The sequence below is a fragment of the Amycolatopsis pittospori genome (assembly GCF_013870525.1).
GTDB lineage: Bacteria > Actinomycetota > Actinomycetes > Mycobacteriales > Pseudonocardiaceae > Amycolatopsis > Amycolatopsis pittospori.
Map to the genome: position 1 here is coordinate 1 of NZ_JACBXD010000023.1, position 56,899 is coordinate 56,899.

Consider the following 56,899-nt stretch of genomic DNA (forward strand, 5'->3'; position numbering starts at 1 on the left):
CGCGCCCGGCCTGCTGCCGGACCGGATCGCACGGCTGGCCCGCGAAGCCGATCCGTCGGTGATCGTCGCCGGACCGCTGGGCCCGGATCCGCGGATCGCCGGGCTCGTCCTGGAACGCTACGACGTCGCGGCCGCCCAGCTCGCCGCCTGATTCATCGTCGCAGTAGACCGCCTTCGTCCCGTTCGGGCGCTTGATGCCGATCTTCGGTGGGTCTCGTTCCCAGTTCCGTGACGCCCCGCGTATGGGAACGGCCATTTCTTGACGACTTACTTAACTTGCCGGTAACTCTCTAAGCGCTGCGCAGCTCGGTTTCTCTCCCCATCGAACCCTCAGGTAGGTGGAATATGAAGGCTGCCCTCCGTGCCCTCGTCTGTGCTTCGGCCGCGATCGTCCCGCTCATCGGTCTGGCCACCCCGGCTTCGGCGGCGACCACCGTCGTCTTCGACTGCGAGGCGAAGCCCCCGCTCGTCGGCAACCAGTACCTCAAACTGAACCAGGACGCCGACGTCACCGCCCCGGCCACGATCGCGCCGGGTGCCGCACTCGACATCGTCATCGACCCGGCGGCCAACACCGTCCCGGCCGAGGTCAGCGGCTACCAGGTCAAGCACATCAAGGACTTCGCCCTGAAGATCCCGATCCCGGCCAACTCGAGCTGGGTCGGCGCCGACCTCTCCGGCGGCTCCGGCATCGGCTCGACCCCGCCGAAGATCACCGTCTCCGGCAGCGTCGCGACGTTGAGCTTCCCCGGCCCGATCGCGGGCGGGTCGACGTTCGAACTGCCGACCGTGACCGCGCACCTCACCGCGGGCTCGTCCGGCACCATCGAGACGAAGCTGGCGGGCAGCGGCTACGGCGACCCGGGCCTGACCTTCACCGCGGTCGTCAGCGCGGGCTTCGAGGTCTCGGCGCCGACGTCCTGTTTCCCCAACCCGAGTCCGACCTTCACCACGACGACGATCGGCTGAACCGTGCCTGCGCCACCCTCCCCGGGGTGGCGCAGGCCACCTGCCCGGTCCGACCTCGCTGTGCGAAGGTGTGGCCATGGCTGACGAACTGGTGCACTACGACGTGGTGGGCGGCACCGCCACGATCACCTTGGACTCCCCGCACAACCGCAACGCGCTCTCCGCCCAGCTGCGACGCGAGCTGAGCGAATCGCTCGACAAGGCGCAGGCGGACGACGCGGTCCGGGTCATCGTGCTCACCCACACCGGGCCGGTGTTCTGCGCCGGGATGGACCTCAAGGAGGCCCGGGGCGCCGGTGCCGGCGACCAGGGCGTCAACGAGTTCCCGAAGATCCTCGAGCAGCTGTGGACCAGTCCCAAGCCCGTCGTGGCGAAGCTGGCCGGGCCCGCGCGGGCCGGTGGAATCGGCATGGTGGCCGCGACCGACATCGCCGTCGCCGTCCACGAAGCGACCTTCGCCTTCTCCGAGGTCCGGATCGGTGTCGTGCCGGCCGTCATCTCGCTGACCGTGCTGCCCCGGCTCAACGCCCGTGCCGCGCACGAGCTCTTCCTCACCGGCGACACCTTCGACGCGAAGCGGGCCGTCGAGATCGGTCTGCTGAACTCGGCCGTCACGGCGGACGAACTCGACGGCGAGGTCGCCCGCTACGTCAGGGCTCTCGCCCTCGGCGGCCCGAAGGCGCTCGCGGCGACGAAGGAACTGCTCAGCAGGCCTCGCCCGGCGACCCCGGGCGAAGGCTTCGAGGCCATGAACAAGCTGTCCGCCGGCTTCTTCGCGAGCGAAGAGGGCCAGGAGGGCATCACGGCCTTCGCGCAGAAGCGCAAGCCGAACTGGGTCCCGGAGGCCTAATCCGGCAGGACGACGGTGAGGCGCCGGGAATCCGATCGGTCACCGGTCGGCCCCAGCGCCCGCTGCGCGTCGGAAAGCACACTCCGGACGGCCAGGTACGCCTTGGGATCGCGGTCCTTGAGCACCGATGAGCCGGACCAGATCAGCACGTGCTCACCCGGCGGCAGCCACGACAGGTCCGTGAGGCAGTCGTAGAGCGCGTCGAGATTCTTCCCGAAGTAGTCGGGGAACGACAGCGCCTCCGCGATCGCGTCGAGCGTGGAGGCCTTGTCGACCATCTTGCCGCCGTCGATCGGATGCGGATGCGCACCTCGCGCGAAGGCCTTTTCCGCCTCGCTCTTCTCCGCCGCGCTCATCGGTTGGTGTCCACTACGACGAAGGACTTGTAGTGGTCCTCGGTGTAGTACAGCTCCTTCGCCGAGCCGGTCACCAGCCGCCTGGCCCCTCGGTCCGGGCTGCCCGGTGTCTTGACCGTGTATTCCCGGTAGTAGCCGGAGTCCTTGGCGGGCAAGACCTTCTCCCGGTTCTGGAAGAGGACGTCGTCGTTGCGCGGATACGGGTACGGCCCGCCCGCCTTGATGAGGCGCCAGGTGTCGGACGCCTGCGGGGGAAGTCCGGTGAGCGGTTTGACCTGGAGCCCGGACTCCTCGCCCGCGACCTTGCCCTTGGCCCGGCTCGCCCCGGCCTCGCCGGACGGCCCGGCGGAAGCGGACGAACTCGCCGGAGCCGAAGAGTTCTTCGTGTCGTCACCGCTGATGCCGTCCTTGACGAACCAGCCGGCGAGCACCAGCACGATGAGGCCGATCAGGGCGGCGGTGATCCGCCTACGGTTGAACATGGTGCGCCAGCTTAGGAGGACCGGTCGGGGCCGTCGGCATCGCGGGCCGCGCCGAAGAGCCGGGCGACCTTGCCGAAGACCGTGTCGAGCACCCACGCGGCACCGAGGCACAGCGGCACCACGACCACCATGACCAGCACGAACTGTACGGGGAACGCGGCTTGTGCGAGCCACAGCTCGACGCCGTCCCACCAGTCAGCAAGCCCGTTGAACACGTCTGTGAGCCTACGCTCGCGCCCACTGCCACCGCCGGTCAGGCCATGTAGGTTGCTGACATGTTCGCCGTTTACGCTTCCGAACCCAACGCCGAAAAGCCGCTGGACTCGCTCGTGATCGGCGAGCGCCCCGAGCCTGACGTGCCTGAAGGCTGGGTGCGGGTCTACGTCAAGGCCGCCAGCCTCAACATGCACGACCTGTGGACGCTGCGCGGCGTCGGCATCAAACCCGAGCAGTTCCCGATGATCCTGGGCTGTGACGGCGCCGGCACCCTCGACGACGGCACCGAGGTCGTCCTCCACTCGGTGATCAACGCCCCGGGCTGGCAGGGCGACGACACCCTCGACCCGAAGCGCTCCCTGCTGACCGAGAAGCACCAGGGTTCCTTCGCCGAGCAGGTCGTCGTCCCGGCTCGCAACGTCGTGCCGAAGCCGGCCGGCCTGACCTTCGCCGAAGCCTCGACCATGGGCACGGCCTGGCTGACGGCCTACCGGATGCTCTTCGTGAAGTCCGGGCTGCGGCCGGGACAGACGATGCTCGTCCAGGGCGCCTCCGGCGGCGTCTCGACGGCACTCGTCCAGCTCGGGCGTGCGGCCGGTTTCCGGGTTTGGGTGACCGGGCGTAGCGAAGAAAAGCGTGCGCTGGCGGAGAATCTCGGCGCACATCAGACCTTTGAGTCCGGCGCGCGGTTGCCCGAGCGGGTCGACGCGGTCTTCGAGACGGTCGGCAAGGCGACCTGGTCGCACTCGGTGAAGTCGCTCAAACCGGGCGGGATCATCGTCGTCTCCGGCTCCACCAGCGGTCCGGATGCTCACGCGGAGTTGCAACGTGTGTTCTTTCTGCAACTGCGCATCGCGGGTTCCACGATGGGGACCAGGGACGAATTGACCGATCTCCTCGCTTATCTGGAGCTCACCGGCGTCCGCCCGCAGATCGGTGCGGAATTGCCGTTCTCGGAAGCGGAAACCGGGTTTAAGAACATGCTCGACGGGGAAACCTCAGGCAAGGTGGTTTTCACGCATTGATCGGAGGGGTGTTTTCTCCCCCTCGCTGCGATCAAGCGCGCACATCGGCGCACGTCCGCGCGGTCCACGCAGGTCAAGCAGTGATTTTGCGGTCTTGTCAAGTGTCAAGAATGTTATGACTTGGCGAGCTTTTCACGACCAAAGTTCGACCAAAATCCGACCTCTCGTGGTTAACCTTGAACCATGACCGCAACGCAGCGGCCCGAACCGGCGGACCCGGGGGGCCGGACCACCACCGAAACCGACCCGATCCGCGTCTCTTTCCGGCGCTATGCCGGTGTCCGCACCAGAGTCCTCGAAGTCGGGCCGCAGCCGGTGGAATCCACCGACCGCGCGCCCCGCCGGGTGCTCGGCAAGCGGACGGCCGCGCGCGGGCACGCCAAACCGACGGCACCGAGGCTGGTGCTGCTCCACGGTTACTGCGACAGCGCCGACACCTGGCGCCCGGTTCTGGAACTGCTCGCGGCCGCCGGGATCCCGGCGGTCGCGGTCGATCTACCGGGCTTCGGTGACGCACAGCCACTGCGGCCGGGCCCGATGCTGCCGCAGCTGGACGCCTTCGCCGCGGCCGTCATCAAGGAACAGGCCGTACTCGGCACGGTCGTGCTCGCCGGCAACTCGCTCGGCGGCACGATGAGCCTGCGCGCCGCCGAGAACCACCGGCTGCCGGTCGCCGGCGTGGTGTCGATCGCCGCGCCCGGTTTCGTGGACAGCTGGCTGATCCGCACCGTGGCCCGCTATCCGCTGCCGCTGCGGATGTACTCGGCCCTGCCGCTGCCGATCCCCGGCTTCCTCGTGCGCGCCGTCGCCGAGCAGGTCGTCCCCCGGCTGCTCTACGCCGACGCCGCCGCCGCGGACGCCGGGCAGGTACGCCGGTTCACGTCGCTGTTCCCCGACTACCGCTCCACCACCAGCCGGCTCGAACAAGCGAGGCAACTCGTCGAAGAGCTGGCGGACGCGTACCGGCTCGAAGCGGTCCGTGTCCCGCTCCTGGTGGTCGTCTGCGGCAAGGACAAGCTGGTCAGCGCCGCCTCCGGACGGCAGCTGCACGCGCTGGTCCCGCACAGCAGGCTGATGGTCCGCGAAGACTGGGGCCACTGCCCCCAGCTCGACGACCCCGTCGAGATCTCGGAGCTGCTGACCTACTTCTCCGCCAGCGCGTCCAGGCCCGCGAAGATCGCGTCGCGCATGGCGGCCGAAGTGAGCGAGGACACCGTCGCCGGATAGGTGCGATCTCCCGTCTGCCAGTACGGTGCCATTCGGACTGTGACCCAGTCCGAAGGGCACGAACCTGTTGGGAGACGACGATGTCCGCACCGCGCAGCCTGGGCTCGGGATCCGGGGTATTCCGCCGCAAACCGATCGAGCAGATCCAAGAACTCAGTGACGGCGGCGGTGGGCTCCAGCGCACGCTGGGTCTGCGGCAGCTGACCGCGATCGGCGTCGGCGGCATCATCGGCGCGGGGATCTTCTCCCTGGCCGGCGCGGTCGCGAACGAGACGGCCGGCCCCGCCGTGCTCATCTCGTTCCTGATCGCGGGGATCGCCAGCGCGGCCGCGGCGTTCTCCTACGCCGAGTTCGCCGGGCTGATCCCGCGCGCCGGATCCGCCTACACCTACGGGTACACCGTGCTGGGCGAGATCGTCGGCTGGTTCATCGGCTGGGACCTGCTCCTGGAGTACACCGCGATCGTGGCGGTGGTCGCGATCGGCATCTCCGGCTACTTCAACGAGTTGCTGGGCTATCTCAACATCGACCTGCCGACCTGGATGCTGGGTGCTCCAGGCACCGAAAAGGCCGGCGTCGAGGCGGGGTCCTACAAGATCAACCTGTTCGCCGTGCTGCTGTGCCTGCTGATCGCCTTCATCCTCAACCAGGGCATGAAGAACGCGGCCCGGTTCGAGACGCTGCTGGTCTACCTGAAGGTCGGCCTGGTCCTGCTGGTGATCGTCGTCGGCGTCTTCCACATCAACACCGACAACTACTCGAACTTCTTCCCGTTCGGCCTCAGCGGCGCGTTCACCGGCGCGGCGACGGTGTTCTTCGCGGTCTTCGGCTACGACGCCATGTCCACCGCGGCCGAGGAATCGACCGACTCCCAGAAGCACATGCCGAAGGCGATCATCTACTCGCTCGCCATCTCGATGGTGCTCTACGTGATGGCCTGCCTGGTCCTGACCGGGATGGTCAACTACAAGGACATCGACAGCGAGGCCGCGTTCTCCAGCGCCTTCGCCGGTATCGGGATGAAGTGGCTGGGCCTGATCATCGCGGTCGGCGCGATCATCGGTATCACCACGGTGCTGTTCACCTTCCTCATGGGCGCGAGCCGCGTCGGCTACTCGATGAGCCGGGACGGGCTGCTGCCCAAGTGGTTCAGCAAGACCCATCCGGTGCGCAAGGTGCCGAGCCGGATGACCTGGGTCCTCGGCGTCGCGTCGGCGCTCATCGCGGGCCTGCTGCCCATCGGCGAAGCCGCCGAACTGACGAACATCGGCATCCTGCTCGCGTTCGTCGTCGTCTGCATCGCGGTGATCGTGCTGCGCTACAAGCAGCCGGACCTGCCGCGCACCTTCAAGACCCCGGGTATGCCGGTGGTGCCGATCATCGGCGTCGTCTTCTCGATCTGGCTGATCACGTTCCTGAACCCGGAGACCTGGCTGCGGTTCGGGATCTGGTTCGCCATCGGCCTGATCATCTACTTCGCCTACAGCCGCCGTCACTCCGCGATGAACGCGAACAACGGCGACGCGAAGCAGGTCAGCGGAGACGACTCAAACGCGTAACGGCTTCGCGGGCTTCGGTCTGGAGGCGGTCGACGATCGCCGCCGCCGGACCGGAGCCCGCGAGTTCGTAGGTCTGTCCGGCGTAGAGGGACATGACCTCGGGATCCCCCGCCTTCCCCGCCGCGGCGCGGACCGGTTTGGTCAGGTTGTTGACCTCCGGATACGCCGACGGAGCGGTGGCCGAGAACTCCGAAACCGCGCGATTGACCAGCGCGCGGGCGGGACGTCCGCTGAACGCCCTGGTGAACGCGGTCGGCCTGCCACCGTCTTCCAGTGCCTGCCGGTGCCCGGGCTGCGTCCCGGCCTCGTCCGCACGCAGGAACGCGGTACCCAGCTGGGCCGCGACGGCCCCCGCCGCCAGTACCGCGGCGATATCGGCGCCGTGCACCAGACCGCCGGTCGCGACGAGCGGCAACTCCGTCCGCGCCGAAACCAAGCGAAGCAGGCTGAGCACGCCGTACTGCGCTCCCCCGCCTTCGGCTCCCGGTTCGTCGGTGAAGGTCCCTCGATGCGCTCCGGCTTCGAATCCCTGGACCACGAGCGCGTCCGCTCCGACCGCCACGGCCCGGTCCGCCTCCGCCGGGCTGGTGACGGTGACCGCCACCTTGCCGCCGTTGGCCTGCAGCCGTTCGACGTCCTCGGACGAAGGCGTGCCGAAGGTGAAGGAAACCACCGGCACCTTCCGCTCCAGGACGACTTCCAGTTTCGCGGCGTACGCGTCGTCGTCCCACTTCGGTTCGCCAGGCTCGACGCCGTAGCGGTCCGCCTCCGCGCGCCAGCGTTCGATGTGCCCGCCGAGGTCCGCCTCGGTGGCTCCGCCCGGGACGAACAGGTTCACACCGAACGGTTCACCGGTCAGCTCGGCCGTCTTGGCTATCCGGTCCTCGAGGGCATCGGCGCTGAGGTAGCCGCCGGAGAGGAAGCCGAAACCGCCCGCCGCGGTCACCGCGGCCACGAGCTCGGGAGTGGTCGGCCCGCCCGCCATCGGAGCCGCGATCACCGGGAAACGCAGTTGCTCGAACACGAATCCGACGATAGTCCTCCGTCGGCGACACGGTATGTGACGTTCGAGTCACTCCCAGGTTCCTCCCTGGTGGTCTAGACCTTTAAGCCGGAAAATGCGACGATCGGACCAGTCGTGACGCGGGTCACGTCTCTCCCGTCCCCAGGAGGCCCTGGTGAAGACCTTGAGAGCGCGCCTGAGTCGCGCCTTCGTCGGGGTGGCGCTGCTCGCCGGCGTCACCACCGCTGCCGCCCCGGTCGCCGACGCGGCGACCCCGCCGCTGCAGTCGATCGTCCCCGTTCCGGTCTCGGCCCAAGCCGTCACCGGCTCCGACCACTCCCTGACCGCGAACACGAAGATCTACACCCAGGCCGGTTCGGCGCCGGCCAAGGCCGTCGGCGACTACCTCGCCGAGGTCCTGCGCAAGTCCACCGGCTTCGCCCTGCCTGTCTCCGACGCCCCTTCGGGTACGCCTGCCGACGGCATCTCGCTCCTGCTGTCCGGCGCCAACCCGAGCGTCGGCGACCAGGGCTACCAACTGAACTCGACGTCCGCTTCGGTCATCCTGCGCGCGACGACGGCACAGGGCCTCTTCGGCGGCGTCCAGACGCTGCGGCAGTTGCTGCCGGGCAAGGTCGAGAGCCCGACCGTGCAGGCGGGCCCCTGGACGATCCCGGGCGCGAACATCCTCGACTACCCGCGGTTCGCCTATCGCGGCGCGATGCTCGACGTCGCCCGGCACTTCCACCCCGTGGCGAGCGTCAAGCGGTACATCGACCAGCTGGCGCAGTACAAGATCAACAATCTGCACCTGCACCTGGCCGACGACCAGGGCTGGCGGATCCAGATCGACAGCTGGCCACGCCTGACCACCTACGGCGGCAGCACCCAGGTCGGCGGTGGCGCCGGCGGCTACTACACCAAGGCGCAGTACACCGAGATCGTGAACTACGCGGCTTCGCGGTTCATCACGGTCATCCCCGAGATCGACATGCCGGGGCACACCAACGCCGCCCTGGCCTCGTACGCCGAGCTGAACTGCAACAACACCGCGCCGCCGCTGCGCACCGACACCGCGGTCGGCTACAGCTCGCTGTGCATCTCGAAGGAGATCACCTACACCTTCGTCGCTGACGTCATCCGGGAGGTCGCCGCGCTGACGCCCGGCCCGTACTTCCACCTCGGCGGTGACGAGGCGCAGGCCACCAGCGACGCGGACTACCGCACCTTCATGAACCGCGTGCTGCCGATGGTGGCGGCCAACGGCAAGCAGGTCGTCGGCTGGCACGAGATCGGCAAGGCCACCCTGCCCGCCACGGCCACCCCGCAGTTCTGGGGCACGACGACGTCCAGCACAGAGGTCTCGAACGCCGTCGCCCGCGGAAGCAAGGTGATCCTGTCCCCGGCGAACAAGGCGTACCTGGACATGAAGTACAACTCCAGCACGCCGATCGGGCTCTCCTGGGCGGGCTACATCGAGGTCCAGGACGCCTACAACTGGAACCCGGGCGCCTACCTCTCCGGCGTGCCCGAATCGGCCGTCCGCGGCGTCGAATCCCCGCTGTGGACCGAAACCGTGGTGACCCCGGCGAACATCGACTACCTCGCCTTCCCGAGGCTCCCGGCGCACGCCGAACTCGGCTGGTCGCCGTGGTCGACGCACGACTGGAGCGTCTTCCGGGTCCGCCTCGGCGCGCAGGCCCAGCGCTGGCAGGCGCAGGGAATCGGCTACTACGCGTCGAGCCAGGTGCCCTGGGAAACCGGCTCCACCAACCCGGGCACCTGCTCACTCCCCGCCTGGGACCGCGCTTCCGTCTACACCGGCGGAGCGACCGTCTCCCACAACGGGCACAAGTGGACGGCGCAATGGTGGACTCAAGGCGAGGAGCCCGGCGCGGGCGGCCAATGGGGCGTCTGGCGCGACAACGGCACCTGCTGATCACCGCCGGGGCCGGTGGGATTCGCAGAAAACCACCGGCCCCGGCCGTCTTCTCTTAGGCTTTGCGGCATGGGGTTTTTCCGGTGAAGGCCCGAAGACGCCGCTTCGCCATTCACGAGATCGGCGGTGCGATCTTCATCGGCGTGGGCCTCCTCATGTCCATCGCCTACGTGACCGCACTGGCCGAGAGGCAAGACGTTGGTTCCCCGCTCTACGTGGCGCCGTTCCTGCTCTTCTGGCTGGCGATGAGCTGCTGGATTGCCGCGCCCGTCGTTTTCCAGCGGCCGGGCGGGATCCTGATCCGACTGGACGGCCATCTCTATAGCTGGCGGCGTATCGCATGGGACGACATCGCTGAATTCGTCGTGATCTCGAAGACCGATGACTTCGGAACCGGCCGTCCGATCCTCGTCGTCGAGCTCCGCGACGGCCGCCGGGTCGTGACGGGACTCCAGGGTTGGGGAACCCGGCCCGTCTCCTCCTGGTCGGACGGAGACGAGTCCCATCCCGGTCTCTTCTGGCAACCCGCGCCGAAGTTCGATCAGACCGTCAGGGCACTCCGGACCTCGCTGGCGACCCATCGAACCGGCGGCCGTTCGTCTCCCGCGGACGGCTGACCGAGCGCTACGGTGGGTCCATGGCCGCTGATCTCGAACTGGTTCGCACTCTTTCCTTGCGTGAAAACGGACTCGCGACCGTCGCGACGGTTCGCGCGGACGGCACCGTGCACTCGTCGGTGGTGAACGCCGGAGTCGTCGAAGACCCGGTCACGAAGGCGTTGGGGATCGGCTTCGTCGCGATGGGCGGAGTGAAGAAGCTCGACCTGTTCCGCCGGGCGGGCCACGCCACGATCACCTTCCGCCGAGGCTGGGAATGGGCGGCGGTGCAGGGCACCACCCACCTCATCGGCCCGGACGACCCGGACCCGGACTTCGACCCCGCCGGACTCCCCCGGCTGTTGCGCGACGTCTTCATCGCGGCGACCGGAAGCCATGACGACTGGGACGAATACGACCGCGTGATGGCCGCCGAACGTCGCGTCGCCGTCTTCGTCACGGCGAACCGCGTCACCGGCAACCGCTGACACGAAAAGGGCCGCCCGAAGCGTTGCCGGGCGGCCCTTTTCGTGGAAAACCTACTTCTTCTTGCCGTTGTCCTCAGTGGACAGTGCGGCGACGAAGGCCTCTTGCGGAACCTCGACCCGGCCGACGGTCTTCATCCGCTTCTTGCCTTCCTTCTGCTTTTCCAGCAGCTTGCGCTTACGCGAGATGTCACCGCCGTAACACTTCGCGAGCACGTCCTTGCGGATCGCGCGGATGGTCTCGCGGGCGATGATCCGGGCGCCGATGGCGGCCTGGATGGGCACCTCGAAGTTCTGCCGCGGGATCAGTTCGCGGAGCCGGTTCACCATGCGGTTGCCGTAGTTGTAGGCGTCGTCCTTGTGCACGATCGCGGAGAACGCGTCGACACCCTCGCCCTGCAGCAGGATGTCCACCTTGACCAGGTCTGCCGCCTGCGAGCCCGCCTCTTCGTAGTCCAGCGACGCGTAGCCGCGCGTACGCGACTTCAGCGTGTCGAAGAAGTCGAAGATGATCTCACCCAGGGGGAGGTTGTACCGCAGTTCGACCCGGTCTTCGGACAGGTAGTCCATGCCGAGCAGCGAGCCGCGCTTGTTCTGGCACAGCTCCATGATCGTGCCGATGAACTCCGACGGCGCCAGGATGCTCACCTTGCTGACCGGTTCGAGCACCTTGTCGATCTTGTTGCCGGTCGGCCAGTCCGACGGGTTGGTGACGTGGATTTCCTTGCCGTCGTCCAGCACGACGTCGTAGACCACGTTCGGCGCGGTGGAGATCAGGTCGAGGCCGAATTCGCGCTCCAGGCGGTCACGGGTGATCTCCAGGTGCAGCAGGCCGAGGAACCCGCAACGGAAGCCGAAGCCGAGCGCCACCGACGTCTCGGGCTCGTAGTCCAGCGCGGCGTCGTTGAGCTGGAGCTTGTCCAGGGCCTCACGCAGCTCGGGGTAGTCCGACCCGTCCACCGGATACAGTCCGGAGTAGACCATCGGCTTCGGCTCGCGGTAGCCCGCGAGAGCCTCCTTCGCGCCCTGACGCTCGGACGTCACGGTGTCGCCGACCTTGGACTGGCGGACGTCCTTCACACCGGTGATCAGGTACCCGACCTCGCCGACGCCGAGCCCCTTGCTGGCCTTGGGCTCCGGCGAGATGATCCCGACTTCCAGCAGCTCGTGCGTGGCACCGGTGGACATCATCTTGATCCGCTCGCGCGGGGTGATCTTGCCGTCGACGACCCTGATGTAGGTCACGACGCCCCGGTAGGTGTCGTACACCGAGTCGAAGATCATCGCGCGCGCCGGAGCGTCCGCGTCACCCTGCGGAGCGGGCACCTGCTTCACGACCGCGTCGAGCAGATCACCGACCCCCACACCGGTCTTGGCGGAGACGCGCAGCACATCCGACGGCTCGCAGCCGATGATGTGCGCGATCTCGGCGGCGTACTTGTCCGGGTCCGCGGACGGCAGGTCGATCTTGTTCAGCACCGGGATGATCTGGAGGTTGTTCTCCAGCGCGAGGTACAGGTTCGCGAGGGTCTGCGCCTCGATCCCCTGCGCCGCGTCGACCAGCAGGACGGCACCTTCACACGCTTCGAGCGCGCGAGAGACCTCGTAGGTGAAGTCGACGTGGCCGGGGGTGTCGATCATGTGCAGGACGTGGTCCTGACCGTCGACCTTCCAGGGCAGGCGCACGTTCTGCGCCTTGATGGTGATCCCGCGTTCCCGCTCGATGTCCATCCGGTCGAGGTACTGGGCTCGCATGGCCCGTTCCTCGACCACGCCGGTGAGCTGCAGCATGCGGTCGGCCAGGGTCGACTTGCCGTGGTCGATGTGCGCGATGATGCAGAAGTTCCGGATGAGCTCCGGGGGCGTGAAGGTCGTGTCGGCGAACGTCGTCAACGGGTTTCCTCGCGAAGGTCGGGGTGTGCCACCTCTATGCTCCCATGCCGCTCCGGGTGCGAGTGGGGGTCATCCCCGATGCGGCCCGTGGTGAGCTGTGGTGCCCTCGAAGTATGAGTAATTCACTGACCCAGATGCTCGACAAGACGTTCGGCCATCCCAGGGGACTGCTCGGCCGGTTCGGCGGCTTGGCGATGGCGCACGGCAACGCCGCCACCGAACTCAGAGTCGTCGAACTGGCGTCGATCGCATCCACCGAAACCGCCCTCGTCGTGGGCCCCGGCCCAGGTGTCGGCCTGCAGGCGGCCGCCGAGCGCGCCGGTCGCGCCATCGGCGTCGACCCGTCCCCGGAGATGCTCGCCCGCTCCCGCCGCCGGTGCGGCGAAGCCGTGGAGCTGCGGCGCGGGGCCGCGGACTCCACGGGAGAGCCGGACGAGAGCGTGGACGTGGTCCTCACCGTCAACAACGTGCAGCTCTGGGAAGACCGGACGGCAGGCTTCGCCGAGCTGTTCCGGGTGCTGCGCCCGGGCGGCAGGCTGCTGCTGTCCTCGCACGAGAAGTGGCTGCCGGTGTCCCGGCACGAGCTGGCCGACGAAGCGGCCGCCGCCGGCTTCGTCGACCTGCAGACCTGGACCTGGGAACCGCCGGGGTTCGGCGCGTCCCTCGCCGCTCAGCTGCGCGCGGTCAAACCCTCCGTCTGACCCGCGGCCTAACGCGGGTCCGTGCGGAGCGGATGCTCGCGCGGTACTTCGACCAGCACGATCCTGGTGCCGTCCGGGTCGGCGATCCACGCCTCGTCCAGGCCCCAGGGTTCACGTCGCGCTTCGCGGACCGGGTCCACGCCCTTGGCGGCGAGCTCCTCAAGCGCCGCGGGCAGGTCCCTGACCTGGAGCCAAAGGACGACGTCGGGAGTCGGACCGGTCTCCCCGGTCCCCACGATCTCGATCGACCCGTTCCCGGCGAAGAACACCGTCCCGCCGGGGAACTCCTTGTCGATCGCCAGGCCCAGGGTGTCCCGATAGAACGCCGTCGACACGTCGTTGTCCTTCGGGTGGATCAGCACCCTGCTGCTCAGCACGTCCATGACTCAATCCCTACCGGATGCGTTCAGGCCATCGCAATCGCGGTGATGCCCGCCAGGACGACCACCGACCCGGCCAGCCTGCGGACGGCGTTCGCCTCCCTCAGGACCAGCCAGGCGGCCAAGCCGCCCAGGACGATGCTCAGCTCCCGCGCGGGAGCGACGAGGCTCACCGGGGCGATCTGGAGGGCGTAGAGCACCAGCAGGTAAGCGACCGGTGAGAGCAGACCCACGATGAGGACTTCGCGCTTGTGCTCACGCCAGAGCCACGAGACCTCCTCACGGTCCTTCAGCGCGTACGGCGCCATCAGCAGGCTCTGCACGATCGCGCCGGTTCCGAAATAGACGATCGGCGGAACGCCGAGACCGGTGACCGAATGCGCGTCCCACAGCGTGTAGCCGGCGATCGTCACCCCGGTCAGGAGTCCGTACACCACCCCCTTGCGACGAGCCGAGCGGTCGGCGGCGTCGGCGCCCGCCGGGGACCGCCCGGTGCCGATGACCAGCACCCCGGCGATCACGAGGAACGCCCCCACCAGGCCGAGTGGCCCGGGCCGCTCACCGAGCAGCACCACGGCCGCGAGCACCGAGATCAACGGCCCGGTACCGCGCGCGAGGGGGTAGACGACGGAAAGATCACCGACGGCGTACCCACGCTGGAGGACCACCCCATAGGTGACGTGCAACACCGCCGTGACCGCGGCGGCGAGCAACCACGTCCACTGTGGACGATGCGGCTCGATGGCCAGCGAAACCACCATGACAGGGATGAGCAGGACCGCCGAGAGGCTGTAGTACGCCCAGACGAACCGGGCTCCGCCGCGACGGATCCGTTTGGCGGCCAGGTTCCAGCCCGCGTGGATGACGGCGGCGGCGATGACGAAGGACAAAGCGGTGGCGTTCACAACGGACCTTTCACGTCCTCCGCGCATGCGGAAAACGGGGTCCTCCAGGCTTTTGTCCCGTCAGATGAACGGCGGCGCTTCCGGCCCCGCCGATGGTGCCGCTCGGACCGGTCCCCCCTGCCCTGATTGTGTGTTTCCCGAACGGGCAGGCGGCGGAACCCTAGGCACTACGATCTTCACCGTACCGCAGCCGCCCACCCGGAGGCGGCCGCGATCCGCCCCGGCACGGCTGTTAAGCTGGGCCCTTCGTCGCCGTGTGGCATTCCGTCATGGAGGAAACCCGCGCCGCTTTCGAGCGCGCAGGGCCGGTATAGCGCGGTGACGAAACCACCGAGAGATTCAAGAGGAGCGCCCCCGTGGCCAACATCAAGTCGCAGATCAAGCGCATCACCACCAACGAGAAGGCGCGTCAGCGTAACCAGGCGATCCGGTCCTCGGTGAAGACCGCGATCCGCAAGTTCCGCGAGGCCGCCGACTCCGGCGACAAGGCCAAGGCCCTGGAACTGCAGAAGGACGCGGCCCAGAAGCTGGACAAGGCCGTCTCCAAGGGCGTCCTGCACGCCAACCAGGCCGCCAACAAGAAGTCCGCGATCGCGAAGCGCGCGAACTCTCTCTGATCGGCTTTCGAAAAGGGCCCCGGCGACGCGAGTCGCCGGGGCCCTTTTCCGTCAGGTCAGCGGCTCGTGCCGTGAGCCTCGACGACCTGGAGGACAGCGCGTTCGAGCGCGTACTCCGGATCGGCCGCCACGCCTTTGACCTCGGCGTTGAGCCGGGCGACGATCCGCATCGCGGTGGCGAGGCCGTCCTGCCCCCAGCCCCGGGCCTGGCCCTGCGCCTTGCGCACCTTCCACGGCGGCATCCCCAGCTCACCCGCCATCTGGTTCGGGTTCCCGCGCCCCGCGCCGGACACCCGCGCGATCGTGCGGACGGCATCGGCGAGGGCGTCCGCGACCAGTACGTGCGGGACTCCCAGCTGCATCGCCCAGCGCAGCGACTCCAGTGCCGCCGTCCGGTCCCCCGCGACGGCCTTCTCGGCGACGGCGAACCCGTTCACGTCCGCGCGGCCCCGGTGATAGCGGCGCACGGCCTGCTCGTCGACCGTCCCGCCGGCGTCCGCGACGAGCTGGGTCGCGGCCGACGACAGCTCGCGGAGGTCCGAGCCGACGGCGTCGATCAACGCGAGCACGGCCGCGCCGTCGATCTTCCCGCCCACCCGGCGGACCTCGTTGCGGACAAAGGATTCCCGTTCAGCGGGCTTGGTCAGTTTCGGGCATTCGACGATCTCCGCCCCGGCCTTCTTCAGCGCACCGGGCAACGCCTTCGCGGCTTTGCTCCGGCCACCTCCGCTGTGCACGACGACGAGCACGATGCCGTCCGCGGGCGCCTTGATGTAGGCCATCACCCCGTCGGAGAGCTCCTGCGAGATGTCGTGCGCGGAGTCGAGGACGATGACCCGGCCTTCGGCGAACAGTGAGGGGCTGACCATCTCCGCGAGTGCGGGAACTGTGAGGTCCGACACCCGGATCCGGGTGAGATCCGCCGTCGGATCGGCCGCTTTGGCCGCGTCCGAAGCGGAGCGGACCGCGCGTTCGATCAGCAGCTCCTCCTCACCGAGGACCAGGACCAGCGGCGATGGGGCGGAAGCTTGCGTCGTCACGGTGACGATCCTGCCATTCCTCCTCTCGTGTGCTTTGTCCGGTGATGTGTTCCGGGCACGGTGGCCCCACGCGAGCCCCATGTCGTACGGTGTTAGCGAGGCGACGCGATCTTGCGCGTGCCGACAATCGAATACCGCTCATCCAGAGGGGCAGAGGGAACGGCCCGATGAAGCCCCGGCAACCGGCGTCAGCCTGTCATCCCGCGATCGCGGGGTAGCTGACGATCACGGTGCCAATTCCGGCCCGCCTCGGCGGGGCAGATGAGGAAAGGACCTCGCGATGACCGCAACCCTCGGCACGACCTCCACCACCAAGACCCCGGATCTCGGACCGGCCGTCGAACTGGTGTCGAAGGAAGAGGGACACCGGCAGCCGCTCGCCCCGGAATTCGTCTCCGCCGAAGACTTCTCACCGCTCGAGGTCGCCTACGACTTCGGCCGCGTGCGCCGCGAAGACATCGAAGCCGGGCCGAAGAACATCTGGCGCTACAAGAAGCTCCTCCCGGTGCCCTCGAACGTCGAAGAGATCCCCAACACCGAACCCGGCGCCACCCGGCTCATCCAGGCCGACAGGCTCGCGAAAGCGCTGGGCGTCAAGAAGGTCTGGGTCAAGGACGACACCGGTAACCCGACCCACTCGTTCAAGGACCGCGTGGTCGCCGTCGCTCTCGCGGCCGCCCGCGAGTTCGGGTTCGACGTACTCGCCTGTCCGTCGACCGGCAACCTGGCCAACGCGGTCGCCGCCGCGGCGGCCCGCGCCGGCTGGCGGTCGGTCGTGCTGATCCCGAAGACCCTCGAGCGCGCCAAGATCCTCACCACCGCCGTGTACGACGGCGACCTGATCGCGGTCGACGGCAACTACGACGACGTCAACCGGCTCGCCACCCAGCTCGCCGCCGAGCAGGAGAGCTGGGCGTTCGTCAACGTGAACGTCCGGCCCTACTACTCCGAAGGCTCCAAGACGCTGGCCTTCGAGGTCGCCGAGCAGCTCGGCTGGCGGCTTCCCCAGCAGATCGTGGTGCCGATCGCCTCCGGTTCCCAGCTCACCAAGGTGGACAAGGGTTTCCGCGAGTTCGGTCAGCTCGGCCTCGTCGACGAAACGCCGTACAAGGTGTTCGGCGCGCAGGCCACCGGCTGCTCTCCCGTCTCGGCCGCGTTCCGCGCAGGTCACGACGTCGTCCAGCCGGTCAAGCCGGACACGATCGCCCGCTCGCTGGCGATCGGCAACCCGGCCGACGGCCCCTACGTCCTCGACGTGGTGAACCGCACCGGCGGCTCGATCGAGGACGTCACCGACGAAGAGGTCGTCGAGGGCATCCGGCTGCTCGCTCGCACCGAAGGCGTCTTCACCGAGACCGCCGGCGGCGTCACCGTGGCGACGGCCAAGAAACTCATCGAGACCGGCAAGCTCAACCCGGACGAGGAGATCGTCCTGCTGATCACCGGCGACGGCCTCAAGACCCTCGACGCAGTCGAGGACAAGGTCGGCCCGAAGGCCACCGTCAGCGCTTCGGCCGACGCGGTCCGCGAAGCACTCGGCATCTGAGTTCCCGCCCGGCCCGCCTCAGGAACGAGGCGGGCCGCGGGGCTCACCCCTGCGGACCAGGGCGAGACCTCGCGTGTCCGAGACGACAGCGGTGTCCCCGTCCGTGTCCGTCCTGGCGATCGACGCGCCGACGGCCGTCAGATTGTCCAAAGTGGACTTGTTCGGATGGCCGTAGGTGTTGCCGGCGCCGACGCTCACCAACGCCACCCGTGGTGCGACGGCGTTGAGGAAATCCGGTGCCGTGTAACGGCTTCCGTGATGCGGCACCTTGAGGATCCCGGCGTGCAGGTCCGCGCCTTCGGCCATCAGGTCGGCCTGCGCGGCGAGTTCGACGTCACCTGTCAGCAGCATCCGGCCCGCCGGGGTCCCGGCACGCAGGACCACCGAACCGTTGTTGATCACCGTGCCGTCCTGTTCGACGGCCGATCGCCGCGTGACATAGCGCGGCCCCAGCACCTCCAACGAGAGCCCCGGCCAGTCCAGCCGTTGCCCGATCCCCAGTTCCAGCAAGGGAATACCGCGACGTGCGGTCTCGTCGGCGACCTGCTGCCACGCCCACGCGGGTGCCCGGCCCGGCCCGACGGCGACCGCCCCGACCGAGCGGCCTTCGAAAACGGACTCGAGACCGCCGATGTGGTCAGCGTGCAGATGGCTCAGCACGATCAGCGGCACACGGTCCACACCGAGCCGGCTCAGACACTCGTCGACCGGCCCCGGCTCCGGACCGGTGTCGACCAGTACCGCCCTCCCCTGCTCCGCCGTGGCGAGAACGACAGCGTCTCCCTGCCCGACATCGCAGGCGACAGCGCTCCATGACGCCGGTGGCCACGCCGGGGCCAGTACCCGCACCGGGACGAAGACGAGCAGGCCACCGGCCAAGGCGATCGCCAGCAGGATCCTCGCGTGGTGCAGCCGGACGGCGATCAGCAGCACCACGAGCAACGCGGCCGCCAACAGCCCGCCCCACCAGCCACCCGGCCAGTCCACGACGGCTCCCGGCGCCCGGGCGCCGTGGCGGGCCACCGTGATCAGCCAGCTCGCTTCGGGCTCGGTGAGACGGACCAGCGCTCTGCCCGCCGACGGCCACCACGGTCCGACGACGGTGGCGAGCACGCCGAACACGGTGGCCGGGGCGACCACCGGCGCGGTGAGCAGGTTGGTCACCACCGAGACGAGACTGACCGTCCCCGCCATACCCGCGATGACCGGTGCCGTCATCACGAACGCGGCCAGCGGGACGGACAGTCCCTCGGCGTAGCCGGACGGAACGCCGCGCGCGACCAGCCACTCGGCCCACCTCGGCGCCAGCAGTACCAGCCCGGCCGTGGCCAGCACCGACAGCGCGAAACCGAAGTCGGCGGCCATCGCCGGGTCGACGATGACGAGTCCGGCCACCGCGAAGGCCAGTGCGGGCAAAGCCGAACCCCGCCGCCCCAGGGCGAGCGCCAGCAGCCCGACGGCCCCCATCACCCCGGCGCGGAGCACGCTGGGCGCGGGCCCCGCGAGGACCACGAACCCCGCGAGCCCCGCCGCGGCCGCGGCGGCGGACGTCCGCGGACCGACCCGGAGTGCCCTCAGCAAGAGAAGGATCGAGCCGCAGACGATCGCCACGTTCCCACCGCTCACGGCCATCAGATGGGACATGCCGGAATCCGTGAATTCCCGCTCGACCCTCGGGGACAGTGTGCTCGTGTCCCCCACGACCAGTCCGGGCACGAGACCGGCCTGCTCCTCCGGGAGGACGGCGCACAACTCCCGGAGCCCGGCGCGCAGCGATTCCGCGGCTCGCTGCCACCAGGGCACCGGCCCGAGGCCTGACGGCGGCCCTCGCACCGAGAGGACCGCGACCGTCAGTTCCGCCCCCTTGGAGGGGGCCAGCCGGCCGGAGGCGGTGGCCTGCTGCCCGGGCAGCAGGCCGGTCCACCCCTCGCCGGGAGCGAGCAGGAGGATCCGGCCGGCCGAATCCACCGCTCCCTCCCCTGTGGCCACGGCGTCCACCGTCGCGGCGACGACCACCAGGCGGGTACCCGCCTGACGATCGGCGTATCCGGCGCCGCGGACCGGACGTGGCCGCTCGGTGACCACCACCCTCACCGTGGCCTCGGTCCCCCGTGCGGCGGCGGCACGGAGGTCGTCGTGCTCGGCGGCCCGGATCCGCAGCGCCACCGGGCCGGCGGTGAGCACCCCGAGGACCGCCAGGGCACCCAGACCGGCCACCCACCGGGACGCCCGCCGGTGGGCACGGACGCCGAGGGCGATCGCGAGCACCACGGCGGCCGCACCGCAGAGCATCGTGATCCACCAGCCGCCGAGCAGCCCGGAAAGGGTGCCGAGCCAGGCCGTCGCCGCGGCCGGTATCAGCCGCAGGTCTTGACCTCGCCACGACGCGGTGTCCATTTCGGACGGATCGGCGGACGGGTTCATCCGACGGACACCAATTCCCGGACTTTTTGGAACTTGCTTTCGCCGATCCCTTCTACGTCACGGAGTTGCTCGACCGTCGTGAACCCACCATGCCCGGACCGCCAGTCGACGATGCGCTTCGCCATCACTTCGCCGACCCCGGGCAGGGTGTCGAGTTGCTCGGCCGTGGCCGTGTTCAGGTCGAGCTTCCCCGGTGGTGTTCCCGGACCCGCCGCGGCGGGTCCGGGAACACCGACGGCCACCTGTTCGCCGTCGGTGAGCCGCCTGGCCAGGTTCAGCCCGGTCAGATCCGTTCCGGGCTGTGCCCCACCGGCCGCCGTGAGGGCATCGGCGACCCGTGCGCCCGAAGGGATCGTGACCAGGCCGGGGTTGCGTACCCGGCCGACGACGCTGACCACCAGAGGCGCTTTGGCCGCCGCGGCGGGGGCGTCTCCGGCGGCCTTGGCCGACGGCAGGGGCGGCGGGGTCTCCGCCCCTGGCCGGTGTCCGAACAAGGCGACCGAGCCGATCACGATCGCGGCCACCGCGATCAGGACGGCCGCCACGGCGAACCACCGCCGTTTCACCGGGATCCCGTCCGCCGTGAACCGGGTGGGCACCCAGCGGCGTACGAGCCTGCCCGCGGGCGGGCCCTGGGTGGGCGGCGCCAGCTGCGCGGTCAGCCACGCCAGCCTGGCGTTGGCGGAGGAGCCCGGCGATCGGGCGGTCTGGTCGAACACGTGATCGACGTTACGGAGCGGGGGCGGCGGGCGGCAGTGGCGAATCCCGGGGCTGTGGACAAGTGGGGTGTTGTGGACAACTCGGCCCCGGCCGACACCGGATCGCCGGTTTCCGTCGGGGCCGTATGGGACGCTGGCGGTTTTGTCCTAGCCCGCCCGCTGGATCACGACGCCGAGCACGCCGGGGCCGGTGTGGGCCCCGATGACGGCGCCGATCTCCGACACCACGCATCCTTCCGGGCAGCTGATCGACTCTTCGAGACGATTAGCCAGTTCGACGGCACGCTCCGGCGAGGCCAGGTGGTGGACGGCGATGTCGGCGAGTCCGCCGTCAGCCGCCTTCACCGCGAGTTCGACCAGTCGCGCCACCGCGCGATTCATCGTCCGGACCTTTTCCAGCGGCTGGATCTTGCCTTCGGACATGTGGAGCACGGGTTTCACCGCGAGCGCCGTGCCGAGCAGGGCGGCCGCCGGGCCGATCCGGCCGCCGCGTCGCAGGTATTCGAGGGTTTCGACGGCGAACAGCGTCTCCGAACGACTCACCGCGTCGACCGCGGCCGCTTCCACCTCCGCCGGATCGGCCCCGTCCGCGGCCGCGCTCGCCGCGCGCAGGGCGGCGAAACCGAGCCCCATCGCGGTACTCCGCGAATCGACCACGCGCACCTTGTCCGGGCCGACCTCCTGCGCGGCGAGCACCGCCGCCTCCCAGGTCCCGGACAGTTCGCGGGACAGATGGACCGACACGACGGCGTCCGCGCCCTCGGCCAGCGCCGCGCGGAACTCCTTGACGAACTCGGCGGGGGTCGGCCGGGACGTCGTCACCATGCGTCGTTTGCCGAGTGCTTCGGCCAAGGCGGCGGGGCCCATCTCGACGCCGTCGAGGAAAACGACGCCGTCCACGAGGACGTGCAACGGGACCACCCGGATCCCGTTCCGTTCGGCGAAGCCTTCCGGCAGGTGGGCGGTGGAATCCGTGACTACGGCGACCGACACGGCAGCCAGCCTACGTTGCCGCGGGGCGCGGCAACGGAGCCATAAGGCGGGCCATTTCCGCGCCCACGGCGGCATGTCCTTCCCAGCCCCAGTGCATCCCGTCCGGATTTCCCCGGCCGCTCAGCACGTGCTCGCCGACGACGGCTTCGAGATCGAGAAGGGGGACGTCCGCGCGACGTCCCCAGTCGGCGTAGGCCGCGGCGGCGCCGGCACGGGCGGTATGGACGCGGCCGTACGAGTCGGATCGGTGCACGGACGGCAGCATGCCGAAGATCGGCAGTTCCGGCCGCAACACTCGCAGGGCTCCGACGGCTTCGTCGAGGTAGCGGACGGTCAGCTTCGCCGGAAGGACCGCCGGACGCCCCCGGAAGGCGACGGCGAGCCGCGGCTGCGCGGCCAGATACGTCTTGCGCACCACCCGCCGCAGCGGATCGGGCCGCAGATAGCGCAGGCCGGTACGCAGATAGGTGGGCAATGGCGAAGGCAGCGTGTCCATGCTCCCGACCGCCAGCACCACGGCGTCGGCGTGATGGAGATCGGCCCAGACACGCGGGTCCCCGGTCAGGGACCACCAAGCGTCCCGAGCCGTCCAGCCGAACCCGGCCACGAGGTCGGCGGTACCGCCGCCGAGTGCCTTGGCCGCGATGTTGGGCCACAGGCGCGCGTCGTCGGCCGCGAGCGGGCCTTCCGGGCCGTGGAAGCTGAGGGAGTCACCGAACACGAGCAGGCGCGGAGCCATGAATCAGCCGGTGATTCCCGCGTTGTAGGCGGCCAGTCGCCAGTTCCCGTCGCGGCGGGTTAGCTCGACCCAGTGACAGTTCGCGATCCCGCCCAGGACCGGCCAGGACGAGACCGGCAGGCGGAGCAGCTTCGCGGTCAGGGCGATGATCAGACCGCCGTGCGTGGCCAGCAGGACGGTGTCGCCTGCCGCGGAGTTGGGCTGGTCGAGGTCGGCGACGACCTCCAGCGCGCGTTCGGCGACGTCGACCCGCGACTCGCCGCCGGGCGGGGCCCAGGTCGCGTCGACCCGCCAGTGCGCACGTTCGCCGGGGTAGGCCTCGTCGACCTGCTGGCCGGTGAAGCCCTGCCATTCACCCAGATGGGTTTCCCGAAGGCGTTTGTCGATGCGCAGCGGGACGCCGATGGCCTCCGTGAGCACGGTGGCCGTGTCGGTCGCGCGGCGCAGATCCGAGGCGATCACCAGATCCGGCGAGAACCTGGCGAGCGCGGGCACGGCGAACCGGGCCTGGTTCCAGCCGACCGGCGTCAGCGCGGAGTCCAGATGCCCTTGCATCCGGCCCGCCGCGTTGTAGTCGGTCTCGCCGTGGCGCCAGAGCACCAGCCGCCGCGGACTCACGAGGCGCCTTGCGCGTCGGCGGGGTCCTCCTCGGCGGGTGTCTCCAGACCGGCGACCTCGATCCGCGGGCAGTCCTTCCAGAGCCGCTCGAGACCGTAGAAGGAGCGTTCCTCCTGGTGCTGGACATGGATGACGACGTCGACGTAGTCCAGCAGGACCCAGCGGCCCTCACGGGCGCCTTCGCGGCGGACCGGCTTGTGCCCGCCGAGCCGCAACTGCTCCTCGACGTTGTCGACGATCGCGCCGACCAGGCGTTCGTTGGGCGCGGACGCGATCACGAAGGCGTCGGTGATCACCAGCTGGTCGGACACGTCCAGCACGACCACGTCGCTCGCCTTCTTGTCCGCCGCCGCATGGGCGGCCGCTACGGCCAGCTCTCGTGCCTCGGACGTGGCTGTCACAGTTCTCCTTAACGGATGTCTTTTCTCGCAAGTGCGCCCGACGAGGGTACCTGGTCAGGCACCGCGGCCTTTGCGATAGAGGTCCTTTTTGGCGATGTAGCGCACCACACCGTCGGGCACGAGGTACCAGACGGGTTCCCCGCCTTCGACCCGCTCGCGGCAGGCGGTGGACGAGATCGCCATCGCGGTCACCTCGACCAAGCTCACCTTCCCGCTCGGCAGATGCTGGGAATTGAGCCGGTACCCCGGCCTGGTGACGCCGATGAAATGCGCCAGGTCGAACAGCTCGTCGGCGTTGCGCCAGGTGAGGATCTGTTCGAGCGCGTCGGCGCCGGTGATGAAGAACAGCTGATCGTCCGGATACTCCGCGCGCAGGTCGCGCAGGGTGTCGACGGTGTAGGTCTGGCCGCGGCGGTCGATGTCGACGCGACTGACCGAGAAGACCGGGTTGGACGCCGTCGCGATGACGGTCATCAGGTAGCGGTCCTCGGCGCGGGTGACCACGCGGTCGGACTTCTGCCACGGCTGGCCGGTGGGCACGAAGATGACCTCGTCGAGCGCGAACCGTGACTGGACCTCGCTGGCCGCGACGAGGTGCCCGTGGTGCACGGGGTCGAAGGTGCCGCCCATGACCCCGATCCGGCGTGGTGACATGGGTCGTGAGCCTATACACCGGCGGAGCGGTCCCGCTCGGGTCGCCGGACCCACCGACCGGTGGTGATCTGGGTCACATTACAGTCGGTTCCCTGGATGAACGGTCCGTTCACGAGATGCCGATCGAGACTTCGTCGGTGGCATGGGGTAGAGGTGGGAACGTGGACACATCGACTCTCCGGGACCGCGCCGAAACCCTCCTCCGGGCGCTGGCGGGCGATGGCGCCCGGCTGCGTGACGACCAGTGGACGGCCATCGAGGCGCTGGTCGCACACCGCCGTCGCGCGCTCGTCGTGCAGCGCACCGGGTGGGGGAAGTCCGCGGTCTACTTCCTGGCCACCGCGCTGCTGCGAGAACGCGGCGAGGGCCCGACCGTGATCATCTCGCCGTTGCTCGCGCTGATGCGGAACCAGATCTCCGCGGCGGCGCGGGCGGGCATCCACGCGGCGACGATGAACTCCGCGAACCCGCAGGAGTGGGATCAGGTCCAGGCCGCGATCGCGGCGGGCGAGGTCGACGTCCTGCTGGTCAGCCCGGAACGGCTCAACAACCCCGATTTCCGGGACACGGTCCTGCCGAAGCTGACCGCGAGCGCCGGCCTGCTCGTGGTCGACGAGGCGCATTGCATCTCGGACTGGGGCCACGACTTCCGGCCGGACTACCGGCGGCTGCGGACCCTGCTGAAGGATCTGCCCGAGGGCGTCCCGGTGCTCGCCACCACCGCGACGGCGAACGACCGGGTGGCCACCGACGTCGCCGAGCAGCTCGGCATCGGCAACGGCGGCGACACCCTCGTCCTGCGCGGCACTCTGGACCGCGAAAGCCTCCATCTGTCGGTGGCCAAGCTGCCGACGTCGCAGGCCCGGCTCGCGTGGCTGGCCGAGCACCTGGAGGAACTGCCGGGGTCCGGGATCATCTACACGCTCACCGTCGCGGCCGCGCACGACGTCGCGGGGCTGCTGACGGAGCGCGGCTATCCGGTCGCCGCGTACACCGGGAAGACCGATCCGGCGGACCGGCAGGCGGCCGAAGACGATCTGCTGAACAACAACGTCAAGGCCCTGGTCGCCACTTCGGCGCTGGGCATGGGTTTCGACAAGCCGGATCTCGGATTCGTCGTCCATCTCGGCGCCCCGTCCTCACCGATCGCGTACTACCAGCAGGTCGGCCGCGCCGGACGTGGTGTCGATCGCGCCGAGGTGATCCTGTTGCCCGGCCATGAGGACAAGGACATCTGGGCGTACTTCGGCTCACTGGCCTTCCCGGACGAGCTGCGGGTGACGCAGGTGCTCAACGCGCTCGCCTACGCCGACCGTCCACTGTCGACGCCCGCTCTCGAACCCTTCGTCGAACTGTCACGATCACGACTCGAGATGGTCCTCAAGGTGCTGGACGTCGACGGCGCGGTCCGCCGCGTGAAGGGCGGCTGGGAAGGCACCGGCGAGGAATGGCGCTACGACAAGGAACGTTACGCACGGGTCAGCGCGGCGCGGACCAATGAGCAGAACGCCATGCTCGCCTATCTCGAAACCACCGGCTGCCGGATGGAGTACCTGCGGCAGCAGCTGGACGATCCCGAAGCGGTGCCCTGCGGCCGATGCGACAACTGCACCGGAAAGCATTGGGACACCACGATTTCCGACGACGTCGTCGACGCCACCCGGCAACGCCTTCGCCGGCCGGGGGTCGAGGTCGCACCGCGGAAGATGTGGCCGACCGGGATGGCCGGACTGGACGTCCCGCTCTCCGGGCGGTTGCCGGCGGGCGATCAGGCCGAGACCGGCCAGGTCGTCGGCCGGGTGACCGACGTCGGCTGGGGCACCCGGCTGCGTGAACTCGTCGGGACGTCCGCGGCGGACGCCGAGCTTCCCGATCCGGTCTTCCAGGCGTGCATCGAGGTACTCAAGGGCTGGCAATGGACGGAGCGCCCGGTCGCGGTGGTGGAGGTGCCGTCCGCCACCCGGCCGCGGCTCGTCCACAGCCTGGCGACGAAGCTGGCGTCGATCGGACGGCTGGAGTACCTCGGCGCCATCGCCTCGGCGGGTCCGCCCCCGCGTCAGGCGAACAGCGCGCAACGGCTGGCCGACCTGTGGCAGCGGCTCAGCCTCCCCGAGGACCTGGCCGCCCGGGTCGCCGCGGCCGAAGGGCCGGTCCTGCTGGTCGACGATCTGATCGACACCGGATGGACCATGACGCTGTCGGCGCGTCTGCTGCGCCAGGCGGGCGCGCGGAGCGTCCTGCCGTTCGCCCTCGCCAGCACCTCGTGAATCCGGGGCCGTAAACCGATCCCGGCATTCGACAGGTTCTTTCCCGCACGAGGACTTTCTGGCAAGGTTCCGTCCACGCGCGAGTACGGAGGTGCCGATGGCGGACTCAACGACGGAGCGGTTGGGGCATCGGCTCCCGGTGAAGAAGCTCTTCGCCGCCAGCGTCGGGAACGCGCTGGAGTGGTTCGACTGGACCATCTACGCGACCTTCAGCATCTACTTCGCCAGCGAGTTCTTCCCGAAGGGCAACGAGGCGCTGGCGCTGATCAACACCTTCGCCACGTACGCGCTGGCCTTCTTCTTCAGGCCACTCGGCGGGATGTTGCTCGGCCGTTTCGCCGACATCAAGGGCCGCAAGCCCGCGATGATCCTGACCATCGTGCTGATGGCGGGCGGTTCGGTGGCGATCGGCCTCCTGCCGACGTTCGACCAGGTCGGCTGGCTGGCCCCGATCCTGTTGCTGCTGGCGAGGGTGGCACAGGGACTGTCGCTCGGCGGCGAGGTCTCCAACGCTTCGGCCTACTTGGGGGAGATCGCACCGCCCACCCGCCGCGGGCGGTACTCCGCCTTCTTCTACATCTCGACCGGTTCCGCCGTCCTGCTCGCCTCGATCCTCGGTTTCGTGCTCGCGCGGACGATGTCCAAAGCGGACTTGACGGCGTACGGCTGGCGGATCCCCTTCCTGCTCGGCGGCGTCCTCGGCATCATCGGCCTGTGGCTACGGCGCAGTCTCGCCGAAACCGAGATCTTCGAGGAGAAGAAGTCGACCGCGCGCCGGGTGGAACGGCCGCTGCGCACCACGCTGCGCGAGCACCCGCGCGCGGTGGTGCAGCTCGTGGGCTTCTCGATGCTGTCGACCCTTTGCTACTACACGTTCTTCAGCGCGCTGACGTCCTTCGCGGTCAAGACCCGCAAGGCCGACGACGTCGACGTGTTCCTCGCGTTGTCGATCGCGACGGCGTTGTTCGTGGCACTGCAGTACCCGATGGGCGCCCTGTCGGACCGGTTCGGCCGGAAGCCGCAACTGCTGGTCTGGTCGGCGGCGACCGCGATCCTCATCGTCCCACTGTCCACTTTGGTCCGGCCGGGGCTACCCGGTCTGATGATCGTGTTCTGCGTAGGGCTCTGTCTGTACACGGCGATGACGTCGATCGCGCCCGCGATCATGAGCGAACTGTTCCCCACCGAACTGCGTGGGCTCGGCATCGGCGCCTGGTACAACCTGACCGTCGCGTTGTTCGGCGGCACCGCTCCCCTGGTGCTCACCGCGCTTTCGGACGCCGGACTGTCGACGCTGTTCTTCTGGTACGTGGCCGCCGGGGCGGTGATCGCCTTCTTCGTCATCCGGACCCTGCCGGAGACCAAGGGCAGCGACCTGCGCTGAAAACTCCGTCGCCGACGGTGTCCCACACCGCCGAGGCGATCGACGGCCGCGACGACCTCTCCCCCGAAGTCAAGGAAGAGGTCGCCAGGGCGATCGGGATCGGCGCGATCGAATACGCCGACCTTTCCGGCGATCGCGAGCGGGACTACGCTCGCCGGTGCGCGGACGGTTCCCGAAGCGCTCGGCGCGGCGACCGCCGGGTATGTCCCCCACAAGCTGTGACTCACGGCTTCTGCTGGCCGAGCTCACGTCGAAGATGCTGACGCTGGGCCTGTCCCTGCCCGGCATCTCCACTCCCGACAGGCTATGAGTCACCGTGGTCGCTGAAGACCTTGCGCTTCAAGGGCGGAACAGCCTGGAAGAACCGGAACATGCTCCGCGCCATCGTGCGGCCCGCCCGGTTCTCCGACACGAACTGGCGCGCGCTGCGCTCCGAGTCGCGCACCGCCGCGAAACCATAGTCCCGCATCCGTTGCTCGTAGCCGGCCACCGCGGTGCGCGTCGCGCCGGTCTTCCGAGCCGCGACGAGGTTGCGGCACAGCAGTTGCGCGTCCCGGAGCGCGGTGTTCGCGCCGATACCGCGGAACGGCGTCATGCTGTGGATCGCGTCGCCGAGCAGGGTGATGTTGCTCGTCGGCCACGGCTCGACGGGCTTCGACGTGAAGATGGGCAGCCGCGAGACCGATCCCGCCGGCGAACCGGCGACCAGTTCCTTGAACGCGGGATCCCAGCCGCCGATCAGGTCCAGCACCAGGGTTCGTAGTGCTTCACCGTCCAATGAGGACACGTTGTCCGGGTAACGCCGGTTGTCGGCCGCGAAGGCCCACATGATGTAGCTCGAGGTGTTGTCGAACAGAACAGGGTCGTAGTCGAGGGTCTCGTCGTTGACCGATGTGACGCCGTTCAGTTCGTGCGGCGCGCTGAACAGGCCCGCGCCGGTGCGCGGCATCACCATGCTCGGACCATCGGTGAGCCGCGCGGGCAAACGCTTGCGGGCCTCGCCGGTCAGCGGATGCTTGCCCGCGATCGCGATGATCCCGGTGTCCACGCGGGCGGCCTCGGGAAGGAACTGTTTGCGCACGCGGGAGTTGGCCCCGTCCGCGCCGATGACCAGGTCGGCCTCGACGGCGCTCCCGTCGGCGAACTCGCAGACGACCACCTCGCCCTCCCGCCGGTAGCCGACGAACTCCTTGCCGTGGTGCAGGACTCCGTCGAGCCCGTCGGACAGCACCTGGTGCAGGCTGATCCGGCTGACCGAATGGTGGTTCGACGCGGGATCCGGGCTCCAGGTGAGCTCGCTGTCGATCACCATGAGGTCCTTCAACCGCTCGGTCACGAACGTGAACGCCCCGCTCGTGGTGCCGGTGGTGGCCAAGAACCGTTCCCAGAGCTCGGCGGGCAGGCATTCGTGCAAAGCGGCCGAACCGTGCGGATTGATGTGCACGCGATAGCCCTGCAGTCGCTCGGTCCGGGTGCGGCTGCGCTCGTAGACGGACACGTCGACGCCCGCCTTGAGCAGCCCTTGCGCCAGGCAGAGCCCACCCGTGCCGCCCCCGATGATCGCGATCCTGATGGTCATTCGATCTCCTCTCTCCGCCGACCACTATCAACCAGGTGGATGATAAAGTCAACCAGACGTTTGAAAGAGTCAGCGGCTAAGGTGAACTCATGTCGGAAGCCGCCCCGCGCAGTCCTCGCCGCGCCCCCGTCGACCGTCAGCGCGACCCCGAGCGCACGAAAGCGCAACTCCTGGAAGCGGCGAAGTCCGAGTTCGGCGCGAAGGGTTACGCGGCGGCACGCGTCAGCGAGATCGCCGCAAAGGCGGGTGTGAACAAACAGCTGATCTCGTACTACTTCGGCGGCAAGGAGGGGCTGTACAACGCGCTGACCGCGACGATGTACGACGACTACGTCGCGGCCTCCGAGCACGACAAGCCGTTCGCCGAGGTGGTGCGCTTCTTCGCGCAGTCCGGCGTCCGCGACCACGACCTCGCCAAACTGTTCCTCTGGGAGAACCTGACCGACGGCGCGCCCGACGCGATCGGGGTCGAAGGCCAGCGCGGGTTCCTCCAGCGACAGGTCGACTACGTCCGGGCGCGCCAGGCCGCCGGCGACTTTCCCGCCGACCTCGACCCGGAATTCCTGCTGCTGATCTTCATGGCCGCGGCCAGCGCGGGGCTGGCGCTCCCCCGCGTCGTGCGGGCGGTCACGGGACAGGACCCGAACTCGGCCGAGTTCGCCGAGGCCTACGGCGACCAGCTGGCGCGACTCGTCGGCCACCTCGCCACTCCGCGAAAGTGATAGCAAAGGTCCCCTGCTCCCCCGGTTCCAGGATCGCTTGAACCTTCCGGCCCTCCCGACGGCTAGTACGGGCAGGAAGACGATGGGGAGGTGGCCGGTGGGGAAGCCGAGAGACGCCGACTTCAGTGAGTACTTCGCCGCACGGGTCCAGCGGTTCCGACGGCTGGCGTTCGGTATGTGCGGCGACTGGCACGGCGCCGAAGACCTGGTGCAGGCGACGTTCGTCCAGTTGTACCGACACTGGCGGCGGGTCCGGCCGGACACCGTCGACGCCTACGCGCGCCGGATCCTCCTGAACGCCTTCCTCGCCGGACAGCGGAAACGCGGCCGCGAACTGGTGATGTCCGCACCTCCCGAAAGAACCGCGCCGACGGGCTACGACAGTCACGACCGGATCGACCTCGAACGAGTACTTTCCGGCCTGACACCGCGCCAGCGCGCGATGGTCGTCCTTCGCTTCCTGGAGGACCTTTCGGTCGCCGAAGTGGCCTCGTTGCTCGGTGTCGCCGAAGGGACGGTCAAGAGCCAGACCGCCCGCGGGGTCGAAGCACTCCGCGCCGTCCTCCCCTCCCCCTCAGGCAAGGAGTAGTCATGGATGACCTCGATGTCCGCTCCGCGCTGACGGAGTACGTGACCGAAGCGGAGCCGCCGATCGGGCTGACCGAGCAAGGCGTCCTCGCCGCGGGTCGCCGATCGCGGCGACGTCGCCTCTCAGCCGGTATCACGGGAGCCGCGCTCGCCGTGGTGGCCGCTCTCGGGGTGACCTTCGCGGTCATCGCACCGCAGCCTGACGGACCCGTCGCGGGAGACCGCTGCGGAACGAAGTCGCCTGGCGAGACCGCGCAGCAGGTCATCACCCGCATGAGCTGCACGGTCGGCGCCGCCGTCCGGTCCCGGCTCGCCCCGGGGGTGCGGATCGAAAGGCTCACGCTGCCCGAGGAGATCCCGCCGTCGGATCCGTTCTTGCTGTACAGCAAGCAGTTCCCTGAGACAGCCGCCGCGTCCACGTTCTATTTCCTGGGCGTCCGGGTGAGTGACGACCGCGGCGCGGGTTCGGTCTACGTCCGGATCAGCCCGCCACTCGGTTACGGGATGGCGAGCTGCGAAGCCGAGAACATCCCGAAGGCGGACTCCTGCACCTCACGACGGATCGCCGAAGGCATCCTGCTGGAGCTGACCTCCCGTACCCCCGAGGGCCTGATCGTCCACACGACCATGCTCAGCGGGCCGACCGCCACGATCACCCTCATCAGCAACAACAGTGGCGTCTTGGATACCGGCGACGGGTTCCGCCCACCGGTGCAAAGTGCCGAGCCGCCGCTCTCCGGGCCTCAACTCCAGGACATCGCGGTCAGGCCGGGGCTGGTGCCCTAGCGGTGCAGGGGGACGAGGTCGTCGGCGTGGACGACCTCGCGCCGCTGTTCGGCGGGCAGGTCGTGGCTGGAACGGCCGATGAGGTCGGGCAGTTCGCCGGCGTCGAAGGCGACGACACCCCGGGCGACAGTGCGCTGCTGGGGATCGACGAGATCGACGACGTCGCCTGCCTGGAAGTCGCCGTCGACGCCGGTGATCCCGGCGGCGAGCAGGGAGCGGCGACGCCGGACGACGGCCGTGACGGCGCCGTCGTCGAGATGCAGTTCGCCGGACGCGCCGGCGGCGTAGCCGAGCCAGAAGCGCCGGGCCGAAAGGCGTGAGTCCGCGGCGGCGAAGGCGGTGCCGACCTCGGCGGTGGTGAGGGCGCGGGCGGCCTCGGAAGCGGCGGCCAGCAACACGGGAATACCGGCACCGGCCGCGGTGCGGGCGGCGGCGAGCTTCGAGACCATGCCACCGGTGCCGAGCCCGGAGCTGGACATGCCGACGGTGATTCCGTCCACATCGGACTCTCCAGCGACTTCGGCGATCTTGCGAGTCGCGCCGTCGCGGGGATCCCCGTCGTACAGACCGTCCACATCGGACAACAGCACCAGCGCGTCGGCGCCGATCAGGTGGGCCACCAGAGCGGCCAGCCGGTCGTTGTCGCCGAAGCGGATTTCTTCGGTGGCCACGGTGTCGTTCTCGTTGACCACGGGCACCGCGCCGAGAGCCAGCAAGCGGGTGAACGTGTTCTGCGCGTTGCGGTAGTGCGAGCGGCGCACGACGTCGTCCGAGGTCAGCAGAACCTGGCCCACGGTCAGGGAAAACCGGCCGAACGACTCGGCGTAGGCGTGCGCGAGCGCGAGCTGTCCGACACTGGCGGCGGCCTGCTGGGTGGCGAGGTCACGCGGTCGCTTCCCGAGCGCGAGCGGCGCGAGTCCCGCGCCGATCGCACCTGAGGACACCAGCACGATCTGCGTCCCCCGCGAGACCCGCTCGGCGATCGCGTCGACCAGCGCGTCCAGCCGCGCCACGTCGAGACCGTCGCCGGCGGTGGTCAGCGCGGACGAACCGACCTTGACGACCACGCGTTTCGCCGCGGCGATCGCCTCACGGGTGGAACTCACTCGTCGTCCGGGCCGTCGCGGCGGATCCGGCGGGCTTCCTTGCGCTCGGAGGCACCGATCCGGTTGTTGTTCTCCAGCCGGACGTCCGTGCCGCGGCCGGACAGGTGCACCGCGACACCGGCGGGCGTCGACGGCTCCCACTCGAACTGGACGTCGCCGATGGTGACCGGGCTTCCCGGGACGGCGCCCTTCTTCGCCAGCGCCTCTTCGACACCGAGCCGCTGGAGCCGGTCCGCGAGGTAGCCGACGGCCTCGTCGTTGCCGAAGCTCGTCTGGCGGATCCACCGCTCCGGACGGACACCGCGCACGATGAACGCGCCGTCCTCCTCGGGGTCGATCTCGACGGTGAAACCGGCGTCGTCGACGGCCATCGGCCGCAGCACGACCTTCTCCGGCTCCGGCTCGGGCTGCTCGGCGCGGTACTTCTCGACCACGGCGGCGAGCGCGTAGGTCAGTTCCCGCAAGCCTTGCCGCGACGCCGTGGAGATCTCGAACACACTGAGCCCGCGGGCTTCCAGTTCCGGGCGCACGAACTCGGCGAGTTCGGCGGCGTCCGGGACGTCGATCTTGTTGAGCACCACCACTCGCGGCCGGTCGGCGAGGTTCCCACCGAGGCTCGGCGTGTAGCGGGCGAGTTCTTCTTCGAGAGCGTCCATATCGGACAGCGGGTCGCGGCCGGGCTCGAAGGTGGCGCAGTCGATGACGTGCACCAGCACCGCGCACCGCTCGATGTGACGGAGGAAGTCGAGGCCGAGGCCCTTGCCCTCGCTCGCGCCGGGGATCAGGCCGGGGACGTCGGCCATGGTGAACACGGTCGATCCTGCGGTGATCACGCCCAGGTTCGGCACCAGGGTGGTGAACGGGTAGTCGGCGATCTTCGGCTTGGCCGCGGACAGCACCGAGATCAGCGACGACTTGCCCGCGGACGGGAAGCCGAGCAGGCCGACGTCGGCGACCGAACGCAGTTCCAGGACGAGGTCGCGGCTCTCCCCCGGCTCGCCCAGCAGCGCGAACCCGGGCGCGCGGCGGGCCTTGGAGGCCAGCGACGCGTTACCGAGGCCGCCACGGCCGCCCTGAGCGGCGACGAAGGTGGTGCCGGGGCCGACCAGGTCGGCCAGGATCTCGCCGTCCTCGGTCATCACGACGGTGCCGGACGGGACGCGCATCTCCAGCGTCTCCCCCGCGGCGCCGGCGCGGTTGCCGCCCTGGCCCAGTTTGCCGTTGCCGGCGCGGGCGTGCGGGCGGAAGTGGAAGTCGAGCAGCGTGTGGACGTTCGGGTCGACGATCAGCAGGACGTCGCCGCCGTTGCCGCCGTTGCCGCCGTCCGGGCCGCCGAGGGGCTTGAACTTCTCGCGGTGCACCGAGGCGCAGCCGTTCCCACCGTCACCGGCGGTCAGATGGATCACCGCGCGGTCCACGAAACGGGACGCCATGACTTGCCTCTTTCACTCTTGAGAAGGGGGATACATAAAACAAACGAGGGGTGGGCCCGGATATTCCGGCCCACCCCTCGTCAGAGGTTCTAACTAGAAGCCGAAATTCAGGCTTCGGACGGCACGATGTTGACCGTCTTGCGACCACGCTTCTCGCCGAACTGGACCGCACCGGCGGCCAGCGCGAACAGCGTGTCGTCGCCGCCACGGCCGACGTTCACACCGGGGTGGAACTTGGTGCCACGCTGGCGGATGAGGATCTCGCCCGCGTTGACTTCCTGGCCGCCGAACCGCTTGACGCCCAGGCGCTGCGCGTTCGAATCGCGACCGTTGCGGGAGCTGGACGCACCCTTCTTGTGAGCCATAGCTCAGTCCTCTTTCTGACGAAGATCCGGAGAAAGTCCTACTTGGAGATGCCGGTGACCTCGACGCGGGTCAGCTTCTGCCGGTGACCCTGGCGCTTGTGGTAGCCGGTCTTGTTCTTGAACTTGTGGATCCGGATCTTCGGACCCTTGGTCTGCTCGACGACCTTGCCGGTGACCGAGACCTTCGCCAGCGCGTCGGCGTCCGTGGTGACGTCGCCACCGTCCACAAAAAGGACTGCGGGGAAGGTGTGCTCGGTACCCGGCTCGCCTTCGAGCTTCTCGACCTCGACGACGTCGCCGACGGCCACCTTGTACTGCTTGCCGCCAGTCTTGACGATCGCGTACGCCGACACGGAAGTCTCCTGCTTACTCGACAACGGGTGGGGGCTTGCGTGACCGGCCCACCGGATCTCTCTCGGCGGTCCAAGGTCTGCGCAAGGTGCCCGCCTCTAATGGCGGGCCGCTCTACAGGTTACGGGGGGCTCCCCGGTGCGATCACACCGGGGTGCCCCTCGGTGTTCACTAGCTCTTTTCCGACGCCTTGACCGGGGGACCGGCCGGCCGTGAGGCCGCACGTCGCGGACGACGGCGGGTGGTGGAGCGCCCGGCCGGGGCCGGGACGTCCACGTCGGGTTCGTTCTCCTCCGGCGCCGCCGGAGCCTCGGGCTCGGCGGGCTTTTCGGAAACCTCAGGTGTCGCAACGGTCTCAGGAGTCACCGGGACCTCGGGGGCATCGGGTTCCGGACCGGTTTCCCCGACGACCGCGATCTCTTCTTCGCGCTCCGCCGGGGCTTCGTCGTCCGGCGTCGTCACCGGTTCACCGGCGAGTTCCGTGGCGGGCGCCTCGGCGACCGGCTCGGAAACCGGCTCAGCGGCCGCCTCGGCCGCCTGCTCGACGGTCTCCCGGGAAACGGGCCCCGTCGCCGCTTCGACCGGCTCAGCGGACTCGCTGGGCCGCTCGGCGGCCGGAGCGTGGCCGTTGAGCGCGGCACCCTCGACGTTCTCGGTGACATCGTTCGGGTGGTCGCCCTTGACCGCCTTGGAGGCGGCGTTGGCCATGGCCTGCACCGCGGTGACCACCGATTCCCGCTGCTCAGGGGTGGGCTGCGGGGCGTCGGCCTTGGGCGCGGCGGGCTCGGGCTGCTGCTGGGCCTGCGGCGCCTGCTGCTGCTCTTCGCCCTTGCCGCGGTTGCGGGAACGCCGGGAGCCCTGCTGCTGCTCCTTGCCGCCACCACCACCGTTGCCACCACCGTGGTTGTGCCCGTTGCCGCCGCCGGCGGTGCGCTGCGGCTCGGTCGAGACGACCACGCCGCGGCCCTTGCAGTGCTCACACGGCGTCGAGAACGCCTCGAGCAGCCCGGTGCCGATCTTCTTACGGGTCATCTGCACCAGGCCGAGCGAGGTGACCTCGGCGACCTGGTGGCGGGTGCGGTCCCGGCCGAGGCATTCGGTCAGACGGCGCAGCACCAGCTCACGGTTGGATTCGAGCACCATGTCGATGAAGTCGATGACGATGATGCCGCCGATGTCCCGGAGCCGGAGCTGGCGGACGATCTCCTCCGCCGACTCCAGGTTGTTCCTGGTCACCGTCTCTTCGAGGTTTCCACCCGAACCGGTGAACTTGCCGGTGTTGACGTCGATGACCGTCATCGCCTCGGTGCGGTCGATGACCAGGTAACCACCCGAAGGCAGCCAGACCTTGCGGTCGAGCGCCTTGGTGATCTGCTCGTCGATGCGGTGGTCGGCGAAGGCCGAACCGGTGCCCGTGTACCGCTTGACCCGGTCGGCCAGGTCCGGCGCCACGTGCTGCACGTAGTTGTAGATGGTGTCCCAGGCCTTGTCGCCCTGGATCTCCAGCTTGGCGAAGTCCTCGGTGAACAGGTCGCGCACGACCTTGACCAGCAGGTCCGGCTCTTCGTAGAGCATGACCGGGGCGCTGCTCTTCTTGCCGGTGCCGCCCGCTTCGGCCTTCTCCTTGATGACGTCCCACTGCGCCTTGAGGCGGCGGACGTCGCGGTCCAGCTCCTCCTCGCTGATGCCCTCCGAGGCGGTGCGGATGATCACACCGGCGTCCTCGGGAACGATGCGCTTGAGAATGTCCTTCAGACGGCGGCGCTCGTTCTCCGGCAGCTTCCGGGAGATACCGGTGGCACCGCCGGCGGGCACGTACACCAGGAAGCGGCCCGGCAGCGAGATCTGCGTGGTCAGCCGGGCCCCCTTGTGCCCGACCGGGTCCTTGGTGACCTGGACCAGCACGGAGTCGCCGGTGGAGAGCGCCTGCTCGATCTTGCGGGCCTTGCCCTCGAGACCGGCGGCGTCCCAGTCGACCTCACCGGCGTAGAGCACGGCGTTGCGGCCGCGGCCGATGTCGATGAAGGCGGCCTCCATCGAGGGCAGCACGTTCTGGACACGGCCCAGGTAGACGTTGCCGACGATCGAGCCGGTGCCCGACGAGGTCACGAAGTGCTCGCACAGCACGCCGTCCTCGAGCACGCCGATCTGCGTGGAGTCGCCCTTCTCGGCGACGACCATGGCGCGCTCGACCGACTCGCGGCGGGCGAGGAACTCGGCCTCGGACAGGATCGGCGCGCGACGACGACCGGCCTCGCGGCCGTCACGGCGGCGCTGACGCTTGGCCTCGAGCCGGGTCGAGCCGCGCACGCTGCGCACCTCGTCGCGGGCGGGGCGCTCGGTCTCGGCGGCCTTGGCCTGACGCACGTGGACGACCGTGTTGGGCGGGTCGTCGGTGGTGGACTCGACGTTGTCGTCGTCCCCGCCCTTGCGGCGACGGCGACGGCGACGGCGCTTGCTGCCCCCGTCGGAATCGCCGTCATTGTCCGAATCGGACTCGGCGGAAGCCTCTTCGGCGTTCTCGGACTCGGCCTCTTCGGGCTCGTTGTCCTTGGTGTCCTTGTCCTTCGCGCGCTGCTGACGGCCGCGCGGGGCTCGCGGCTCTTCGGCCTGCTCGTCCTCGTTCTCGACGTCGGCCGAGTTCTCGTCGCCGCCCTTGCCGCGGCCACGGCCGCGACGTCCGCGACGGCGACGGCGACGGCCGTTGGCGTCGTCACCGTCGTCGTCGGCGCCCTGGCGGTCGGACTGCTCGGTCTGCGTCTCGTCCTCGTCGGACGTGGTCTCTTCGGTCTCGGTGAAGGCCGGCTCCGGCTTGCGGACGGGCTTCGCCGTGACGGGCTCCGGCGGCAGGAAAACCGGCGACGGCGCCGCGAACACGGGAACGTGCACGGCGGCCTTCGACGGCCGGGTCGTCCGCTGCGGCGGCTCCGGCGTCACCGGGGCGGCCAGCGCGGGCGGAACGCGCCGAGAAGGAGCCTCCGCCTGCGGAGCGTTCTCTGCCTTGACCTCGGGCTTCGACTCGGCCTTGACGGCTTCGGGGGCCTTGGCGGCTTCCGGCTCGGGCGTGGCCGGGGTCTCACTGACGCGAGCCTCGGTGACGCGCGTCTCAGCGACGGGCGCCTCGACGTCGGCGGCCTCGGCGGCCGGTGCCGCAGGGGTCTCGGGCTCGTCTCCGCCGGCGAGGGCTTCGGCGAGCTTGATGGCCACATCGCGGGTGACGCTGGACTGCGCGCTGCGGACGGTCTCGCCGAGCTCACCGAGCTTGGCCATCAGTTCACGGCTGTTGGATCCCAGGAGCTTCGCCAGGGCGTGCACCCGGATCCGGGGAGGCAGTTCGGCCAGCTGGCCTGCGATGGGTGTGGCGGTATTCCCGCCGGTGACGGCGGGTGTGTCCGCGTTCGACATATATCTCCTCCGCCCCCGGGCGCGTCGGCAGGCTTTCACCGGCTCGACGCGGCCGCGCAGGGGCCCCTTTCTGTTCGTTCCGCCGTGGTGGTCACCAGCAGCGGGAATCCTTGCCCGGCACCGCGACGGCGCCGGGGTTGTCCGGGCGCCGCACACGGCTGAAGGTCTACTCGGCGGAGCGCTGGCCACGTTCGCGACATCGGGCCGCCCGCCACGTCGTCGAGCCGCATGCAGCGGCGACGCGTGTGGAGGATGTGCAGCACACCACCGGGCCACGAGACCGCGAGCGCCACCTCTCACGTGTGCCCGTCGGCCAGCGGCCACCGCGAGTATCCCACACCCCGGCCCCACTCCGGTGTACTCGGTGCCACAGGCCTGACTCCCGGGCGCGCCGCGACCACCGGCCGGGCGAACTTCGCGAGAGAGCTTGTCGACCCGGCCGAGGGTGGCTAGCGTGCCGCTCGGGGGTGCCGAAGCCCAGCCCAGCCCAGGCGATCCCCGTAGTCCCCTGTTCTCCGGTGGGAGGTCCGGTGTCCCTGCTGGGGCGGTCCCTGCGAGCGGCCGTGTGCGCCTTCATGGTGCTCTGCGGTTCGGTCTCGGCCGTCGTGACGGCCGAGGCGGCGCCTTCGTGCCATCCCGAAGGCCGGTCCTTGCGGTACGTCGTCGCCTTCGACCGGGGCACCACCGAAGCCGAGGCCAGGGCCGCCGTCACCGGCGGTTGCGGCACCACGACGATCTACTACCCGCAGATCGCGGTGGCCGTGGCGACCTCGGCCGACCGGGACTTCGCCGAGCTGGTCCGGCCCGCCGCGGCGTTCAGCGCGCAGGCCGAACGGCTGGCGGTGCAGCGGGCCAACGGCACGCCGTCGCCCAGATCCGCCCCGGTGCGCGCCGAGCTCGAACCGACGGATCCGGCGAAGGTGCCCACCGCCGACCGCACCGACGAGCAATGGGACATGCGCGTGATCGGCGCCGACAAGGCCCACGCGATCGAGCCGGGCAGCCGGAGGGTCGTCGTCGGCGTTCTCGACTCCGGTGTCGACCCGGCGCATCCCGAACTCACGGCCGCCCTCGACCCGGACGCGTCCGCCGGCTGCCTGAGCGGCGCTCCCGACCGGAACTGGGCCGCGACGACGTCGGCGCACGGCACCCATGTCGCGGGTGTGATCGCCGCGGCCGACGACGGTAAGGGCATCACCGGGGTGGCCCCGGGCGTGCGGATCGCCTCGGTGAAGGTGATCGACGACCGCGGGTACGCCGATCCCGAAGCCGCCGTCTGCGGGCTGATGTGGGCGGCGTCACACGGCATGGCCGTGACGAACAGCAGCTACTTCGTCGATCCGTGGTCGCTCTCCTGCGCGCGCGACGACGAGCGGGGCGTGGTGAACGAGGTGATGGCCCGCGCCGTAGAGTACGCGACGTCGGCGGGCACGCTCAACGTCGCGGCGGCCACCAACGAGGCCGTGGGCCTGGTGCCGTCCCCGCGTTCCGGGGTCAAGGTCCGGGGTGACGGCTGTCAGGCGCTCCCCGCCGGACTGCGCGACGTCGTCGCCGTGTCCTCGGTGAGCGCGGAGCGGGTCAAGGCGGGCTACAGCTCGTACGGACTGGGCGTGATCGACGTGACCGCGCCCGGCGGCGAGGCCGGGCAGTGCGTGCTGTCGACCGTCCCCGGCGGGTACGCACCGCTGTGCGGGACGTCGATGGCTTCGCCGCACGTCGCCGGCGTCGCGGCACTGCTCGCTTCGGAACATCCGGGCTATGGGGCCCGTCAGCTGAAGCGGACGCTGGACGGGCAGGCGACACCGATCGCGTGCCCCGCCGACTACGACCTGACCGGTGACGGCTCGCAGGACGCCTACTGCAACGGGTACGCGGGGTTCAACGGCTTCTACGGGCACGGGCTGGTCGACGCGCTGGCCGCGGTGGCGCCACGGGTGACGGGCTCGAACCCGGCTCGCTGACCTCCGGATCAGCGCAGCAGCAGTTTCCCGAACCGCCGCGACGCCCCGTAGATCCCGACCGCCGCCAGTGCCACCAGGTACGCCACGTTCCCGAGCATGCCCCACGAAAGCACGCCGACCGAAAGCCCTCGCATCAGCTCGATCCCGTGGTACAGCGGGAAGATCCGCACGATCCACTGGATCGCCTCGGGGTAGACCGAAAGCGGGTAGAACGTCGTGGAGAACAGGAACAGCGGCATCAGCACGAGGTTGATGTAGTCGAATTGCGACACCGACCGCAGGAAGGTCACCAGCACGATCCCGATGGCGGAGAAGGCCATCGCGACCAGTAAGGCCGCCGGGATCATCAGCACCGCCCACCAGGAATCGGGCAGCCCCATCGCGGTCATCACGCCGAGGAAGGTGACCGAGTAGATCCCGCCGCGCAGTACCGACCAGCCGACCTCGCCGAGCGCGATGTCGAGCGGCCCGATCGGGGTGGCGAGCATGGCGTCGTACAGCTTCGCGTACTTCAGTTTGAAGAACAGGTTGTACGTGGAGTCCATGATCGCGCCGTTCATCGCCGACGCCGCGAGCAGGCCGGGCGCGACGAAGGCGACGTAGGTCATGGTCTGCCCGCCGGGCCCGATGACCTCGCCGACGAGTTTGCCGAAGCCGAGCTGGAAGGCCATCAGGTAGAACAGCGGCTCGAAGGCGCCGGACACGAACAGCATCCAGACGTGCGAGTAGGTCAGGAAGGTGCGTTCCAGCACGGCCTTCGACCGGCCGCTGTACATCGCGGGCGGCAGGACGCGCAGCAGCACCCCGCGCCGCGGTGCCTGGGTGAGAACAGCCACGTCAGACCACCAGCCGTCGGTAGAAGTACTTGTGCGCCAAGGCCCAGCCCACTCCGGCCAAGACGACCAGGAAGGCGAGGTGCCCCAGGGTGGCGAGTGGGCCGACGGTGCCGAGGCTGACCGCCCTGGCGGCCTCGTTCCCGTGCCACAGCGGGGAAAGCCACGCGATCCACATCAACGGGTCCGGGAGTTCGTCGATCGGGAAGAACGTGCCGGAGAACAACGTCATCGGGATCAGGATGAACCGGAACACCAGACCGAAGCGCGAACCCTCGTCGTAGGTGGTCGCGGCCAGCGCCATCACCGGGGTGCCACAGGCGATCCCGGTGAGCACCCCGATCAGGATGACGGCGAGTACGCCGAAACTCGTCCACGAGCCGAACAGGGCCGCGATGACGGCGTAGATCGAACCGGCCAGCCCCAGCCGGATCGCGACCCAGATGATCTGGCTGCCGAGTACCTGCCCCGGCGTGATCGGGCTCGCGGTGACGGCGACATAGCTCTGCTGCCATTTGAACCCGGACAGCACCGGGTAGCTCGACTCCCCCACCGCCAGCTGCGCGGCGCCCGCGACGAGCAGCGCGGGCGCGACGTATTCGAGGTACGAGAACCCGCTCGTCGCGGCTCCTGCCTGCACCTGCGAGCCGAAGCCGAGTCCCATCGCGGCCAGGAACAGCACCGGCTGCAGACCCGTCGAGTACAACGTGGACAGCCAGTACCGGCGGTACCACATCCAGTACCCCTCGACCCGCAGCCAGGCACCCAGCCAGGTCGAGACCACGCGGCCCGTCGAGGCCTTCGTCTCCGCTGTGGTCATCAGTCCACCAGCGTCCGGCCGGTGAGGCGGAGGAAGACGTCCTCCAGCGAACTGCGACGGACCAGGCTCGACAGCGGCCGCAGCCCGCGCGCGTGCGCCTGTTCGAGGGCGGCCTCGCCGGTCATCGTGTAGAGCAGGACGCGATCCGGCAGCACCTCGACGCGTTCGGCGAGGCCCTCGACCTTCTCGGCCGCCGCCTCCTGCTCGCCGTTCGGGAAGCGCAGTTCGACGACCTCGCGGGTGGAGTACCGGCTGATCAGGTCGGACGGCGAACCCTCGGCGGCGATGCGGCCGTTGTCCATCACGACCAGCCTGTCGCACAGCTGCTCGGCCTCGTCCATGTAATGCGTGGTGATGATCAGTGTGGTCCCGCCGGCCTTGAGCCGGAACAGCCTGTCCCACAGCAGGTGCCGGGCCTGCGGGTCGAGCCCCGTGGTCGGTTCGTCGAGCAGGAGCAGTTCGGGGTCGTTGACCAGGGAGCGCGCGATGGTCAGCCGTCGCTTCATCCCGCCGGAGAGCGAATCGACCTCCGCGTTCGCCCGGTCGGTGAGCTGCGCGAACTCCATCAGCTCCTCGGCCTTGCTCCGCACGTGTGAGCGCGAGAGCCCGAAGTAGCGGCCGTAGATCTGCAGGTTCTGGCGGACGGTGAGCTCGGTGTCCAGGTTGTCCTGCTGTGGCACGACGCCGAGCCGGGCGCGGATCTTCGGCCCCTCGACGTCCGGGTCCATGCCGAGGACCCGCAGGTCGCCGTCGCTGCGGGGGGACACGGACGCGATCATCCGCATGGTGGAGGATTTGCCCGCGCCGTTGGGCCCGAGAAAGCCGAACGCCTCCCCCGGGCGGACCTCGACGTCGATCCCGCGTACGGCCTCGAAGTCGCCGAAACGCTTGACCAACGCCTTCGCCTGCACCATCGCCGGTTCGTGCTCTGAATCACCCACGTCTGCACCCTAGGACCTGCCACCGACAAAATTCGACCGGTTTACCGCCGCCCTTGTTGGACGCTCCCGGCTCGTCGATACTCACCGACCATGAGTCTCAAGTCCCGAATCGCCCTGTTGTCCGTTTTTGTCAGCGCCGGGCTTCTCGTGGCTCCGGCCGCCCAAGCGGTCGAGACCGCTGAAGCCGCTCAAGCCGCTGAAGCCACTGTGGACGGTCGGACCGTCGACCCGCGCCCGTCCACCGGCAAGCTCGCGGTCGAACTGCACAAGCTGGCCCTGTTCAGCCACGGCAAGATCCGGGTGAGCAAGATCGGCCGCAGCAACGAGGGACGTCCGGTGTGGGCGGCCAGGGTCGGCCACGGCAAGACGCGGATCCAGTACGTCACCCAGCAGCATGGCGACGAGCCGCTCGGCACGCCGGCGGCGCTGGAGTTCCTGCGCAAGGTCGGCGTCGAGCGCGGCGCTTGGCAGCAGAACCTGCTTTCGAAGGTGACCGTCGACATCGTCGTGCGCGCCAACCCGGACGGGCACGAACGCGACTGGCGCTACAACTACGACCCCGAAGCCACTCCCGAGTACGGCGAGAAGGGCAAGGGCTACGACATCAACCGCTACCACGATCCGGCCGTGGCGCCCCAGGACAACCCGGCCACCGAGGCGGGACTGATCCAGCGGCGGAACGCGTCCTTCAAGCCGGACATCATGGTCGACTACCACATGCAGGGCCGCTACCAGGACGCCAACGGCAAGGAGATCACCGCTTCCACGCTGTGGCCGACGAACGCGGGCGTGAAACAGTCCGATGTGGACTTCGCGAAGCAGATCGCGGTCGTGGTGCAGCGGTCGATCGACGGCAACGGCGGTTACGTGTCGCAGTACCCCGGCGGTGACTACCAGGGCATCGCGCGCAACGGATACGGGCTGCTGGGCAACGGCAGCGTGCTGATCGAACTCAGCGCCATCCCGGAGCGTGAGCAGGCGCAGATCCAGGACGCGCTCGCGTCGATGCTCGCGATCGCGCGGACCGCCGCCGACGGTTCGGTGCGAAAGGTCGACCCGGCGAAGGCCGACGCGATCCCGCCGCGGGGTCCGGCACTGCCCGGCACGGTCGAAGAGGCTCACGAAGCCGCGTAGCGCGTGCAATGAACGGCCCGTTACTTGCAAAATTTGCAAGTAACGGGCCGTTCATAGCGCTAGCGGACGGTGACCGAGAGGCTCTGGGTCACCCCGTTGGCGGTGACCGAAAGCCGCGCCACACCCGGCCGCAGCGCGGTCAGCACCCCGGTCGCCGGGTCGAAGGACGCGATGTCCCACGGCATCGCGGGCACGAACCCGTCGGCGACGTGCGTGCCGAGGCCGCCCTTCCAGTCCGCGCTGACCGGATACGACACCGGCACCTGACGCGCTCCCTGCGTCACCACCGCCCGGATGTCGGCCTTCTCGCCCCGTGCCAGCGCGGAAGGCCCGGAAACCGTCAGCGTGTCGACGTTCGGCCGGGTCTCGAAGCGCACCGGCTGTGCCTTGTCGCCGGGCTCGAACCGGACCATCGTCCAGCCGACGAACCCGCCGTCACCGGGGGCGGCGGCCGGCGACTTCCCGGAGTTGCCGTTCACCAGATACGGCACGCCGTCCACGCGCGACAGGCTGAACACGCCCGCGTGTGAAGCGATCGCGGCCGCCTGCTTCCCGGAATCCCGCTCGAACGCGGTCAGCCAGCCGGTCAGCATCGCCGCTTCCTTGCGGTCGGCCAACTGCGAGTTCCCGGTCGGGCTCGGATCCTTGACCGGGTGGTGCATCGCGACGACCACACCGCGAATCCCTCGATCGGACTTCGCACCGTCCAACGCCTCGCGCAGCATCCGGATCTGGTCGAATCCGCCCGCGCGCAGCGAACCGCGTGAGGAATCCATCAGCACCAGGCGGATCCCGGCGACGTCGACGACGCGATGGGTCTGTCCGAACGCCGCCTGGAACTCGGTGATCCCGTGCCCGCCGTCGGCTTCGTGGTTGCCCGGGACGTAGTACCAGGGCGTTTTGCCGACCAGTTCCTCGTCGATGATCGAGCGAGCGAGTACGAAATCGGCGGCCGTCCCGCGATCGACGAAGTCGCCGTTGATCAGCACGAGATCCGGTTTCGCCGCGACGGCCTCGCGCAGCGCGCGCCGGGCCTGGGCGACCAGCGGGCCGTTCGGGTCGTCTGCGGTGAACTGCGCGTCGCTGACGACGGCGATCCGCAGTCCGCCGGTCGCGGTGCCGTCGGTGATCAGCGACGGATCGCGTGGTGCCGGATCGGCCGGGACGCTCGCCGCGGGCGCGACCTCGAAGGTGAGGTCGTCGAAGACCAGCCGTCCTTCGTACTGCTGATCCGGGACGTTCTCGACGGCGTAGAACTTCGTCAGCCGCTGCCCGTCGGGAAGCCCGGCGGGGATCGCCGCGCGGACGTAGCGCCAGCCCGTCCAGTCGACGCTCAGCGAAAGGTCCACAAGGGACGGGACGTTGGCGGCGTCGCGGAGTTCCGCCCGCAGCCAAGCACCCTTCGCGTCACCGTTGACCCACAGTCCGACGCGCTGGGTGCCCGGCGGCACCGCGATGGGCGCGGCCGAGTTGACGTAGGCGGCGCGCGTGGAGTTCGTGCCGTTCAGGCGGTAGTCCAGCGCGAGACCGCGTCCGCCGTCACGGCCGGGTCCCTCGGAAAGCGCGGCTCCGACGACGGCCGGGAAGACGCTGGCGCTCCAGCCCGCCGGACCGTCCAAGGAGGCGACGACCCGGGATTCCGTGCCGACGGAAGCCGCCAGATGCGTCGCCTTCCCGCCGGCCGTGGCGGTGATCGCCGAAGCGCCCGAGGCCTTCAGCGCGGTGACCGCGAAGCCGTCGCCGGACGGCTCGATCCGCACTACCGCGGGGTCGTAGTCGAGTTTGACGTCGTCGGGCTCGATCCACGTGCCGTAGCCGTCGGCGTCGTAGCCGAACACCTTGAACGTGCTCTTAGCGCCTTCGCCGGACAATGCGACCTGCTCGGTACTGGTGCCCAGCCTGACGGGCGCGCCGAGGACGTTCAACGTCGTCTTACCCAGGACTCCGCCGTGCTTGGCGTAGACGTCGACGTTCGCGGGGGCGTCCGGCCGGAACCGGTCGGCGTGCGCGGTGAAGACACCGTCGGTCACCGTGCCTCGGAAGGGGTTCGTGCTGAGCCACTGCACCTTGGCGTCCACCGCGGCGCCGGTCTCGTCGTGCGCGCCGCCGGTCAGTTTCCGCGTCAGCCCCGAAAGCACGCGAACGGCGTCGGCGGTGTCCTGCACGGGACGCGGCGCGAACCCGGTCAGCCGTCCGCTCCCGGGCACCGTGGCGACACCGATCCCGTTGGGCACCACGCGTTCCCCGCCGTCCGACGGCGCGTTGCGCACCAGCGGCGCCTTTTCTCCTTCCTCTCGGGCGAGCAGCGTCGAGGAGCCACCGCCGTCGAGGTTGATGGCGTCGTCCGCGCCGAGCGACTTCATATGGCGCGCGAGTTCCAGTTCCGTCATGCCCCGGCTGTCGGCTTGGCGGCCGTCGACCGTGGCGAGCCACATCTTCGTGCCGTCGGCGGAGAAACCGACCGCGGTCCGGGGGTGCATGGCGACGTTGTCGACCGGCTGGATCGTGCCGTCGCGCAGCAGGACGATGTTGCCGCCGACCGAGACGGACACCTTGCCCGCGTCGCTCTTCGGCGCGTAGGCGACGCCCACCCGGTCGCCGGTCTTCAAGCCGGACAACGTGTCCGCGCCGCCGTCGCGGGCGAGCAGGACGGTCGCACCCGCGGCGATCGGACCGTCGGCGGGCTGCGGCCGCACCTGCGCGACGACGCCGTCGGCGACCTCGATCTCGACGACGCGCTGGGCACCCGCGACCGAAGTGCGCCGCGACGACGCGCCCCACAGCGGTGTGTAGACGCCGATCGCGTTCCCGCTCAGCACCGGGCTGTTGAAGTTCGACGCGGGCACGACCCGGCCGTCGGGCAGGGTGACCGACGCTTCGAGGAACACCTCCGCGAGCCGCGCCTTGCCCTCGTCGGTGATCGACGCGGTCAGGTTGTGGCCCTTCGCGGGCGCCGTCTGGAGTTTCCCGGCGTCGACGCCGACGCCGATCGGGGCGCCGGTGGCGTTGATGTCGAAGAAGTCGCCGTTCACCCCGGCGACCGCACCGGCCTTGGCGACCTGCTGCGAAAGCGGCGTACGCGCGGAAACCGTGCCAGGGCTGAGGTAAGTCGGCTTGAGCGTCTTGCTCGTGAGGTCGACGGCGAGCGTGTCGCCGCGGATCCAGCCCGCCGGGTCGTAGCGGTCGAACTCGGTGAGATTCAGGCCCGGTGCCACCCGCGAAGTCGCGCTGGTGGTGACGAGACCGTCGTCGGGAGCCGTGACGGCGTACGCGGACGGGCCCTCCTTCGCCGAAGAAGCCGCCGGAGCGGCTTCGACGGGCGCCGGACCGAGCGGAGCGGTCAAGGGATCGGCGTGCACCGGTGCGGCGGTCAGTAATCCGGGCAGCAGGGCAGCGAGCAACAACAGGCGTGATTTTCTCACGAAATACCCCACGATCGAGTGAGAGTCGGCTCAGCTCAGCACAGCGGACGCGAGCCGCCAGGAGAAGACCCGGAGGTGAACGTGAACCGAACGGCGTAGGGCGCCGAAGATCAGGGCGTGAAAGGCCCGGCGAGGAAGGTCTCGGCAGCCACGACGTCGCCGGTGATCTCGAGCCCGGATTCGGCGAGGCCGACCCGTTGCCACAGCAGCAGGTCCAGGCCTTCCGCGGGGCCTTCGACGACGGCTTCCGCGGCTTCGGCGGGATCGGCCTGTCGCGAGCCCGGGACGTCCTCGGCGGAGGGCGTGATCAACCAGGCGTGTCCGGTGTCGGATGTCTTCAGCAGCAACGGAACGGTGACCGCGGGCGGGGTGTGCCAGCGCTTCACCTTCGGCAGCATGCTCAGGAGGACCTCGTCCACTCCGTCGGCGGCGACGGCGGGTTCGAGGGTGTACTCGGTCCCGGCCGCGCGGTGCGCGTCGAGCAGGTGCACCGCGGTCTCGTGGACCTGGCGGCGGAACCAGAAGGACTTGGTCTTGACGGCGGCGGTGAAGTTCCAGGCGCCGTCGTCCGGGGTGGCCTCGCGCAGCGCCTCGATCAACCCGTCCGCGCTTTCGCCGTACCAGGTGGCGAGATCCGCGTCCGGTTCGACTTCGAAGATCTGCGGAGCGGGATCGCCGGTGCGAACGATGCCGGTGGCCCAGCGATGCACGTTGCCGAGGTGGACGACGAGGTCACGCAGGCTCCAGTCGCCGCAGCACGGCACGGACGCGGCGTGATCCCCGGTGCGCGCCACCTGCGCGAAACCGGTGGTGAGTTCCCGCAGTCGCGCCAGGTACTCGTCCGGTGTCATCGACATCCCCCAGATCCGTGGGTGACGCGAGGGGCCCGCGTCACCCACGAGTGTGTCAGACCTCGGGGAACCAGAGCTTGAGCTCGCGCTCGGCCGACTCCGGGGAGTCCGAACCGTGCACCAGGTTGTACTGGGTCTCCAGCGCGAAGTCGCCGCGCAGGGTGCCCGGGGTGGCCTTCTCGACCGGGTCGGTGCCGCCGGCGAGCTGACGGAAGGCGGCGATGGCGCGGGGGCCCTCGACGGCGAGCGCGACCAGCGGGCCCGAGGTGATGAACTCGAGGAGGTCGCCGAAGAACGGGCGCTCCTTGTGCTCGGCGTAGTGCTCCTCGGCGACCGAGCGCTCGACGGTGCGCAGTTCGAGGGCGACGAGCTTCAGGCCCTTGCGCTCGATGCGCGAGATGACCTCGCCGACGAGGCCGCGCGCGACGCCATCGGGCTTGACGAGGACCAGCGTGCGTTCAGTCACGACGGTATTTCTCCTTGGGTGGGTTTCGTGCTATTCGCCCGGAGCCTACCGGGGGCTTCGCGGCTCACTTCAGGTCGGACCAGGGAATGGCTTCGATGCGCTCGATGTGTTCCTCGCCCCACTCGCCGAGCGCGGCCATCGCGGTATCGAGCGAGTGCCCGAATCCGGTCAGCGAGTACTCCACCTTCGGCGGCACCTGGTGGTACACCTCGCGATGCAGCAGCCCGGTCGTCTCCATCTCCCGTAGTTGCAGGATCAGCACCCGCTCGCTGATGCCGGGCACCGCACGGCGCAGCTCCCCGAAGCGCAGCGCGCCGTCCTGGAGCGCGAACAGGATGAGCCCTTTCCATTTGCCGCCCATGACGGCGATCGCGGCGTCGAGCCCGCAAGTGAACGTACGTTTCCCGGTCATCACACTTACCTTTTTGTCGGTACCCGGCAAAATAGTAGGTACTTGAGGGAATGTACGTAAAGCCCCAGCATGAGGTCATCCCGAAGATTTCCTTGGACTGGAGCGAAAAATGACGCAGACACCGGTGACCGTCGTCGGTCTCGGTTCGATGGGCTCGGCACTGGCGGACGCGTTCCTCGCGGCCGGGCATCCGACCACCGTGTGGAACAGGACGGCGTCCAAAGCCGAACCGCTCGTCGCGCGCGGAGCACGCCGGGCCGAGACCGTCGACGAAGCCGTGCGGGCGAGCCCGCTGATCATCGCCTGCCTGACCACCTACGAGGACACTGTGGCGGCCTTGGAACCGGCCACTTTGACCGGACGCGCCCTGGTCACCTTGAACAGCGGCTCCCCGGCGGGGGCGCGACGCATGGCCGGATGGGCGACGGGCCGAGGCGCGCGATTCCTCGACGGCGCCGTCAAGAACGTGCCGTCGGCCGTCGGCGCACCGGACACGTTGCTGTACTACGGCGGCGACAAGGCCGTCTTCGACGAACACCTGGACACCTTGCGAGTCCTGGGCGGCGACACCGTCCATCTCGGCGAGGAGACCGATCTCGCCGCACTGTACGAGATGGCCGTGGGAGGCACCCTGTTGCCCGCACTGGTCGGGTTCTTCCAGGGCGCCGCCCTGCTGCGGAAGCGCGGACTCGAAGCGGAGACACTGCTGCCGTACGCCACCAAGTGGTTCGAGATGATCATCTCGGTTCTTCCGATGTACACCAAGGAAATCGACAGCGGGGACTACACGGATCCCGCCGCCTCGGTGGACATCTTCCACGCCGGCGCCGCCCACGACCTCGAACTGGCCGCGGAAGGCGTCGACGTCGACTGGCAGCTTCCGATGCACGACCTCGTGCGGCGGGCCGCCGAGGCCGGGCACGGTGACCGCAGCATCGCGGTCCTGACGGAGTTGCTCAGCGTTGGGGTCGCAGGGTCTTCGACCACAGCGAAGCGCCCGTAGCGTCACGCAGATCGACCGTGAGCGCACCGCTGCGGCCGTCGATGTTCACCTCGCCGAAGTGCTGGAAACCGTCCGCGGGCGAGGTGTTCGCGGCGGGCGGGGCGTGCACGAACACCGCTTCCGGCCCGAACGTCGGGTCGAGCGTGTTCGGGCCGAACGCGCCGGCGTTGAGCGGACCGGAGACGAACTCCCAGAACGGGTCGAAATCGGTGAAGGAAGCGCGATCCGGCGAGTAGTGGTGCGCGGCGGTGTAGTGCACGTCGGCGGTCAGCCAGACGACGTTGCGCACCCGGCGCCGCGAGATCTCCCGCAGCACCCAGGCGAGTTCGGTCTCCCGGCCACCGGGCGCGCCGGGCAGGCCGTTCGCGACGCCCTCGATGGCCTTGCCGTCCGGGACGGTCAGGCCGATCGGGAGGTCGGCCTGGATGATCTTCCAGGTCGCGGTGCTGCGGTCGAGGGCGTCGACGAGCCAGCGAGCCTGCCGGTCGCCGAGGATCCTGCCCGGCTTGGTCTGATCGGCGGTGTTGGCGTCCTTGTAGGTCCGCATGTCCAGCACGAAGACCTCGGCGCGCGAACCGTACCGGAAATTGCGGTGGACGCGGCCGTCGACGGCCTGACGGCGGTCGATCGGATGCCATTCGTGAAACGCCTGGAACGCGCGGCCGGCGAGGACGTCGACGCGCTTCTCCGTGTATTCAGGGCGGTCGTCGAGGATCTCCCCCGGGTACCAGTTGTTCACGACTTCGTGGTCGTCCCACTGGACGTAGGCGGGCACGTTCGCGGTGAAGCGCTTGAGGTTGTCGTCGAGGAGGTTGTAGGCGAACTGGCCGCGGTACTCGTCGAGCGTTTCGGCGACCTTCGACTTCTCCGGGGTGACGATGTTGCGCCACACCCGCCCGCCCGGCAGCGCGACGGTCTCGGTGAGCGGCGCGTCGGCGTACACCGTGTCGCCGCAGTGCAGGAACAGATCCGGACGGCGATCGGCCATCGCGCGGTAGATCGTCATACCGCCGAGTTCGGGGTTGATGCCCCAGTTCTGGCCGGCGACGTCACCCGACCACACCAGGCGGACGTCGGCGCGGCCCAACGGCGCGGTGGCGAACCGGCCGGTCACGGGCTCGCTGGACGTCCGGCCGTCGAGGGCTTCGGCGGTCACGCGGTAGTGGACCTCGGTCCCCGGCGGAAGACCGGCGACGCGGATCTTGCCGGTGCCACCGGTCTCCGGGCTCATCACCGGGCCGCGCACGCGGCGCGCGTGCCGGAACGAGGGGTCCCTGGCGACCTCCACGATCAGCCGCGAGGGCCGGTCGGCGCGCGACCAGACGATGCCGGAGCCGGTGGTGACGTCGCCGGACTGGACGCCATGGGTGAGCACCGGGCGGTCGCCGCGGATCAGCGGGACGGCGCTCGCGGTTCCGGGGAGGAGCAGTCCGCCCGCGACGGCCCCGGCGCCGGTGAGACCGGCTTTCAGCAGCGTGCGGCGGTTGTGGTGGGTTGCGGTCATGGCGCGGTTCTATCCCGCGGCCACGGCCGGTGGGCCAACGGAGGTTTGCGCGGTGATGAACGCACGGACGGTATCCGGCTCAACCGTTCGGTCGATGTTCCCCGGCTTCCCCGCCGGTAGTTTCGATCTGGGGATGATCGATCCGGAGGGGGAACGATGCGAAGATTCCAGCGCGGTCTCGTGCTGCTCACAGCGGCTTTGGCGACGTCAAGTGTGGTCACGGGGGTCTCGGCGGCGGACGAACTGGGCCGGTCGCGTGCGGTGATCAGCTATACCGAGTACGGGATCCCGCATATCGCGGCGAAGGATTTCGACGGGCTCGGCTACGGCTACGGGTTCGCCGCGGCCAAGGACAACATCTGCGAACTGGCCAACACCTATCTCACCGTCTCCGCGCGGCGCTCGGCGTATCTCGGGCCGGGCGGCCAGGGCAATCCGGCGATGAGCGAGGCAGAGACGAACCTCGACAGCGATCTGCATTTCCAGCGGATCAACGACTCGGGAGTCGTCGAACGTCTCGTCGCCCAGCAGGCGCCGCACGGTCCGCGGCCGGAGGTCCGGGAACTGACGTCCGGATACGTCGAGGGCTACAACGCGTACTTGAAGCAGACCGGCGTCTCCCGGATCACCGATCCGGTGTGCCGCGGCGCGGACTGGGTCCGCCCGATCACCGCACTCGACTTCTACCGGCACCTGTACGCCGTCTCCTCCGTGGCGGGCCAAGGACTCCTCGCCGACGATCTCGCGAAGACCCAGCCTCCGTCCACAAAGGCCGTTCCTGCCGTCGCACCGGACGCGGCACGGCGCATCGCCGACGGGTTCCGCAAGGCCACGGGCTCGGGCGAACTGGGCAGCAACGGGATCGCGATCGGCGGCGACGGGACGCGCTCCGGCGGCGGTCTGCTGCTCGGGAACCCGCACTACCCCTGGCAGGGCGGCCGCCGGTTCTGGCAGTCGCAGCTGACCATTCCCGGCAGGTTCGACGTCGCCGGCGGCAGTCTGCTCGGCCTGCCGCTGCCGCAGATCGGGCACAACGCGGACGTGGCGTGGACGCATACGGTGTCGACAGCGATCACGTTCGGCCTCTTCGAAGTGCCGCTGACGCCCGGCGACCCGACGACGTACCTCGTCGACGGAAAGCCCGAGAAGATGACCTCCCAGGAGGTGAAGGTCGAGGTCCGGGAACCGAACGGTGAACGCCGGCTGGTCGGCCGCAGCTTCTACGGCACGCGCTACGGCCAGGTGATCGGGTCGGCGTTCGGGGTGCCCACGCCATGGACGGCCAAGTCGGCGCACGCGCTGCGGGACGGGAACGCGGGCAATCTGCGCGGCCTCAACACGTGGTTCGAACTGAGCGGGGCACGCAGCACCAAGGACGTCGCCACCGCGCTCGGCCGTACGCAGGGCATCCCGTGGGTCAACACCATCGCCGCGGACAGGGCGGGGAACGCGCTCTACAGCGACATCCAGGTCGTCCCGCACGTCACGGACGAACGGGCCGCGACCTGCGGGACCCCGCTCGGCCGCGCACTGTTCCCCGGCACCGGGTTGTCCATTTTGGACGGTGCGAAGTCCTCGTGTGCCTGGGGAAGCGACCCGGGAGCACTGGAACCGGGCCTGTTCGCGCCGTCCCGGCTGCCGGTGCAGCAGCGGCGCGACTACGAACTCAACGCCAACGACAGCGCCTGGCTGGCCAACGCCCGCGCCCCGATCACCGGGTATCCCCGGATCGTCGGCACGATCGGGACACAGCGGTCCGACAGGACCCGGGAAGCGTTGATCACCGCCGAGGAAGGCGTGGCGGGCAGGAGTTTCACCGCTTCGTCGATGAAGGAGGCGCTGTACCGCGACCGGAGCAGGACCGCCGAACTCGCGGCCGCCGACACGGCGAAGATGTGCGCCGCCTTCCCTGCCGGGCAGGCTCCGTCCGCGTCGGGCCCGGTGCCCGTCGGCAACGCCTGCGCCACCCTCGCGTCCTGGGACCACACGTTCCGCCTCGGCAGCCGTGGCGCACTGTTCTTCCAGCGGTTCGCGGAACGGCTCGGCGGCCTGCGGAACATCTGGCAGGTCCCGTTCGACCCGGCTCACCCCGTCACGACGCCGCGTTCGCTCGCGACCGCGAATCCGGACGTACAGCGCGCTTTCGGTGACACGCTCGCCGAATTCCGCGACGGCGGCCTCCCGGTGGACGGCACGCTCGGCGACAACCAGTCGGTGACGCGGGCCGGGCACCGGATCCCGATCCACGGCGGACCGGGTGGCCTCGGCGTGCTCAACGTGATCACGGCGCTCTGGGACCCGGCGAGGGGCAACCACGAGGTCGCGCACGGGTCCAGCTACGTGCAGGTGGTCGGCTTCGACGGCAAGGCGTGCCCGGACGTCTCGACGATCCTGACGTACTCGCAGTCGACCGACGTCACCTCGCCGCATTTCGCCGACCAAACGCGGCTGTACTCGCACGGCGGCTGGGTACGAGGACGGTTCTGCAGAACTGACATCGCGGCGTCACCGGAACTGCGGGTGGTGAGGCTGCGGTAGGGAGTGGGGCCTCGTGAGTGATTTGGGTCGTTCTAACGACCCAAATCACTCACGAGGCCTACTGCTGAGGTTGCTGCTGCTGACTGGGCAGTGTTCCCGCCGCCATCCGGCGTGCGACGTCCCGACGCAGCCACAGCAGCCACAGCCAGAACCCGAGGAACACCACCCCGAGGATCGCGACGGCGGGCAGCGCGACGGCGAACGCGATCAGCGCCACCTGCAGTGCCAAAACGGTGGGCACCGCCCAGGGCTTCTTGAGAAAACGGCACAGCACGATCAACGCGACCGCGATGACGATCACCGACCAGCCGGTGATCGAGCCGACGCCGCCGCCGAGTTTGGCCACCACCGGCAGCGCGAGCGCGACGGTGATGGCCTCCATGATCAGCGAGCCGGCCATCACGCCGCGGAAGGACTTCATCGGGTCCTTCGCCGGCGGCTTCGGGGTCTCCTCGGTCACGCCGGCTCCCTTCCGAACATGGTCCTGGCCTCGCCCGCGGTGACGACCGATCCGGTGACCAGCACGCCGCCGCCGGCCAGTGGTTCTTCGGGGTCGTCGCTCTGCTCGACGAGGCCGATGGCGGTTTCGATCGCGGCGTCCAGGCCGGCTTCGGCGAAGACGCGGTCCTCGCCGAAGATCGAGATGGCGATTTCGTTGAGTTCGTCGAGCGGCATCGCGCGCGGTGACGAGTTCTTGGTGACGACGATTTCGGAGACGACCGGTTCGAGGGCGTCCAGGATGCCGCGGGCGTCCTTCTCGGCCATCACGCCGACGACGGCGACGAGACGGCGGAAGGCGAACTCCTCGGCGACGGTGGTGGCGAGTGCCTTGGCGCCGTGCGGGTTGTGTGCGGCGTCGAGCAGCACGGTCGGTGCGGCGCGGACGCGTTCCAGCCTGCCGGGCGTCTCGACCTCGGCGAAAGCCTCGCGGACGGCTTCGATGACCAGTTGCTTGTCCTTGCCCGCGCCGAAGAACGCTTCGACCGCGGCCAGCGCGAGCGCGGCGTTGGCCGCCTGGTGCGCGCCGTGCAGGGGCAGGAAGATCTGGTCGTAGACGCCGCCGAGGCCCTGCAGCTTCAGCATCTGCCCGCCGACGGCGATCTCGCGCTCCATCACGCCGAACTCACTGCCCGCGCGCGCGACACTCGCGTCGACCTCGACGGCGCGTTCCAGCAGGATCTTCTGGACCTCGGGGCTCTGTTCGGCGATGACGGCGACGCTGCCGGGCTTGATGATCCCGGCCTTCTCCACGGCGGCCTTGGCCGGATCGCCGCCGAAGTACTCGACGTGGTCGACGCCGATGGGCGTGATGACGGCGACGTCGCCGTCCGCGACGTTGGTGGCGTCCCAGGAGCCGCCGAGGCCGGTTTCGACGACCGCGGCTTCGACGGGAGCGTCGGCGAAAGCCGCGAACGCCATCCCGGTGAGCACCTCGAACTTGCTCATCGGCACCGCGTCGGGTCCGCCCGCGTTGTCGACCATGGTCACGTACGGCGCGACGTCGCGGTACAGGTCCACGTAGGCGGCGGCCGAGATCGGGGCACCGTCGAGCGCGATCCGCTCGGTGACCAGCTGCAGATGCGGGCTCGTGTACCGGCCGACGCGCAGGCCCATGCGGGTCAGCAGCGCGTCGATCATCCGGACGGTGGAGCCCTTGCCGTTGGTGCCGGCCACGTGCAGCACCGGGTAGCCGCGGTGCGGCTCGCCCATGAGGTTGACCAGCGCCGCGATCCGGGTCAGGGACGGCTCGATCTTCGTCTCGGGCCAGCGCAGGTTCAGTTCGGCCTCGACGGCCATGAGCTCACGGCGGGCCTGCTGGCCGTTCGGGTCGGACGGGGCGAGCTCGTCGCCCTGGTCGTCCAGTTCGTGCAGCTCCATGTCCTCGGGCGCGACGAGGTCCGGCACCGGGCCGAGCGCGAGGTTGTCCCCCAGCTGCCCGACACCGCCGATACCGCCCCGGGAACCGCCGCCCGCCTGGTACGCGGCGTCGGGTGCGTCCAGATCCGGGTCGGTGTCGTCGGACGGATCGTGGGCACGTGCCCCCAATTCGTCGACGCCGGCGAAACTGTCCAGATCTGCCAGGTCCGGGGATTCTGCGAACTCCTCAGAATCCCGGCCATCACCTCGCGGCACGAACTCTCCTCATAGCATTGCTCCCTGTCACGACGAGTCTACGTGCGGCTTTTCCTGGCACTCTCGACGCATGGGGTTCAACCACAACGACCACTACCACCCGCTGCTGCTCGACCAGTTGCCTCCCGGCCCGGGTATGGCGCTGGAGGTCGGCTGTGGCGGCGGGCGGTTCGCCCGGCGGCTCGCGGCGACGGGGATGTACGTCGAGGCCATCGACCGGTCCGGCCCGATGATCGACCTCGCCCGCGCGGCCGGGTCACCCGGTCCCGGGACGATCTCCTACCGGCAGGCCGACGTCGTCACCGAGAAGCTGCCGCAGGAGGCCTACGACTTCATCTCCTGCCTCGCCTCGCTGCACCATGTGCCGTTCGACACGGTCACGAAGCTGCGGGACGCGCTGGTCCCGGGCGGGGTGCTGGCCGTGCTGGGGCTCGGCAGACCCAGCACGCCCGCCGACTACGCCCGCGCCGTCGTCGCCACCCCGGTGAACGCGCTGGCTCGGGTGATCGTCTACGCGGGCGAGCGGCTGAACGGCGGGACCGATCCGTTGCCGACGGC

Annotated in this window: 52 protein-coding genes, 1 pseudogene and 1 riboswitch (1 of these 54 cut by a window edge); of the genes and pseudogenes, 22 read left to right on the forward strand and 31 right to left on the reverse strand. The window is 69.4% G+C overall.

The genetic code is table 11. The features are described from left to right. From H5J31_RS39860 to H5J31_RS15265, 3 genes and pseudogenes are all read left to right on the forward strand, one after another. Positions 1-151: pseudogene (locus H5J31_RS39860) on the forward strand (sirohydrochlorin chelatase); the annotation flags it as partial. A gap of 194 nt (positions 152-345) precedes the next feature. Continuing rightward, entirely contained in the window at positions 346-969 is a 624-nt protein-coding gene (locus H5J31_RS15260; protein WP_181773228.1) for a cyclase, read from the forward strand. A gap of 76 nt (positions 970-1,045) precedes the next feature. Then, on the forward strand, positions 1,046-1,819 hold the full coding sequence (locus tag H5J31_RS15265) for an enoyl-CoA hydratase-related protein (protein ID WP_181773229.1): 774 nt from the start codon (positions 1,046-1,048) through the stop codon (positions 1,817-1,819). On the opposite strand, the gene H5J31_RS15270 is transcribed toward H5J31_RS15265, so the two are convergent. The 3 genes from H5J31_RS15270 to H5J31_RS15280 are packed head-to-tail and all read right to left on the reverse strand — an operon-like array spanning position 1,816 to position 2,872. After that, positions 1,816-2,175 carry a barstar family protein gene (locus H5J31_RS15270; protein WP_181773230.1) on the reverse strand — a complete coding sequence of 120 codons (360 nt, stop codon included), beginning with the start codon at positions 2,173-2,175 and terminating at the stop codon, positions 1,816-1,818. The genes H5J31_RS15265 and H5J31_RS15270 overlap by 4 nt on opposite strands. Continuing rightward, positions 2,172-2,657, reverse strand: a complete 486-nt coding sequence (locus H5J31_RS15275) for a ribonuclease domain-containing protein (protein WP_181773231.1) — start codon at positions 2,655-2,657, stop codon at positions 2,172-2,174. The genes H5J31_RS15270 and H5J31_RS15275 overlap by 4 nt, the downstream gene beginning before the upstream one ends. An 11-nt stretch (positions 2,658-2,668) precedes the next feature. Continuing rightward, the gene (locus H5J31_RS15280; RefSeq protein WP_181773232.1) at positions 2,669-2,872 is read right to left on the reverse strand and encodes a hypothetical protein; all 204 of its coding nucleotides are present in this window, start codon (positions 2,870-2,872) and stop codon (positions 2,669-2,671) included. A gap of 60 nt (positions 2,873-2,932) precedes the next feature. Here H5J31_RS15280 and H5J31_RS15285 point away from each other — a divergent pair, with 60 nt between their 5' ends. From H5J31_RS15285 to H5J31_RS15295, 3 genes are all read left to right on the forward strand, one after another. Beyond that, complete coding sequence (locus H5J31_RS15285) at positions 2,933-3,898, forward strand: zinc-binding dehydrogenase (protein WP_181773233.1); 966 nt, start codon at positions 2,933-2,935, stop codon at positions 3,896-3,898. Between the two features lie 183 nt (positions 3,899-4,081). Further along, positions 4,082-5,125 carry an alpha/beta fold hydrolase gene (locus H5J31_RS15290; protein ID WP_181773234.1) on the forward strand — a complete coding sequence of 348 codons (1,044 nt, stop codon included), beginning with the start codon at positions 4,082-4,084 and terminating at the stop codon, positions 5,123-5,125. Positions 5,126-5,205: 80 nt separating this feature from the next. Further along, the gene (locus H5J31_RS15295) at positions 5,206-6,684 is read left to right on the forward strand and encodes an amino acid permease (protein WP_181773235.1); all 1,479 of its coding nucleotides are present in this window, start codon (positions 5,206-5,208) and stop codon (positions 6,682-6,684) included. Here the strand turns inward: H5J31_RS15295 and H5J31_RS15300 are convergent. After that, positions 6,659-7,708 carry an NAD(P)H-dependent flavin oxidoreductase gene (locus H5J31_RS15300; RefSeq protein WP_181773236.1) on the reverse strand — a complete coding sequence of 350 codons (1,050 nt, stop codon included), beginning with the start codon at positions 7,706-7,708 and terminating at the stop codon, positions 6,659-6,661. The genes H5J31_RS15295 and H5J31_RS15300 overlap by 26 nt on opposite strands. Positions 7,709-7,862: 154 nt before the next feature. Here H5J31_RS15300 and H5J31_RS15305 point away from each other — a divergent pair, with 154 nt between their 5' ends. The 3 genes from H5J31_RS15305 to H5J31_RS15315 all read left to right on the forward strand — a co-directional run bounded on the left by H5J31_RS15305 (position 7,863) and on the right by H5J31_RS15315 (position 10,710). Further along, the gene (locus tag H5J31_RS15305) at positions 7,863-9,626 is read left to right on the forward strand and encodes a family 20 glycosylhydrolase (protein WP_181773237.1); all 1,764 of its coding nucleotides are present in this window, start codon (positions 7,863-7,865) and stop codon (positions 9,624-9,626) included. 83 nt (positions 9,627-9,709) lie between these two features. Continuing rightward, entirely contained in the window at positions 9,710-10,243 is a 534-nt protein-coding gene (locus tag H5J31_RS15310; protein ID WP_181773238.1) for a hypothetical protein, read from the forward strand. A gap of 20 nt (positions 10,244-10,263) precedes the next feature. Further along, positions 10,264-10,710 carry a pyridoxamine 5'-phosphate oxidase family protein gene (locus H5J31_RS15315; protein ID WP_181773239.1) on the forward strand — a complete coding sequence of 149 codons (447 nt, stop codon included), beginning with the start codon at positions 10,264-10,266 and terminating at the stop codon, positions 10,708-10,710. A 51-nt stretch (positions 10,711-10,761) separates the two neighbouring features. On the opposite strand, the gene lepA is transcribed toward H5J31_RS15315, so the two are convergent. Further along, positions 10,762-12,600: a translation elongation factor 4 gene (gene lepA / locus H5J31_RS15320; RefSeq protein WP_181773240.1), complete on the reverse strand. Its 1,839-nt coding sequence runs from the start codon at positions 12,598-12,600 to the stop codon at positions 10,762-10,764. A 113-nt stretch (positions 12,601-12,713) separates the two neighbouring features. Here lepA and H5J31_RS15325 point away from each other — a divergent pair, with 113 nt between their 5' ends. Beyond that, positions 12,714-13,301, forward strand: a complete 588-nt coding sequence (locus H5J31_RS15325) for a class I SAM-dependent methyltransferase (protein WP_181773241.1) — start codon at positions 12,714-12,716, stop codon at positions 13,299-13,301. A gap of 8 nt (positions 13,302-13,309) precedes the next feature. Here H5J31_RS15325 and H5J31_RS15330 read toward each other — a convergent pair whose 3' ends face one another. Beyond that, positions 13,310-13,684 carry a VOC family protein gene (locus H5J31_RS15330; protein ID WP_181773242.1) on the reverse strand — a complete coding sequence of 125 codons (375 nt, stop codon included), beginning with the start codon at positions 13,682-13,684 and terminating at the stop codon, positions 13,310-13,312. Positions 13,685-13,707: 23 nt separating this feature from the next. Beyond that, positions 13,708-14,613 (reverse strand): EamA family transporter, encoded by a 906-nt coding sequence (locus tag H5J31_RS15335; protein ID WP_181773243.1) that lies wholly within the window; start codon positions 14,611-14,613, stop codon positions 13,708-13,710. 329 nt (positions 14,614-14,942) lie between these two features. Between H5J31_RS15335 and rpsT the strand changes: the two genes are divergently transcribed. After that, positions 14,943-15,203: a 30S ribosomal protein S20 gene (rpsT, locus tag H5J31_RS15340; protein WP_181773244.1), complete on the forward strand. Its 261-nt coding sequence runs from the start codon at positions 14,943-14,945 to the stop codon at positions 15,201-15,203. 56 nt (positions 15,204-15,259) lie between these two features. On the opposite strand, the gene holA is transcribed toward rpsT, so the two are convergent. Continuing rightward, positions 15,260-16,243: a DNA polymerase III subunit delta gene (gene holA / locus H5J31_RS15345; RefSeq protein WP_181773245.1), complete on the reverse strand. Its 984-nt coding sequence runs from the start codon at positions 16,241-16,243 to the stop codon at positions 15,260-15,262. Positions 16,244-16,378: 135 nt separating this feature from the next. Then, a riboswitch (SAM riboswitch) is annotated at positions 16,379-16,511 on the forward strand. Between the two features lie 12 nt (positions 16,512-16,523). Here holA and thrC point away from each other — a divergent pair. Next, positions 16,524-17,789: a threonine synthase gene (gene thrC, locus H5J31_RS15350; RefSeq protein ID WP_181773246.1), complete on the forward strand. Its 1,266-nt coding sequence runs from the start codon at positions 16,524-16,526 to the stop codon at positions 17,787-17,789. An 18-nt stretch (positions 17,790-17,807) separates the two neighbouring features. Here the strand turns inward: thrC and H5J31_RS15355 are convergent, their stop codons facing one another. The 7 genes from H5J31_RS15355 to nadD form a co-directional block, all read right to left on the reverse strand. After that, positions 17,808-20,213: a ComEC/Rec2 family competence protein gene (locus H5J31_RS15355; protein ID WP_181773247.1), complete on the reverse strand. Its 2,406-nt coding sequence runs from the start codon at positions 20,211-20,213 to the stop codon at positions 17,808-17,810. Continuing rightward, positions 20,210-20,932 carry a helix-hairpin-helix domain-containing protein gene (locus H5J31_RS15360; RefSeq protein ID WP_181773248.1) on the reverse strand — a complete coding sequence of 241 codons (723 nt, stop codon included), beginning with the start codon at positions 20,930-20,932 and terminating at the stop codon, positions 20,210-20,212. Before H5J31_RS15360 ends, H5J31_RS15355 begins: the two co-directional genes overlap by 4 nt. A gap of 147 nt (positions 20,933-21,079) precedes the next feature. Then, entirely contained in the window at positions 21,080-21,925 is an 846-nt protein-coding gene (locus H5J31_RS15365) for a DegV family protein (RefSeq protein WP_181773249.1), read from the reverse strand. A gap of 10 nt (positions 21,926-21,935) precedes the next feature. Next, entirely contained in the window at positions 21,936-22,664 is a 729-nt protein-coding gene (gene octT / locus H5J31_RS15370) for a diglucosylglycerate octanoyltransferase (protein ID WP_181773250.1), read from the reverse strand. Between the two features lie 3 nt (positions 22,665-22,667). Next, complete coding sequence (locus H5J31_RS15375; protein ID WP_181773251.1) at positions 22,668-23,282, reverse strand: histidine phosphatase family protein; 615 nt, start codon at positions 23,280-23,282, stop codon at positions 22,668-22,670. Continuing rightward, a complete protein-coding gene (gene rsfS, locus H5J31_RS15380) occupies positions 23,279-23,683 on the reverse strand; it encodes a ribosome silencing factor (protein WP_181773252.1) in 405 nt (134 codons plus the stop codon). Before rsfS ends, H5J31_RS15375 begins: the two co-directional genes overlap by 4 nt. 54 nt (positions 23,684-23,737) lie before the next feature. Beyond that, entirely contained in the window at positions 23,738-24,337 is a 600-nt protein-coding gene (gene nadD, locus H5J31_RS15385; RefSeq protein ID WP_181773253.1) for a nicotinate-nucleotide adenylyltransferase, read from the reverse strand. Positions 24,338-24,498: 161 nt separating this feature from the next. On the opposite strand from nadD, the gene H5J31_RS15390 reads away from it, so the two are divergent. Next, entirely contained in the window at positions 24,499-26,604 is a 2,106-nt protein-coding gene (locus H5J31_RS15390) for a RecQ family ATP-dependent DNA helicase (protein WP_181773254.1), read from the forward strand. Positions 26,605-26,701: 97 nt separating this feature from the next. Continuing rightward, complete coding sequence (locus H5J31_RS15395; protein ID WP_181773255.1) at positions 26,702-27,988, forward strand: MFS transporter; 1,287 nt, start codon at positions 26,702-26,704, stop codon at positions 27,986-27,988. A 304-nt stretch (positions 27,989-28,292) separates the two neighbouring features. Here the strand turns inward: H5J31_RS15395 and H5J31_RS15405 are convergent, their stop codons facing one another. Next, positions 28,293-29,567 (reverse strand): FAD-dependent oxidoreductase, encoded by a 1,275-nt coding sequence (locus H5J31_RS15405; RefSeq protein ID WP_181773256.1) that lies wholly within the window; start codon positions 29,565-29,567, stop codon positions 28,293-28,295. Positions 29,568-29,656: 89 nt separating this feature from the next. Between H5J31_RS15405 and H5J31_RS15410 the strand changes: the two genes are divergently transcribed. The 3 genes from H5J31_RS15410 (at position 29,657) to H5J31_RS15420 (ending at position 31,663) form a co-directional block, all read left to right on the forward strand. Beyond that, complete coding sequence (locus H5J31_RS15410; RefSeq protein ID WP_181773257.1) at positions 29,657-30,289, forward strand: TetR/AcrR family transcriptional regulator; 633 nt, start codon at positions 29,657-29,659, stop codon at positions 30,287-30,289. Between the two features lie 97 nt (positions 30,290-30,386). After that, positions 30,387-30,878 (forward strand): SigE family RNA polymerase sigma factor, encoded by a 492-nt coding sequence (locus H5J31_RS15415; RefSeq protein ID WP_328701494.1) that lies wholly within the window; start codon positions 30,387-30,389, stop codon positions 30,876-30,878. A 2-nt stretch (positions 30,879-30,880) separates the two neighbouring features. Further along, a complete protein-coding gene (locus H5J31_RS15420; RefSeq protein ID WP_181773259.1) occupies positions 30,881-31,663 on the forward strand; it encodes a hypothetical protein in 783 nt (260 codons plus the stop codon). On the opposite strand, the gene proB is transcribed toward H5J31_RS15420, so the two are convergent. The 5 genes from proB to H5J31_RS15445 all read right to left on the reverse strand — a co-directional run bounded on the left by proB (position 31,660) and on the right by H5J31_RS15445 (position 38,323). Further along, positions 31,660-32,769 carry a glutamate 5-kinase gene (gene proB / locus H5J31_RS15425; protein ID WP_181773260.1) on the reverse strand — a complete coding sequence of 370 codons (1,110 nt, stop codon included), beginning with the start codon at positions 32,767-32,769 and terminating at the stop codon, positions 31,660-31,662. The genes H5J31_RS15420 and proB overlap by 4 nt on opposite strands. Next, positions 32,766-34,202 (reverse strand): GTPase ObgE, encoded by a 1,437-nt coding sequence (gene obgE, locus H5J31_RS15430; protein ID WP_181773261.1) that lies wholly within the window; start codon positions 34,200-34,202, stop codon positions 32,766-32,768. The genes proB and obgE overlap by 4 nt, the downstream gene beginning before the upstream one ends. Positions 34,203-34,309: 107 nt before the next feature. Continuing rightward, entirely contained in the window at positions 34,310-34,567 is a 258-nt protein-coding gene (rpmA, locus tag H5J31_RS15435) for a 50S ribosomal protein L27 (protein ID WP_086846674.1), read from the reverse strand. A gap of 38 nt (positions 34,568-34,605) precedes the next feature. Beyond that, positions 34,606-34,920, reverse strand: a complete 315-nt coding sequence (gene rplU / locus H5J31_RS15440; RefSeq protein ID WP_005158538.1) for a 50S ribosomal protein L21 — start codon at positions 34,918-34,920, stop codon at positions 34,606-34,608. 169 nt (positions 34,921-35,089) lie between these two features. Further along, on the reverse strand, positions 35,090-38,323 hold the full coding sequence (locus tag H5J31_RS15445) for a translation initiation factor IF-2 N-terminal domain-containing protein (protein ID WP_181773262.1): 3,234 nt from the start codon (positions 38,321-38,323) through the stop codon (positions 35,090-35,092). Between the two features lie 530 nt (positions 38,324-38,853). Between H5J31_RS15445 and H5J31_RS15450 the strand changes: the two genes are divergently transcribed. Next, on the forward strand, positions 38,854-40,284 hold the full coding sequence (locus H5J31_RS15450) for a S8 family peptidase (RefSeq protein WP_181773263.1): 1,431 nt from the start codon (positions 38,854-38,856) through the stop codon (positions 40,282-40,284). 8 nt (positions 40,285-40,292) lie between these two features. On the opposite strand, the gene H5J31_RS15455 is transcribed toward H5J31_RS15450, so the two are convergent. The 3 genes from H5J31_RS15455 to H5J31_RS15465 are packed head-to-tail and all read right to left on the reverse strand — an operon-like array spanning position 40,293 to position 42,851. Continuing rightward, on the reverse strand, positions 40,293-41,120 hold the full coding sequence (locus H5J31_RS15455) for an ABC transporter permease (RefSeq protein ID WP_181773264.1): 828 nt from the start codon (positions 41,118-41,120) through the stop codon (positions 40,293-40,295). A 1-nt stretch (position 41,121) separates the two neighbouring features. After that, positions 41,122-41,937: an ABC transporter permease gene (locus H5J31_RS15460; protein ID WP_181773265.1), complete on the reverse strand. Its 816-nt coding sequence runs from the start codon at positions 41,935-41,937 to the stop codon at positions 41,122-41,124. Next, the gene (locus H5J31_RS15465; protein WP_181773310.1) at positions 41,937-42,851 is read right to left on the reverse strand and encodes an ABC transporter ATP-binding protein; all 915 of its coding nucleotides are present in this window, start codon (positions 42,849-42,851) and stop codon (positions 41,937-41,939) included. The genes H5J31_RS15460 and H5J31_RS15465 overlap by 1 nt, the downstream gene beginning before the upstream one ends. Before the next feature lie 117 nt (positions 42,852-42,968). Here H5J31_RS15465 and H5J31_RS15470 point away from each other — a divergent pair, with 117 nt between their 5' ends. Continuing rightward, positions 42,969-44,012 (forward strand): M14 family zinc carboxypeptidase, encoded by a 1,044-nt coding sequence (locus H5J31_RS15470; protein WP_181773266.1) that lies wholly within the window; start codon positions 42,969-42,971, stop codon positions 44,010-44,012. A gap of 59 nt (positions 44,013-44,071) precedes the next feature. Here H5J31_RS15470 and H5J31_RS15475 read toward each other — a convergent pair whose 3' ends face one another. From H5J31_RS15475 to H5J31_RS15490, 4 genes are all read right to left on the reverse strand, one after another. Then, positions 44,072-47,416, reverse strand: a complete 3,345-nt coding sequence (locus H5J31_RS15475; RefSeq protein WP_181773311.1) for a phosphodiester glycosidase family protein — start codon at positions 47,414-47,416, stop codon at positions 44,072-44,074. Positions 47,417-47,544: 128 nt separating this feature from the next. After that, positions 47,545-48,285 carry a maleylpyruvate isomerase family mycothiol-dependent enzyme gene (locus H5J31_RS15480; protein WP_181773312.1) on the reverse strand — a complete coding sequence of 247 codons (741 nt, stop codon included), beginning with the start codon at positions 48,283-48,285 and terminating at the stop codon, positions 47,545-47,547. A 55-nt stretch (positions 48,286-48,340) separates the two neighbouring features. Further along, positions 48,341-48,751, reverse strand: coding sequence for a nucleoside-diphosphate kinase (ndk, locus tag H5J31_RS15485; protein ID WP_020629465.1), 411 nt, complete (start codon positions 48,749-48,751; stop codon positions 48,341-48,343). A gap of 64 nt (positions 48,752-48,815) precedes the next feature. Then, a complete protein-coding gene (locus H5J31_RS15490; RefSeq protein ID WP_181773267.1) occupies positions 48,816-49,163 on the reverse strand; it encodes a winged helix-turn-helix transcriptional regulator in 348 nt (115 codons plus the stop codon). A 109-nt stretch (positions 49,164-49,272) separates the two neighbouring features. On the opposite strand from H5J31_RS15490, the gene H5J31_RS15495 reads away from it, so the two are divergent. After that, positions 49,273-50,166, forward strand: coding sequence for an NAD(P)-dependent oxidoreductase (locus H5J31_RS15495; protein WP_181773268.1), 894 nt, complete (start codon positions 49,273-49,275; stop codon positions 50,164-50,166). Here H5J31_RS15495 and H5J31_RS15500 read toward each other — a convergent pair. Continuing rightward, complete coding sequence (locus H5J31_RS15500) at positions 50,120-51,670, reverse strand: alkaline phosphatase D family protein (RefSeq protein ID WP_181773269.1); 1,551 nt, start codon at positions 51,668-51,670, stop codon at positions 50,120-50,122. The two genes, H5J31_RS15495 and H5J31_RS15500, sit on opposite strands and share 47 nt — an antisense overlap. Positions 51,671-51,826: 156 nt before the next feature. On the opposite strand from H5J31_RS15500, the gene H5J31_RS15505 reads away from it, so the two are divergent. After that, positions 51,827-54,208 carry a penicillin acylase family protein gene (locus H5J31_RS15505; protein ID WP_181773270.1) on the forward strand — a complete coding sequence of 794 codons (2,382 nt, stop codon included), beginning with the start codon at positions 51,827-51,829 and terminating at the stop codon, positions 54,206-54,208. Positions 54,209-54,266: 58 nt separating this feature from the next. On the opposite strand, the gene H5J31_RS15510 is transcribed toward H5J31_RS15505, so the two are convergent. Further along, complete coding sequence (locus H5J31_RS15510) at positions 54,267-54,668, reverse strand: DUF4233 domain-containing protein (protein WP_181773271.1); 402 nt, start codon at positions 54,666-54,668, stop codon at positions 54,267-54,269. Next, entirely contained in the window at positions 54,665-56,341 is a 1,677-nt protein-coding gene (folC, locus tag H5J31_RS15515; RefSeq protein WP_181773272.1) for a bifunctional tetrahydrofolate synthase/dihydrofolate synthase, read from the reverse strand. Before folC ends, H5J31_RS15510 begins: the two co-directional genes overlap by 4 nt. Before the next feature lie 70 nt (positions 56,342-56,411). Here folC and H5J31_RS15520 point away from each other — a divergent pair, with 70 nt between their 5' ends. Beyond that, positions 56,412-56,899: the 5' portion of a class I SAM-dependent methyltransferase gene (locus tag H5J31_RS15520; RefSeq protein WP_181773273.1), read on the forward strand. 142 nt of this gene lie beyond the right edge of the window; only the first 488 of its 630 coding nucleotides appear in the window; the start codon lies at positions 56,412-56,414; the stop codon falls past the right edge of the window.

Bases quoted from the DNA above. Each gene is read 5' to 3' on its own strand.
- H5J31_RS15260 (WP_181773228.1), top strand. From the start codon at position 346: ATGAAGGCTGCCCTCCGTGCCCTCGTCTGTGCTTCGGCCGCGATCGTC.
- H5J31_RS15265 (WP_181773229.1), top strand. From the start codon at position 1,046: ATGGCTGACGAACTGGTGCACTACGACGTGGTGGGCGGCACCGCCACG.
- H5J31_RS15270 (WP_181773230.1), bottom strand. From the start codon at position 2,175: ATGAGCGCGGCGGAGAAGAGCGAGGCGGAAAAGGCCTTCGCGCGAGGT.
- H5J31_RS15275 (WP_181773231.1), bottom strand. From the start codon at position 2,657: ATGTTCAACCGTAGGCGGATCACCGCCGCCCTGATCGGCCTCATCGTG.
- H5J31_RS15285 (WP_181773233.1), top strand. From the start codon at position 2,933: ATGTTCGCCGTTTACGCTTCCGAACCCAACGCCGAAAAGCCGCTGGAC.
- H5J31_RS15290 (WP_181773234.1), top strand. From the start codon at position 4,082: ATGACCGCAACGCAGCGGCCCGAACCGGCGGACCCGGGGGGCCGGACC.
- H5J31_RS15295 (WP_181773235.1), top strand. From the start codon at position 5,206: ATGTCCGCACCGCGCAGCCTGGGCTCGGGATCCGGGGTATTCCGCCGC.
- H5J31_RS15315 (WP_181773239.1), top strand. From the start codon at position 10,264: ATGGCCGCTGATCTCGAACTGGTTCGCACTCTTTCCTTGCGTGAAAAC.
- H5J31_RS15325 (WP_181773241.1), top strand. From the start codon at position 12,714: ATGAGTAATTCACTGACCCAGATGCTCGACAAGACGTTCGGCCATCCC.
- H5J31_RS15330 (WP_181773242.1), bottom strand. From the start codon at position 13,684: ATGGACGTGCTGAGCAGCAGGGTGCTGATCCACCCGAAGGACAACGAC.
- H5J31_RS15335 (WP_181773243.1), bottom strand. From the start codon at position 14,613: ATGCGCGGAGGACGTGAAAGGTCCGTTGTGAACGCCACCGCTTTGTCC.
- thrC (WP_181773246.1), top strand. From the start codon at position 16,524: ATGACCGCAACCCTCGGCACGACCTCCACCACCAAGACCCCGGATCTC.
- H5J31_RS15355 (WP_181773247.1), bottom strand. From the start codon at position 20,213: ATGAACCCGTCCGCCGATCCGTCCGAAATGGACACCGCGTCGTGGCGA.
- octT (WP_181773250.1), bottom strand. From the start codon at position 22,664: ATGGCTCCGCGCCTGCTCGTGTTCGGTGACTCCCTCAGCTTCCACGGC.
- nadD (WP_181773253.1), bottom strand. From the start codon at position 24,337: ATGTCACCACGCCGGATCGGGGTCATGGGCGGCACCTTCGACCCCGTG.
- H5J31_RS15395 (WP_181773255.1), top strand. From the start codon at position 26,702: ATGGCGGACTCAACGACGGAGCGGTTGGGGCATCGGCTCCCGGTGAAG.
- H5J31_RS15405 (WP_181773256.1), bottom strand. From the start codon at position 29,567: ATGACCATCAGGATCGCGATCATCGGGGGCGGCACGGGTGGGCTCTGC.
- H5J31_RS15410 (WP_181773257.1), top strand. From the start codon at position 29,657: ATGTCGGAAGCCGCCCCGCGCAGTCCTCGCCGCGCCCCCGTCGACCGT.
- H5J31_RS15420 (WP_181773259.1), top strand. From the start codon at position 30,881: ATGGATGACCTCGATGTCCGCTCCGCGCTGACGGAGTACGTGACCGAA.
- obgE (WP_181773261.1), bottom strand. From the start codon at position 34,202: ATGGCGTCCCGTTTCGTGGACCGCGCGGTGATCCATCTGACCGCCGGT.
- rpmA (WP_086846674.1), bottom strand. From the start codon at position 34,567: ATGGCTCACAAGAAGGGTGCGTCCAGCTCCCGCAACGGTCGCGATTCG.
- H5J31_RS15445 (WP_181773262.1), bottom strand. From the start codon at position 38,323: ATGTCGAACGCGGACACACCCGCCGTCACCGGCGGGAATACCGCCACA.
- H5J31_RS15460 (WP_181773265.1), bottom strand. From the start codon at position 41,937: ATGACCACAGCGGAGACGAAGGCCTCGACGGGCCGCGTGGTCTCGACC.
- H5J31_RS15465 (WP_181773310.1), bottom strand. From the start codon at position 42,851: ATGGTGCAGGCGAAGGCGTTGGTCAAGCGTTTCGGCGACTTCGAGGCC.
- H5J31_RS15470 (WP_181773266.1), top strand. From the start codon at position 42,969: ATGAGTCTCAAGTCCCGAATCGCCCTGTTGTCCGTTTTTGTCAGCGCC.
- H5J31_RS15480 (WP_181773312.1), bottom strand. From the start codon at position 48,285: ATGACACCGGACGAGTACCTGGCGCGACTGCGGGAACTCACCACCGGT.
- H5J31_RS15490 (WP_181773267.1), bottom strand. From the start codon at position 49,163: ATGACCGGGAAACGTACGTTCACTTGCGGGCTCGACGCCGCGATCGCC.
- H5J31_RS15495 (WP_181773268.1), top strand. From the start codon at position 49,273: ATGACGCAGACACCGGTGACCGTCGTCGGTCTCGGTTCGATGGGCTCG.
- H5J31_RS15500 (WP_181773269.1), bottom strand. From the start codon at position 51,670: ATGACCGCAACCCACCACAACCGCCGCACGCTGCTGAAAGCCGGTCTC.
- H5J31_RS15505 (WP_181773270.1), top strand. From the start codon at position 51,827: ATGCGAAGATTCCAGCGCGGTCTCGTGCTGCTCACAGCGGCTTTGGCG.